The sequence below is a fragment of the Rhodospirillales bacterium genome, from assembly GCA_028824295.1.
In the GTDB taxonomy this organism is placed as follows: domain Bacteria; phylum Pseudomonadota; class Alphaproteobacteria; order TMED109; family TMED109; genus VXPW01.
This window is the reverse complement of sequence record JAPPED010000034.1, coordinates 1-57,384: the sequence shown is the minus strand read 5'-3', so window position 1 is coordinate 57,384 and position 57,384 is coordinate 1. Positions and strand designations below refer to the sequence as shown.

Genomic DNA, 57,384 nt, shown 5'->3' with positions numbered 1-57,384 from the left:
TACCGAGGCCACGCTCTCCTTCCTGGGCGTGGGAGTGCCGCCGACGGAACCATCGCTCGGGACCCTGATCCGAATCGGCAACGACTTCCTGTTCTCGGGCGAGTGGTGGATCACGATGTTCCCGGGGGCAGCGCTGGCAATTCTCGTTCTCGCAGTAAACCTGCTTGGTGACTGGCTGCGCGACGCCTTCAATCCGAAACTGCGGTAACGATGGCGCTCCTCGAAGTCGACCAACTGCGCGTCGAGTTCCCAACGCGCCGGCGAGCGCTCGTCGCGGTCGACGACGTTTCACTGACGATCGAAGCGGGCGAGGTCCTGGGCGTGGTGGGCGAATCGGGAGCCGGCAAGTCGGTAACGGGGGCGGCCATCATTGGGCTTATCGAGCCACCCGGGAGGGTGTCCGGGGGCGAGATTCGATTTGATGGTCGCCGGATCGACCATCTATCAGGCGAAGAGAAGCGCCGTATCAGAGGCAAAGAAATCGGTTCCGTCTTCCAGGACCCGCTGACCAGCCTCAATCCGCTCTTCACCGTCGGCCAACAGTTGGTCGAGACCATCCTCGCACACTCCGATCGATCCGCGGACGACGCCCGCCGGCACGCGCTTCGCCTACTGGAGGATGTCGGAATCCCGGCCGCCGCACATCGGATCGACTCCTATCCGCACGAGTTCTCGGGCGGAATGCGCCAGCGCGTCGTGATTGCCTTGGCGGTTTGCGCAGGCCCACGCCTCATCATTGCGGATGAGCCGACGACCGCACTCGATGTCTCGATTCAGGCCCAGATCATCGCGCTTCTCAAGCGCCTGTGCCGTGACCAGGGCACTGCGATCATGCTCATTACCCACGATATGGGGGTGATCGCTGAAACAGCGGATCGTGTCGCCGTGATGTATGCGGGGCGAATCGTCGAAGTCGGGCGTGTCCGCCAGATCCTGAGAGCGCCCAACCATCCCTATACGACAGGCCTGATGGATTCCATCCCGCGGCTCGGGCGCGACGATGCGGACCTAGCGCAGATTGACGGGGCCATGCCGCGATTGCACGAGATCCCGGACGGATGCGCATTCCACTCCAGGTGCCCCCATGCGTTCGATCTGTGCCGCCGGAGGCGTCCGGTTCTGCAGACCACGAGGGATGCTGCAGCAGCCTGCTTTCTCTTCGACCAGGAGCGGCCAGATGACTGACTCTACTGGGCCCCTTATCGAAGTACACGACCTAGTGAAGACGTACGACGTTTCGAGACCTTGGCTCGCGCGCGTTCTGGAACGGCTGCCGGCGCAAACCCTCAAAGCGGTCAACGGTGTGAAGTTCACGATCCGGCGAGGCGAGACCTTCAGCCTGGTCGGCGAGTCCGGATGCGGAAAGTCCTCCGTGGCGCGCATGGTGGTTGGCCTGGACCGGCCGACCCGGGGAAGCGTCCTCTTCGATGGGACGGACTTGGCGCACCTCCGGCGACGGTCCGACATTGCGCCGCTGCGCCGCCGAATGCAGATGATCTTTCAGGATCCATACGCGAGCCTGAACCCTCGCTGGCGGGTGGAAGACATCGTGGCGGAACCCATCGACGCCTTTGGGCTGGTGACCAACCGGTCCGAGCGGAGAGGGAAGGTGGCGGAGTCCCTCCGGCAAGTGGGCCTTTCACCGGAAGACGCGCGCAAGTTTCCGCACGAATTCTCGGGTGGGCAACGCCAGCGCGTCTCGATTGCCCGCGCGCTCGCCGCGAATCCCGACTTCCTGGTGTGCGATGAACCGACTTCGGCGCTCGACGTGTCTGTCCAGGCGCAAATCCTCAACCTCATGAGAGATCTGCAGCAGCGGTTCGGTCTGACCTACCTGTTCATCAGCCACGACCTCTCGATCGTCTATCACGTATCGTCCCGCATCGGTGTGATGTATCTCGGACGGCTATGCGAGATTTCTGCCGCGAAGGACCTGTTTCGCCGTCCCCAGCATCCGTATACGCGCTTGCTGCTCGACACGATCCCCGATGTCGAGATGACCGGCCGGGAGCGCGTGTCCGTGCCGGGCGAGGTTCCCGACCCGATTGATCCGCCACCGGGCTGCGCCTTCCATCCGCGATGTCCGTTCGCAAACGAACGCTGCCGGCAAGACATTCCGACCCCACTGCAACGTGGCCAAGGCATGGTTGCCTGCCACGCCGTCGAGGAGGAGCGGCTGCCGCCGTTCAAGCGATCGGTTCTGGCGCAGTAGGACCAAGTACGGAACGGTTACGGCCTGGGGGAGTCGGCCAACTTGGGCCATCGGTTCGACACCAGAGCCAGCGGAAGCGCCCCGAACACCTTGAGGAACACAGTCGGCCACCCGGCAGGAAGCGCGGTCCAGGAACGAAAACAGAAAGCACGTGTTCGATGGGAATGGTCGAGACCGCCGACGAACCGAGTGAGATGGTGGGCTCGCACTGGGGAGAGATGGGCCGAGAAGTGGCCGATGCGCGGGCTGGCTGGCCGCCGCCGCGTGGCAGCAGGCGTTGAGACGTCTCTGATCGAGGCACCCGTCGGACTTGACATCGGCACGCTACGACGCCGTCGGCACCCGCTCCGACCGTGGTCGCATCGGCCTGCCCGCTGGACGCCCGGTGCCGGATTCCTGTCACTTCTTCGCACATTTGCGCTTGGCGTCGCTGTCCAGCAATTGTGACGCTGGGCCGCGACAGCCATGATCTCGCGCCTGCGGTAGTGCCAAATCAACGACCAGCGGAGCAATCCGGGCGATGAAAACTAGTGCGCTGCCTGCGCCGGCTTGCCGGAAAAACGAAAGGTTGCCCGCCGGCACATGGGTCTCACTGTCTTGTCAGGGTACCGAACAAATTTCAACCGTCGCAGACAACACCCCATGGTCAACGTTGACCGCCGCCGGGCCCAAGATGCGCCGACGCCCCAACCGACAACAAATTGAGGATCGACGGGTCGCAGTGAGTTCCAACGCGTGGCACCGGCAGGAGTTGCTTTCGCGCTTCGAGCGAGCAAGCCGCGCAGGCAAGCGACCATTCCGCATCATCGCAGGTGTGCCACCCCGCCGTTCCGGAACGTGCACGGCGCGGCCGGACTACCGTCCTCCCGTCCGGCCGCGACGCACCCCGGGCCTCGCCCGCGTACATGCGTGAACACGAGAGCGGATATTTCCACCGGCTTTAGCAGTCGGTAGTCGCGCCGCTCGTTTCCTTTCCAGCTTCGTCCGACTTGATCCGGCGGAACCCGGAAACGGGGGTTGTCGTCCCTTGCCTCAGGAAAACAGGATCATCATGCGAAATTCAAGAAGGTACTTTCTGGCTGCCGGAGCAGCCGCAGCATCGGTAAGCGCGCTCTCGGCCTGTGTCGCGCCCCGGGTGGCCACATTCGGGCATCCGTCGTCCTACGCCACCCAGGTAGTGCAGCCGAGGAACTGGAACACCGTCTTCCATTGGGTGGACGTGGCGCTCCAACAGGTGCGGGATCAGCGGGTCCTGGTGCCGCGGGCCGCTTACAATTTCGGACTGGCGATGTCCGCCGGCTTCCTGGCGGCGAACGGCATTGTCCAGGCGTACGACGAACCCTTCGGTGTCGGCGCTGGCCCTCGCGGCGCAGACCCCGAGGTCGCGTACGGAATGGCTTTCGCCACCGCAGCCTCGGAAGCCTTTCAGCAGCCGTTCTTCTTCGAGCGAATGGCCTTTCTGAGCCGCTTTCCGGCGAGCGAAGCCAAGACCTTGGGGGCCGAATGGGGTCGAGCTGTCGGGCGCTACGTGATCAGGATGAGAGTCGACGACGGATCTGAGCCGAGCGAAGTCAACTATTACCTGGACCGTTACCAAAAACGGTCGGACGCGCTGCGATGGCTGCCGACGGGTCCGTTCTACGGAGCCCAACCCGGACCGGCGTTCGCCTCGTTTGATCGAGGTCTTTACCCGGGACAGGGTCAGATCAAACCGTGGACGATGGCCAGCGGATCACAATTCCGGCCGGCCAGTTTCTACGACCCGGCGAGCCCCGAGTTCGCCGAGGCGTTCGACATGACTCGCCGGCTAGGAGGCGTGGACAGCGCCGTTCGAACCGCCGACGAGTCGGAAATTGCGCTGTTCTGGGAGGACGGTCCCTGGGGTGTCACCCCACCGGGGCATTTCGTCTGTGTCGCGATGCAGATCCTGCAGGATCGTGATCTCAGCTTCATCGAGCTTGCACGTGCATTCGCCCTGATCGGAATGACACAGTGTGACGCGTCCATCTGCGCGTGGGACTGCAAGTACCACTACGACATTGTCCGTCCGGAGAGCGCGATACGCGTACGCGCACCCGAGTTCGAGAATCCGGACCCACGGATCGCGCAGGAACCAGGCTGGCGCAGCTATATCCCGACCCCAGAGTTTCCGTCCTACACATCGGGTCATTCCACGTTCGGTGCCGCTGCCGCTGAACTGATCGCGTTGGTCTACGGCCGAGATGATGTTGTGTTTTCCGGTCAGTCGCCGGACGCGGTCCTGTGGCCGCAGTTGAACGGCGTCACGCGGCGATGGACCAGTCTGTCTCACATGGCGGAAGAGAACGGGATGAGCAGGCTCTACGGCGGCGTGCACTGGGAGATGGACCACACTGCCGCCATGAACGCCGGCCGCGCGATTGCCCGGCAGGCCTTCCACACCACCTTTCCGGACAAGGTCTAGGGCAATGGCGTTGCAATCCCTGCACCGACCTTTTCTTGGTCTTGGCATCGCCTCGATCATCCTTGCCGCGGCATGCGAGTCTGCGGATGCCCAAGATGTTTCCCTCAACTACGAGAACCTGTCGTCCCTAGAGGAGCCGCTCGCGACCGAAGTCGGCGACGTCACCCTGGTGTTGACCGGACTTCTCGATGCCTCGCTTTCCGATGGCGCAGAGCACGACGGCACTTCCGATACTGGCCTGATCGGCAACGCCCAATTGGCAATCCTGACGCAGTTGTCGAACAGCTGGCGGGTTTCGCTGACCTACTTCGGCCAGTATGCGACGGAGGGCACCGCCGGGTTCCGTTCCGACGAACGAACCATCGGTAACGGCGCGGTTTCCGTCGGGAGTGCGTGGGGAACGATACTGGGTGGTGATGTCTCGGGGATCGTTCGCGAACAGACTCGACGGCATCGCGGCGTCGGCAACGGTGTCCTGGCCTTCGACGACGTCATGGGCCAGCTCGATGAGTTCGGAGGAGCCTACCTGGGCCGGTTCGGCCCCTGGGTGTTGAGCGCCGTGGCGGACGGAGACGGGAATCTGGATACCGGCGCCATGTTCCAGCGGCCGGCCGGCAATCGCGACTACCGAATTACCTTCCGCGCCACAGACGGCGTCTATCACACTGCCTTGGAACGATTCGATACCCGGGCCGCGGCAGTGGTCGTCGAGATGATCTATGGCAGCACCACTCTTGATGCCGGCGTCGGTCTCGAACGCCTGGCGTCATCCGGCCGGAAGGCTGACCGCAGGTTCGTGTCGGCAGGCGTACGTACCAAGGCAGGCGTGGTTGGGTTTTCCATAGGCGCACACTTCGGACGCATCGAGGGACAGGATGAGCAGTCAGCCGCGCTGGGAATTCAGTACGACCTTGCCCGTGGTCTTTCTGCAAACCTGGGTCTGAATCACAGGCAAGCCGATGTCACCGTGGATGGCGCGACGTTCCTGCAGGTGGAAGAAACCGAAGCCGTCGTTTCGATGCGGTACAGCTTCTAGCCGGCTTCAGGCGGATTGGCCGTCCGGCAGGCCAGACGCACGCGGTCGGATGGGGTTGGGCACCGGGAACGACCGACCCAACGACGTTCGGAAGCCGCTGCCCGGGGCAGGCTGATACCGCCGTGGGGAGCCCGCTCCGGCTCCCCGGGGTCTCCAGCACGGGCAGGTCCTGTGGCGGCAGCCGAGCCTTCCCAGGCTGAAACGACGAAGATGCCCTGCAGCGCGCGTCGGGGTACCCGGTCCGTGCAACGTGGGTCCTGCGGCGCAGGCGACCCGGGGGCGGCGGATTGAACAGACAGTCCGTCTCTCAGATATACGTCCGCACGACCCCACCGTCGACGCGCAGGGACGCGCCGTTTGTCGCCGACGAAGCCTTGCTGCAGACGTAGCAGATCAGGTTCGCCACTTCGTCGACGGTTGCGTAGCGCTGCAGCAGCGACGACGTGCGCCGCAGCCGAAAGGTGTCGCCCTGCAGATCCTCAATGGTGCGGTTCTCGTCCTTTGCCCGCTTTCCAAGGCGCTCCTCCTGGGTCTCGACCCAGGTCGGACCAGGGAGCACTGAGTTGACGGTCACTCCCGTCCCTACCGTGGTCTCGGCAAGACCGCGTCCGATGGCCAGCTGGGCCGCCTTCGTGAAGCCGTAATGAATCATCTCAGGCGGAATGAACACCCCGGACTCGCTCGAGATGAACACCACGCGGCCCCAATCCTTTCGACGCATGGCGGGAAGATAGTGGCGCGCCAACCGGACCCCGCTCATCACGTTGATCTGGAAGTAGTCAAGCCACGTGGCATCGTCGATCTCGTCAAACGGACGCATCTCGTAAATGCCCATGTTGTTGACGAGTATGTCGGCTTCCGGAACTGCCGCGAACACGCTGGAACAGCCCTCGACGTTGCCGAGGTCACCAGCCACGCCCTCGCCAGCCGTACCGAGTGCATCCTGAAAGCGCTGAAGTCCCTTGGCCACCGATTCCTCGGTGCGCCCGTGCAGGACGACGCGGGCTCCCATACGGGCAAGCCCCAACACCGTGGCAAACCCGATTCCCCGGGTGGAACCTGTAACGAGCGCTGTCCGCCCTTGTAGATCCAGATCCATTGTTACGTTTCCTCCGCGGTCAAACGTTGTCGGTGGCAGTCTTGCGCTCATCACGCTGGCGAGCCGTCCGGCAATGCGACCGGCTGAGCAACAGCAGCCCGCCAGACGCCCGCATCACTCGGCGAACGGATCGCGGACCAGTATCGTGTCCTCGCGCTCGGGACTGGTGGACAGCAATGCGACCGGCACCCCGATCAATTCCTCGATTCGGCGGATGTACTTGACAGCCGTCGCCGGTAGGTCCGCCCACGAACGGGCCCCACGCGTGCTGTCTGACCAGCCCTCGAGTTCCTCGTACTCCGGCTCGACGGATGCGCGCGCCGTCTCCCCGGGCGGGAAATAGTCGAAGGTTTCGTTCCCGGCCCGGTAGCGGACGCAGACGCGGAGCGTCTCAAACCCGTCAAGCACGTCGAGCTTGGTCAGGGCAATGCCGTCGATGCCGGCCACCCGCACCGCCTGCCGTACCATGACCGAGTCAAACCAGCCGCAGCGGCGCTGTCGGCCCGTGACAGTCCCGAATTCGTGCCCTCGTTGTCCCAGGGTTCGACCGATGTCGTTTGCCTGCTCCGTCGGAAACGGCCCCGCCCCGACCCGGGTAGTGTATGCCTTCGTGATTCCAAGCACGTAGCCCACGCTCGCGGGGCCGGTGCCAGCCCCGCCAGCGGCCTGTCCCGGAACGGTGTTGGACGAAGTGACATATGGGTACGTCCCATGATGCACGTCCAGCATGATTCCTTGCGCCCCTTCGAACAGGACTGTCTGACGGTTCCTGCGGGCCTGGTCCAGCAACGCTGCCGTGTTCGTGACAAACGGACGCAGCACATCTGCGACATCCGTCAACGATTCAAGCAATTCACTCCTGTCGAGAAGCGTCCGACCGAGACCGCGGCGCAACGTGTTGTGGTAGTCGAGCGCGGTCTCGACCCGGCGATGCAGGCCCGGCCGGTCGTACAGGTCGCACACGCGGACCGCGCGCCGCCCCACCCGGTCTTCGTATGCGGGACCGATACCGCGTCGGGTCGTGCCGATCGCACGGTCCGACGCATCGTCCTCCCGAAAGCGATCCAGTTCCCAGTGGTAGGGCAGGATCAGGCTCGCGCCCTCCGCCACGCGCAACACGTCCGGCGTGATGTGCAATCCCTGGTCCCGGACGGTCGCGATCTCGTCGCAAAGCGCCCAGGGATTGATCACCACCCCGTCACCGATGATGGAGAGCTTGCCCCGCACGACGCCTGAAGGCAGCAGGCTCAGCTTGTAGGTCCTGCCGTCCACCACCAAGGTGTGACCGGCATTGTGACCGCCCTGAAACCGGACGACCACGTCGGCCCGGTGGGACAGCCAGTCGACGATCTTGCCCTTGCCTTCGTCACCCCACTGTGCACCTACGACGGTGACGTTCGCCATCAGTGGTTGTCCGGCACCAGCGGGACTGGCGTGCCGTCTTGCAGCACGTGGCTGCACCGGGCTCTCCGTGCCGCCTCGGCATCACCCGGTCCCAGGAGATCCACGATGGCAATCCAGCCGTCACGGCGCAGCGCAGCGGCGGTTTCCGGATCCTGTCCGCGGGGCACGAGCACCTTGCGTAGCGATGCGGAATCCGACGCCACCCTGAGCAGCGCATCGGTGAAGAACGAGACGCCGAACGCCGTTTCATCCGCGCTGATTCGGTAGCGGCCGCCGAACGCGATTTCCCGGCGGGCGCCCGGCGCAAACACTGCGAACCCGACGCCTGCGTAATAGCCGAATCCCCGATTCTCGACCGGGTCCAGCGTGAGCGCGACCCCGGCCGCATGGGTGCGCAACCGTCCCAAGACCTCAAGCGTGCGATCGCGGACCGCAGCTGCCTCCGCCGGCAGCTCAATCGATCGAAGCCGGTTCTCCGACTCCTCGACCGGACCGGCTGCGGCGGCCAACTCCGCAAGGATCCGTGGCGCATCTCCCGACAGGCCCTCGAGCGCGGAGGCATTCTTTCGGCGGAGCGCGTCCCGGATTTCCGCCTGCAAGGCGGGGCTGAGCGCGAACGACTCCATGACCGCCGGAACCAGGTTCGGGCTCGTCAGGTCGATCGTGAAGTACTCGACACCCAGCGTCCCCAGCGCTTCGATCGTCAGGAGCAGGATCTCAACGTCCGCCTCGGCGCCGGGGCAGCCGATCAGTTCGGCGCCGATCTGTCGGACCTGGCGTTCCCCGCCATTGGCGCTCGCGTTGACCCGCAGCACATCCCCGGCGTAGCAGAGCCGGAGCGGGCGATCGGCCGAGGCCAGTCTGGTGGTAGCGATACGGGCGACCTGCGGCGTGATGTCAGCCCGGACTCCCAACATCCGCTGCGAATGCGGATCCATCAGGCGAAACGTGGACCCCGCGCCCGCGGCGCCTAGGCCGGCGGTCAGTGTGTCTTCAAACTCCAGCAGTGGCGGGCGCACCGATTCGTAACCGTGACTGCGGAAGACATCGACCAAGGCGCGCGATGCGGCTTCCTCTCGTTCCGCGTCTGGCGGCAGCAGGTCTGCCAGCCCCGCAGGCAACAGGACTTGGTCGTTGGAGGTCATCTCGCTTCAATCTAGCACGCGGCAGGGTTGGCAACGGCGCGCAATTTTCTCAGAAATGAAGGACCCGGACGCTCCGCACGTGCGGCAACTTGGCCAATTCCTCGGTGAGCTCCGGCGAAACCGGCTGGTCGACCTCCACCAGGGCCAGGGCGTCTGCTCCGGGCGCGCTGCGCCCGAGATGGAACGTCGCGATGTTGACGCCGTTGTTGCCCAGGGCGGTACCGAGCGCGCCAATAAGTCCGGGTTCATCGGCATTGGTAATGAAAAGCATGTTCGGTCCAAGCTGGGCCTCGATGTCGATTCCCATGATGCCGATGATGCGAGGTTCACGCCCCAGTAGCGTCCCGGCGACCTCGCGCCGCTGCCGCTGTGTCTGCACGGTGAGCCGAATCTCCGTCGCGTAGTCACCCGGCGATTCACTGGTCGCAGTCGTCACCCGGATATTACGGCTCTCGGCGATCAGCGGGGCGTTGATCATGTTCACGGAATCAAGCTGCGGGCTGAGCAGCCCTGCCAGAGCCACGGACGTCAGGGCGCGAACGTTCAAGGTACTGGCCTGGCCGCCGAACTCGATATGGACACTGCGAAACCCCGTGGCGGCCACTTGGCCCGCGAGCCGACCAAGCTGGTCCGCGAGTCGCATGTACGGAGCCAGCTTCTTCGCTTCCTCGGCGGTGACAGAGGGAATGTTCAGCGCATTGGCGACCGCACCCGTCCGCAGGAAGTCCGACATCTGCTCGGCCACCTGGACCGACACGTTCTCCTGGGCCTCCTCCGTCGATGCGCCAAGGTGCGGTGTCGCCACCACCTGCTCCAGACCGAACAGGGGATTCTCCCGGGCTGGCTCGTTCTGGAACACGTCGACGGCCGCTCCCGCCACACGGCCAGCCTCGATCGCCGCTCTGAGGGCCTTTTCGTCTACCAAGCCCCCGCGGGCGCAGTTGACGATCCGTACGCCCGGTCGGCAACGGTCAAGGGCTGCCGCGTCCATCATGTTCCGGGTTGAGTCGTTCAGCGGCACATGGAAGCTGATGAAATCCGCCTGGCCGAGCAGCTCATCGTACTGGACCACCTCGACGCCCAGCTCGGTGGCTCGCTCCTCGGCAAGGAACGGGTCGGCAACGATCACGCGCATCCCAAGCCCAAGAGCCCGATTGGCAACTATCGCACCGATGTTGCCGCAACCCACGAGCCCCAGAGTCTTGCGATAGAGCTCAACCCCTCCAAACCTCGACTTCTCCCAGCGGCCCGCATGCGTTGATGCACTCGCGGCCGGAATGTTGCGCGCGAGCGACAACATCAGGGCGATCGTATGTTCGGCGGTGGTGATCGAGTTGCCAAACGGCGTGTTCATCACCACGACGCCGCGGCGGGTGGCGGCTGCCACGTCGATGTTGTCGACCCCAATCCCGGCGCGGCCGATCACCCGAAGGCGTCGAGCCGCCTCCAGCACCGCCTCGGTGATTCGGGTCGACGAGCGCACCGCAAGGCCCGCGAATTCGGGGATGCGGCGGATCAGCGCCGCCTCGTCAAGGCCTGTCTCTACGATGGCCTCGAGACCATGGCCAGCAAACACCTCCTCGGCGCGCGGGCTCAGGCGATCGGCAATCAGGACCCGGTCAGTCACGCCCCGGCCTTCCGCTTGATTTCTGAGAACGCGTAGTCCAGCCACGGAAACAACCGACCGAGATCGGCCGTTTCGACCGTGGCACCGCCCCACACGCGCAGTCCCGGCGGTGCCTCGCGATAGGAAGCGATGTCATAGGCGACCCCCTCTTCTTCCAGCAACCCCACCAACTCCTCGACACGCGCGCGCTGATCGCCGGTATCTAGTCCCGCAAACCATTCATCGGTGATCCGGAAACACATCGATGTGGAGGAGCGAATCTCGGGCCGGGCGGCAAGAAAATCCGCCCACCGGGAACCGGCGACCCATCGGCTCGCTGCTTCCAGATTTGCCCGGCTTCTGGCTCTCGTTTCGACTTCCCCGCCAATGGCAGCGATCCAACGCAACGAGTCGAGGGCGTCCTCCACGCAGAGGAGAGACGGGGTGTTGATGGTACCGCCTCGGAACAGGGCCTCGTCGACGCGGCCCCGCTTCACCATGCGAAAGATCTTGGGGAGCGGCCACGGTGGTCGGTACGACTCCAGGCGTTCGACGGCGCGTGGCGACAGAATCAGCATGCCGTGCTGGGCTTCCCCGCCCATTGCCTTCTGCCAGGAAAAGGTGGCGACATCCAGACGGCTCCATGGAACCGGCATCGCCCACGCTGCCGATGTCGCGTCGCAGATCACTAGCCCCTCGCCACTGCCAATCCAAGCTGCGTCCGGAACGCACACGCCCGACGTCGTGCCGTTCCAAGCGAACACCACGTCGCGGTCGAAATCGACCTGATCGAGACCGGGCAGTTCCCCGTACGGGGCCTCGAAGATGCGCGCATCTGTCAGCTGCAACTGGGAAGTGACGTCGGTGGCCCACCCTTTGCCGAAGCTTTCCCAAGCCAGTACATCTACGCCGCGGGCCCCCAGGAGAGACCACAACGCCATTTCCATCGCGCCCGTGTCGGAAGCAGGAACCAGCGCAATCCGGTAATCCACGGGGAGCGACAGCAGCTCTCGCGTACGGTCCAGCACCTCGCGGATCCGATCCAAGGCGATGGGCGCCCGATGCGACCTGCCGAGACGGGCGTCACGGAGAACGTCGGGCGTCCAGCCAGGCCGCTTGGCGCACGGCCCTGACGAGAAACACGGATTAAGCGGGCGCTCTGAAGGAATCATGAGGCTGGATACGCGGCAGGAAGAGTCCGGGTGAAGAAACCCGCGGCGGGCCGCTTATACCAAACCAATGGCGTATACGGCGATCTGCAGATCGAGGTCACGCATGCGGCACATGCACAAAATGCATAGGGCCGAGTTACTCAAGGGCCACCCCTCAGTCGGACATGTAGTTCCGCGACAGCGGCAGCGCGTCCACCTTCTTGGCCATCTGAATCTGGAACACCACCATCCCACCGTGGCGAAATGCGGCCTCGCTGCCCGAGAGGTAGAGTTCCCACATCCGCAAGAACCGCTCGTCGGCAATTTCGAGCACTTTGTCGCGGGCCGCTAGCACCCTTTGCCGCCAATGGCTCAACGTGTAGGCATAGTGCAGCCGCAGCACCTCTACGTCCGTCACCTGCAGACCCGTCCGCTCAATGACGGGCAGAACTTCCGACAGCGCCGGAATGTACCCGCCGGGAAAGATGTATCGGCGTATGAATGGATCCGTCACGCCCGGCCCCGCAGACCGGCCGATGGTGTGGAGCAGCGCAATGCCGTCGTCCACCAAGCAGCGCCGGATGGTCTCGAAGAACGAGCGATAGTAGGAAAGTCCCACGTGCTCGAACATCCCGACCGAAACGATTCGATCGAATCGGTCCGACTCGTTTCGGTAATCGCCGAGTTCAAACGACACCTGCTTGGAAAGACCATCGTCGGCAGCCCGCCTTGAGGCGATCTCGAACTGGTTAGACGAGAGCGTGAGTCCCTTCACGGCGACCCCGTGAAACTTGGCGAGATGAAGTGCGAGGCCGCCCCAGCCACTACCGATATCCAGCACCTGCTGGTGTTCCTGCAACTGAAGCTTGCTGGCGATGCGCCGCTTCTTCGCCTCCTGCGCCTCGTCCAGCGTCATGTCCTCGCGCGGAAAGTAGGCGCAGCTGTACTGACGGTCCGAATCCAGAAAGAGCTCGTAGATTTCGCCGGGAATGTCGTAGTGATGCTTGACGTTTCGCCGGGCGCGGAACGCCGTGTTGTGCTGCCAGAACCGGCGGACCGGAAAGATGATCTTCCGCAGCAGCCGTGCCGGCCCCGTGGCCTCGGCATCGACTTGATTCGCATACAGGAAATCGACCAGTTCGTGCAGGGACCCGTTTTCGACCGTAAGCCGGCCGGCCATGTAAGCCTCCGCGAACGCCAGCGTCGGCTGGAACGGTAGCCGAAACAGGTCGGTCCAGCTCCAGAAGCGGATACGAAAACGTGGCCGGTCGTGCCCCGAGGCGGCAATCTCCCGGCCATCAGGCAAAACCACTTCGACACCGCCGAAACGGACCAGTCGATGGAGCACGCGTTCGGCAAACACGTCGTCTGCCCAATGGTGGCTAGCTACGTAGGCTCACGATTCGTCGCCAGAAGCCGCTTCCGGAACGGCCTCCGGATCCGGAGACTCCGAGGGCCTGTCGCCGTCCAGTAGCTGGTTAACCCGGTCGGCCTCGGCTTCCGCCGGGTCCGGTTCGTCGGGTATCTCTTCCTGCACCCGCGGACGGAACTGGGTCGGATCGTTGAACATTTCGTCCACGCTGGCTTCGTCGCCAGCTTCGGCGTCGGAACCCAGAGCCAGCACGTCCTCGCCCCGCGCATAGCGCTCCGCCTGAAGAACGGCCTCTTCCTCGCTTCTGGCGACGTTGACCGTGATCGGAATCGCGATTTCGGGATGCGGGGCAATTTCCACAATGTGGACACCCAGCATCTTGATGGTTCCCTCGGAGCGCACCATGTGCCGGTCGATCTTGCCGGCCTGTCGACCGACTTCTTGCGCAATGTCCCGGGCGCTGACGGAACCGTAGAGAACGCCCCGCTCGCTTGCCTGCCGGATCACGACAATCGACAGGTCTTGCAACGTCTTGGCCGTCGCCTCGGCACTTTCACGACGGGCGGCGTTGGCAGCCAGGATCTCTTCGCGTTGCTCCGCGAAGCGGCGGACGTTCTCGGGGGTTGCACGTAGCACCTTACCCTGTGGCAACAGATAGTTCCGCGCGTAGCCAGGCCGAACATCCACGGTGTCGCCGAGGTTGCCTAGGTTGCCAATTCTTTCGAGCAGTATGACCTGCATGATTCACTCTCAAACAAGATGCGGTCGACGAAATTGACCGAAGTGCTCGATCACTCCGAGCGCTGTGACGAGGGCCCAAGCCAAGGGGGCGAACGGCCAGATCAAGGATCCGTAGCAGGCGAATAGCAGGAGCCTGCGGCCCGGCCATGAGCGGCTGACCGTGTGAATGACGGCCAATCCCTGCAAGAGTAACGGGGTCCCGAAGAGCAATGCAAATGACCCTGCCACCGAGGCGACGTTGCCGCGCAGCAATGCGGCGGGGAGCAGCGTGACCAGGAAAAGCCCCACCAGCCACACTGGCACCTCGAACGCCCGGTATTGGGGGGTCGGAAAGCGGGCCATGCCGAACCGGCGAGCCGCCGCCTGCGCCAACACTGCGCAGACGACGAGCGAGAGCAGCCACCAGACGGCCACGAAGCCGGGGAAATAGCGGACCAGCTCCGCGACGAACGTCTCGCGGGCATCGCTCGGTACGTCCGGGGCGGCTGCCCCGAGCAGCTTGCCGAACGCAACCGCGACGTCTTCGGTCAACCGCGATACGTCAAAGCCTGCGCCCGCCAAAATGATGAGCAGCGCGACCGCTGCGAGGACCGTGAGTTCGCATACCAGTCGGCCAATGAATCCCGGCGTATCCAAGTTTTGCTTGGCGAAGTGGAGCCGGACGTAAATCAGGCTAACGGGCACCAGATGAATGCCCATGTAGATCAGTCCGCCGTAGAATCCGGCACCCGACCCGACGGCAACCCCGAGCACCCCGGTCGCACAGGCTGCGGCGAATGGCGCAGCGCCCAGGCTCACGCTCGCGAACAGGATCGGCAACGACGTGAAATGCACCGGAAAGACGGCGGCCAAGCCTCCCGAATCGGCCAGGGCGCTGGCGAACAGGGCCGCGCTGAGCGCGCCCGCTACCACACCGAGCGCGAGGTGCTCCGGCTTGCCCAAGCGGCTCAGAAGCCAAATGTCCTTATCGAATCACGAACGGGAGCAGCGCCAGGATGCGGGCCCGCTTGATGGCGCGTGCAAGCTGCCTCTGTTTGGGGGCCGACACGGCACTGATCCGGCTCGGCACGATCTTGCCGCGCTCGGAGAGGAAACGCTGGAGCGTCTTGACGTCCTTGTAGTCGATTTCCAGGCCATTGGGCCCCGAGAACGGGCAACTCTTGCGTCGCCGGGAGAACGTCCGGCGAGGACCGCCTGCTGGTCGTACCGCAGTCGACTGGTCCTCGCTCATTGCTCCTCTCCTTCCGCTTCGCCGCTGGGCGCGACGCTGGCCTCTGGCTCGGAGCCGGCAGCACCAGTCTCCGGCGCCGGTTCAGCCTCCTCCGGCTTGTCGGATTCCCCGCCTGCTTCGGACTCCGCTGCTTCGGACTCCGCTGCATCGGTCTCGCCGCCGGACGCGTCCGCGGCCTGCCGTTCCGCTTCCCTGCGCGTGCTTTCCTGGTCCCGCCGTTCCTCGCGCTCGGCCCGTGCCTTCATGATGATTGACGGACCCTCGGGCAGCCGGTCCAGGCGCATTGTCAGGTAGCGAACGACGTTCTCATCGATTCGGAGCTGACGCTCCAATTCTTGAATCGCGGGCCCCGGTCCGTCCACGTGAAACATCAGGTAGTGGCCCTTCCGGTTCTTGCGAACGCGATAGGCCAGCCGCCGCAGTCCCCAGTACTCACGCCGGACGACGCTGGCGCCTTCCTTGCTCAGAAGTTCTTCGTAATGTTCGCCTAGCCGCTCGGCATCGCCACCACCAATTTCCTGCCGAGCAATCAGAACGGATTCGTAATACGGCATTTGCCAACCACCGGGCACGCCCCCCGCCCGTAGAGGCGGAGTCGAAAACGTGTCCACCGCAACCCGAGGGTGCGCCGACCGACCATAGCCAGACCCATTGCTGCTGGCAAACGCCGAATCTTCCGCTGCACGGGCCGAGCCAAAGCGGTTCGCGGGATTGGCCAAGGCAAGGGGAGCGCGCCCGCGGCACCTGCCACATCCGTCAGCCCATCAGTTCCGCCACCCGACGGCCGAACGTCAGGACGCGCATCGCTTCGATGTCAACATGTTGCGAAGTCGAACTCGCGTTGCTCCGGGAACGCGCCGCTGCTGACACTCGGCGACCGTTCCGGCTTGCTCGAAACAGTCCTCTTCGCCGCAGCCACCCGGGGGTGGGCAACGGTCGATTCGTGCGTCGGTTCCCCGTCCCAGGCGCGCCACGTAATCGGGCCGCCGCAACGGCGGCAGACGGCGCGGCGGCGGCGGCGATGCGCCGAGCGCGAAAAACAGCCGGCGGCACAGGCCACGATCCAACGCGGTGGGCTGAACTGCACCGTGTGGCAACGGTCCCCTGAGCATCCGATGGCACGGGCCTTGGCCCGCCAGGTCGCATCATGGTGGTGGTGCGGGCCTACAAGCGCATGGGCGATCTCGTGCAGGATCGTGTCATCGAGCTCTGGCTCGGCCGCCACCCTCACATAGAGCCTGGACAGCAAGATGCGCTTTTTCGTGAAGTTGCAGGCGCCTGCCCGGGAACGCGATTCGTCGAGTCTCGCAGTCCATCCGGTCGCGCTGAGGCCGTGCAGGTCCAACAACTCCCGGCAGCGCCGCAGGGCCCGACCCTCGGCCGCCGAATGGTCCTTGCCCGGACCACGCGGCCGGACGCGGCCGTAGGGGACCCGGTACTGCTCGCCGCGATCGCAGCGGACCACGGCACATTTCTGTCCGAGCGATACGACGCGCCCGGCGATCTGACTGTTCCTGTACGAGAATTCTACGGTGTCGCCCGGTGAAATCCGGGCCTTCAAAGCATCAATCGTATCCATTGCGTGCGGGACGCACCTCTCGAAACCAAATCGTAACCTTCAACCGAAAACTGACCTATGCATCGTCGGAAATTGACGTCTTGTGACCACTTGCAACGCGACTACCTGACCGTCCTTCTACTGCCGATGACCGGGTTCCTCGATTTGTGACGAGTGTACATTGCTCCCAGCCTCGTGCAACGGATCGGCTCGATCGTGTCCCGAATGGTCTCCGCGGGCGACCCTCCTGCCGTCCTGTTGCAGCAGGTCGGACCGCGTGCTGTCCCGCTGTCGGTTACTCGCTTTGCCGCCGGGTCACCGGAAGAACTATCCCCCTGTATCCTCGCGAACCCGCCAGCTCAACCGGAACCGCAGCCGAAGCCATGTCGACCGCACGCGCATTCATTTTTCCCGGCCAAGGATCACAAACGCCCGGAATGGGGCGCGCAGTTCGGGACGCCTTCCCGACTGCGGCTGAAACGTGGGAAGAGGTCGATGACGCGTTGTCGTTCGCGCTGTCGCGACTCGCCTTCGAGGGACCTGAAGCCGACCTCACTCGAACCGAATTCGCACAGCCGGCGCTGCTGACCCATTCCCTGGCCATGTTGCGCGTGATGGAGCGCGAGGGCGGCGTGAGCATCGCCAGCGCCGCCAAGTACGTGGCCGGTCATTCCTTGGGGGAGTACACCGCGCTGACCGCTGCAGGCGCATTTCCCCTAGCGGACGCCGTGCGGCTGGTCCGGCGGCGCGGACGGGCCATGCAGGCGGCAGTCCCCGTCGGCGAAGGCGGAATGGCGGCGCTAGTCGGCGGCGACCTTGCGGCCGCCGATGCACTCATCGCCGCCACCGCGGAAGGCGAGGTGCTGGAGATCGGCAACGACAATGCACCCGGACAGGTCGTCGTGTCCGGAGCCGCAACCGCCGTCGACCGGGCCGCCGAACTGGCCCGGGAGCACGGTTTCAGGCGCGCCATCCGCCTGACGGTCAGCGCCCCCTTCCACTGCGCCCTGATGGAGCCAGCCGCACAGGAGATGAGAACGGCGCTGGACGACCAGACGATCCGACCGCCAGCTGTCCCGGTCATCGCCAACGTCAGCGGCGAACCGATGGATGATCCTGCCACCATCCGTGAGCTCCTGGTCGCCCAGGTCACCGGCCGGGTGCGATGGCGGGAATCCATGGAGCGGCTGCGCCAGGACGAGGTCGGGACGCTGATCGAAGTCGGACCAGGAGCGGTACTCGCCGGATTGGCCCGGCGAATCGATCGCAGTTTCGAGTTGATGAACGTGGCCGAGCCAGAGGACCTGGAAACCCTGTTGCGCGTCCTGTAACGGAGCGGAGGAACCGCAGATGTTCGAACTCCACAATCGGGTCGCGTTGGTGACCGGGGCCTCTGGCGGTATCGGTACCGCCATCGCCCAGGCGCTCCATCGTGCCGGTGCGGCTGTGGCGCTGAGCGGAACCCGCGAGACCGCCCTTCGCCAGCTGGCCGATCGCCTCGAGGAGCGGGCACACGTTGTCGTAGCAAATCTTGCGGGCGGGGGCGACGCCGGCGCACTGGTGAAGGAAACCGAAGCCGCGCTCGGTCCCATCGACGTGCTGGTGAACAATGCCGGGATCACCCGCGACGGGTTGGCGCTGCGAATGAAGGATGATGATTGGCAGGCTGTTCTCGACGTGAACCTGACGGCCGCGTTCAGGCTTACTCGGGCCGCACTCCGCGGCATGATGCGCCGCCGCTCCGGGCGAATCATCAATATTTCGTCGGTTTCCGGCCTGCTGGGTAATCCAGGCCAAGCCAACTACGCGGCGTCAAAGGCAGGTTTGATCGGGATGTCGAAGGCTTTGGCCCTTGAGGTCGCGACTCGCGGCATCACGGTGAACTGTCTCGCACCGGGATTTATCGAGACCGCGATGACCGATGCCTTGCCGGAAGCGGTCCGCGATGACGCCTTGGCGAGAGTACCCATGGGCCGGTTTGGTTCCCCGGAGGATATCGGCGCCGCGGCGGTCTACCTGGCATCGGATGAAGCCGGCTATCTGACCGGTCAAACGCTGACGATCGCTGGTGGCCTGGGTTGATCACGGGTGACCGGCCGGGCCGGGCCGGACGCTGCCTGACCGCGGCACCGGCGCCTGCACGATTCGCGGGGTCGGCCGCCGTCCGGGGGGCGCCCGGTTCGGGCCCTGTCAGCCCCGGTGCTTGCATCCCGGCGGAAGTATGGTAACGAGGCGATGCTGGGCTCGGGCTCAGTGGGCTGGCGCGGATGCGCCAGTCGCGCTATGTCCTCTTGTCCCCAACCTCAACCCACCTGACGGATTTTTGCTATGAGCGATATCGCGCAGCGCGTCAAAGACATCGTCGTTGAAAATCTCGGCGTCGAATTGGAGCAAGTCACCGAGAATGCAAGTTTTGTCGATGACCTGGGTGCTGACAGTCTCGACACGGTTGAGCTGGTCATGGCATTCGAAGAGAAATTCGGCTGCGAAATTCCCGACGATGCAGCAGAGAAGATCGTGACCGTTCAGGATGCAATCCAGTACATCGAACAACAGGTGAGCTGACCGCTCTCGCGGGACACCTGCATGAAACGAGTCGCCGTCACCGGGGTCGGCCTGGTCACGCCACTTGCTGTTGGAACCGAAGCCAATTGGCGGCGGTTGCTGGCGGGTGAATCGGGGCTCGGCCCGATGACCGGTTTCGACACCGAAGATCTCCCATGCCGGGTCGCCGGACAGGTACCAGGTGCCGATGCAGGTGATGGCCTCGACCTCGATGCCCTGATGCCGGCTCGGGATCGGAGGCGTGTCGATCCATTCATCCTCTACGCCATCGCGGCGGCCGACGAGGCGATTCAGGATTCCGGCTGGGCACCGGACGAGGAGGCGACCGAAGCGCGCAACCGGACTGGCGTCATGATCGGGTCCGGGATCGGCGGCCTGCAGTCGATCTATGAGGCGTCGGTCGTGCTCGAACAAAGGGGACCGCGCCGCATCACCCCGTTTTTTATTCCGTCGAGTCTCATCAATCTCGCATCGGGGCAGGTATCGATCCGCTATGGTTTTCGGGGCCCCAATCACTCGGTGGTGACGGCCTGCGCGACGGGCATGCATGCGATCGGCGACGCCACCGGGATCATCCGCGCAGGAATGGCAGATGTCATGGTGGCGGGCGGGGCGGAAGCATCGGTCTGCCGGCTGGGCATTGCCGGATTTGCCGCCATGCGGGCACTCTCCACCAATTTCAATGATGCGCCGCAGCGCGCCTCGCGCCCGTGGGATGAGGACCGTGACGGGTTCGTCATGGGGGAAGGTGCCGGCGTCGTGGTGCTCGAGGAGTTTGAACACGCGCGCGCGCGCGGGGCGCGGATCTACGGTGAAATCAAGGGCTACGGCCTGTCGGGGGACGCGCACCACATCTCGGCGCCCGCGCCCGACGGGGACGGCGGATTCCGCAGCATGCAGGCCGCGTTCGAGGACGCAGACATGACGCCAGCGGACATCGACTACCTGAACGCACACGGGACGTCGACTCCCTTAGGCGACGAGATCGAACTCGGAGCCATCCGACGCCTGTTTGGTGACCGGGCGGCCGACGTATCGATCAGTTCGACCAAGTCTTCCATCGGACACCTCTTGGGAGCAGCCGGCGCCGTTGAAACGATTTACGCCCTGCTGGCAGTGGTGCACGGTGCCGTCCCGCCCACCCTGAATCTTGACCGCCCGTGCCGCGGGGCCGAGGGGCTTGATCTGGTGCCGCATGCAGCGAGGGACCGCCCGGTGCGGGCCGCGCTGTCGAACTCGTTCGGGTTTGGCGGGACCAACGCATCACTCATCGTCGGCCACGCCGACTGATCCCATGCCGGGCCGATGGCTCGTTGCTGCCGGATTGCTGGCCCCGGTCTTCGCGGCCGCGCTGCTGTACTCGGCCTTTCAGATCGACGGGCCACATGTCGAACCGACCACGGTAGTTGTGGCTCCGGGCACCTCGCTGAACGGGATCGCGTCGCGTCTCGAACGTGCCGGCGTGATTCGTTCGGCGGTGCTGTTCGAAGCGGGCTTGCGCCTGACCGGGGTTGGGCGTCGCCTGCAGGCCGGCGAATATGCCTACCCGGCTCGCGCATCGATGTGGCAGGTTGCCGACATCATGGCCCGCGGCGAATCCGTGCTCCATCGGATCACGTTGGTCGAAGGCATCACCGTCCGCCAAGCGGTGGCCCTGCTGGAACGGAACGAGTTGCTGACCGGCACGATTGCGACGATGCCGCCGGAGGGCTCGCTGTTTCCCGACACCTATTTCTTTCGGCGCGGCTCGCCCCGGGGTGCAATCATCGACCGGGCCCAATCCAGGATGACAGAAATTCTGGCGACCGCGTGGGGGCGACGCAGTCCCGACCTCCCGTACCGCGCTCCCGAAGAAGCACTCGTGTTAGCCTCAATGATCGAGGCGGAGACCGCGCAGGAATCGGAGCGGCGCCGTATTGCCGCCGTATTCGTCAATCGGCTGCACCGCGGCATGCGCCTGCAGTCGGATCCCACGGTGCTGTACGGCATGGATCCCGACTCTTCGCGGAAACTTTCAAAGGCCGACCTGAAACGTCCGCATCGCTGGAACACGTACCGGATACGGGGCCTTCCACCGACACCGATCGGCATTCCGGGCCTCGCCTCCATCGACGCCGCCATCCGTCCTGCGACAACCGACGACCTCTATTTCGTCGCCAACGGTTCCGGAGGTCATGCGTTCGCGACAACGCTACGGCAGCACAATCGGAACGTTGCGCGTTGGAAAGCTCTTCGCAGCCGTACGCAAGAGGCTTCGCACGCCGCGGAGTAGCGGGCGGACTTGCCGAGGCCCGTGCCGTCCGAAGTCCCATTGTGCCCGGCTGTACTGCCCCACGCATGATTCGCGGTCGTCAGGTCGCTAGCATCACCCGTCCGCGCCTTCCAGACTGCCGGTCCCGACAGCCGGGGAGCCGGCACGTGATGGACCGAACCTGCCCCCGGGCGGCTGAGAACACGCGATACCGCAGCTGGCTATGGATATCCCGAGACTTTGCCTCACGCTGCAGGCGCTCGCATTCGCGGCGCTGCTGACGTTCACCGGTGGCACTTGCGTATACGCGGAAGATTCGCAATCAGATCAGCCGGCGCCCCTGCCGTCGGTCGCAGAAACCATTGACAAGGCCCGTCTCTTGCTCGCGATCGGCCACTTCGACCAGGTGCTTCCCATGCTGCGCGCTCACCGGGAAGCCGGTTCAACTGACACAGATCTTTTCTTCCTTCTTGGTTTGGCGTCGGCCGGGAAGGTCCAGTATCTGCAGGTACCTGCGCCAGAGCGGCAGGCGCTGCTTGACGAGGCGGTCTCGGCTTTCGGCGAGGTCCTGGATGCGCGCCCGGAATATGTGCGCGCCCGGATCGAACTCGCCACGACCTTTTTTCTGATGGAGGACGATCAGACGGCAAGAAGACATTTCGAACTAGCCCTCGCGGAGGAACTGCCCAGCTGGGTCGCCGAACACATACGCCTGTTTCTCGCAAAGATGGACGATCGCCGACGCTAGCCCGGATGTGTCGCGGCGCCAGGCGGGATCGAGTGTCAGCGCGCGTACCTCCGCCCCCGCCGACTGCGGTCCACGCCGAATCCCCGAATCGAGGGGCCGGACGTTATGACCTGCGGCACAGGTAACGGCGTTCCAGATGGCGCATGAACGCCCCGGTATCGAGCGGGCGGCCGGTTGCGTGCTCCAGCAACGCGTCCGCCGACGAATCGAAGCAGCCCCGGCTGTGCACATTCTCCCGCAACCACTTGGCAAGCGGAGCAAAGTCGCCCCGCGCGAGATCGCCGTTGAGATCGGGCAAGACAGCCCACATGGTCTCGGCCAGCTGTGCAGCCATGAGTGCTCCCAACGCGTAGGTCGGGAAGTAGGCCCAACCCTCCACAAGAGTCCAGTGCGGATCTTGAAGGCAGCCTTCACGCGGATTCGTGGGGCGGATTCCGAGCAGCGCCACCATGGCGTCGTTGAAGGCGTCCGGCAGGTCGGCCGGGTCGAGCGTCCCGTCGAGCATTGCGGTTTCACAGCGGTGGCGAATGACGATGTGCAGCGGGTATGTGACCTCGTCTGCCTCGACGCGCGTGACGCCAGGCTCGACATGCGTGAGCACCTTGTGCAGTCGGTCCGGATCCCACGCGCCCTCTTCGCCGAACTCGTCCCGAAGCAGCCGTGCGTAGTGGACGGCGAAGCCGCGCGACCGGCAGGCGAACATCTCGATCAATAGGCTCTGGCTCTCATGGGCGGTCATGCCCCGGGCTGCCCCGACCGGCTGCCGGCGATGGGCCGCGGGCAAGCCCGCGACGTACAACGCATGCCCGCACTCGTGGAGGACCGCCATCAGTGTTTCGCCCGGGGCTCCGGAATAACGGGTCGTAATGCGAATGTCTTCGGGCTCGCCAGCGGTGAACGGATGGGATGATGTATCCAGGCGAGCATGGGTCGCCGGCAGGCCAATCATCGTCATCATCCGACGGGCGACCCGCTTGAGCTTCCTCTTCTTCCCGGTCGGCCCGGCCGGCTTCGGTCCGCCGCGGACCTGGTCGACGATGCCCGGCAGGACCGTTTCCAATTCTCCGAACATCCTCGTTATGTCGGCGTTCCGCCGGCCCGGATCGTGCGCCTCCAACAACGCATCGTAGGGCGACAGCCCGAGGGCCCTGCCCTGTATCCGAGCCCGTTCGCGAACGTGCCCGAGAAACTCCCTCAGGGCTGGCAGAAAAGCCGCAAAATCCGCTTCCGGCCTCGACCTCTCCCAGACCAGCTGGGCTCGGGAGGCCGCCAAAACCTGAGCCTCCACGAAATCGGCCGGCAGGGCTGTGGCAAGGCGATGTCGGCGACGCATTTCACGCAGATTGGCGGCTTCCCAGGGCTCGCACGCTGTGGCGGCCGCAAGGTCGTCGGCACTCCTGGGGTTCACGAGCAGTTCATGTGCCTGCTTTCTCAGCGTCGCGATCTGGCTTCCAAGCCCCGGCTGCGCAGCTTTCGGAGCCTTGGTCCTTGCGTACCAGTCCAGGGTGTTCGCCGCGGAATTCAGGTCCTGGATGGCGGCGAAATTCTGTACCAGCCGCCGGTATGCATCGTTCGCCATTGCTTCCCCGCCCCTTCCGTCCCGTATTGCGTGGGTGCACACGAGCATGGCGACGGCGGGGCCCAGGCGGCCGAGCCAGCGTCACGCCCTAGACGCGCGTACTCGCGAAGCTCCCATCCCGTATGGATACCCGAGGGCATAAGTCCGCGGTTTGACACGGCACCACGGCTTGGCCGGCGAGGCCAATGGCGATGGTGTTTCACGCGCCGCCTATACTACGGCGATGCTCTTGGAACCGACGTGATCTGCGGCCTTTCGCGCGACTTCGACGGATGAATGCGCCCGATACGAACGCCGCCCAACCGTCCAATGCTCGGCTGGACGCCACGCGCGACGGCATGGTCCTGGTGCTGTCGGCCGCCTCGGGATCTGGCAAGACGACGGTGCTTCGCCGGCTGCTCGAGACCGAACCACGACTGGCGATGTCGGTTTCGGTGACCACGAGGAAACCGCGGGCGACGGAACGGCGCGGCGATCACTATCGGTTTGTTGGCGAAGCTGAATTCGACCGACTTGCCCGGTCCGGTGGGCTCCTGGAGCACGCCGAAGTCTTCGGCAGCCGGTACGGAACCCCGCGCGGTCCCGTCGAAGCGCGTCTGGCGCAGGGCCTGGACGTGGTCGCCGACCTCGACTGGCAGGGCGCCGAAAGCATGCGGTTGGCATTGGGCAATCGATGTGTCTCGGTGTTCATGTTGCCGCCTTCCATGACGGAGCTGGAGCGACGAATCCGCGCGCGCGCCCAGGACTCCGACACCACGATCAAACACCGCCTGGCCAAGGCCGAGGAAGAGATATCGCACTGGCATGAGTTCGACTACGTCATCGTGAACCACGACCTTGATACCTGCGTCGAGGAAATCCGGTCCGTCGTCCGGGTGGAGCAAATCCGCCGAAGAGGCAAGAGCATTGGCAGCTTCATTGAGATGATGCTGCGTACCTGACCCCCCGCTGCCCCACCGCCTTCGCTAACCGGGCGAACTCGGCAACGGAAAGCTCCGCGGCACGACGATCTGCCGCAATCCCGGCCTGCGCTAGCAGCGCTTCGGGGTTGCCAAGCGCCGCGAGCGACGACCGCAGCATTTTCCGGCGTTGCCCGAAAGCCTGTCGCACAACTGCTCGAAGATCCTCCATCGTGGGCCCGTCCGTTTCTGTGGAACCGCGCGGGATGATCTCCACGACGGCCGAATGCACTTGCGGCGGCGGCACGAACACGCCAGGTGGAATCGAAAACAGGATCCGCGCCGTCGCTGCCCATTGCACGAGAACCGACAGCCGGCCGTAGGCCGACGTGCCGGGAGCAGCGGTGATGCGTTGCGCGACCTCGCGCTGGAACATCAGGGTGAACCCCTTGACCCCGGTACCCGCAGGGAGCCAGTCAACCAGAAGCCGCGATGCGATGCCGTACGGGAGGTTGGCGACCACGCGCACGGGCGGCTCTCCGCAATCTTCGAGCCGCCGGCCGCGGGCGTCCGCCTCGATCACCGACAGCCGCCCCGGAGCGGCCTTGATCAGGCCCTGCAGTGCGGCAACGCAGCGGGCATCCCGTTCGATCGCAACCACTCGTCGAGCACCGGCGAGCAGCAACGCCCGCGTCAGGGCGCCGGGTCCGGGACCAACCTCCACCACGGTCCCCGACGATAGGTCTCCGGCCGCCCGCGCAATGCGAGCTGCCACGTTCAGATCGAACAGGAAATGCTGACCGAAGGACTTGCGCGGCGCGATGCCGGCAGCTGTCACGACATCACGAATTGGCGGCAGAGCCGAAATCGTGGCGTCGGCACCGCCCATGTGTCAGAGGCGGCGGTCGATCAGAGCGCTCGCGCGCAGTTGCCGCACCAACGTGCGATTGGTCGTCAGGGCGTTGCGCCTGAAGACCAGGTCTTCTGCCTGGCGGCGAAGGGCGGTTTCATCATCGGGCACGGTGACCGCCCGACGATCCAGCAACAGCACGAGATAGATGGCTCCGGCTGTCTCCACCGGGTCCGACACCGCGCCCTCGTCCAGCCGGGCGAGCACCTCCGCCAAAACCGGATCAACGGCATCGCCGCGCACCCAGTCGCCACCTGGCGAATCCGGTAGTCCCTGCGAGTGGCGGAGCGCAAGCAGCCGAAAGTCTGCCCCCGCTTCCAGTTCTTCGCGCAGCCGGGCCGCATCCTCCCGGACACGCGCCCGATCGCTGTCGCCGTCGGCCAGGAGCACGATCCGACGAATCCGGTACTCCGGCTGCCCCTCGGCGGCACGGATGCTGGCGATCTCCGCTTCTACCGCATCCGGCGCCACGACCACCTGGCCCCGGATGATGCGGCCCCATCGCAAGTCGGCGTCGATCTTCGACCAGACGGTGACCTCAGAGATGCCTTGCTGCCTCAGGGTCCGGGTGAACGCGTCCGGTTCCATCCCGAACGTCCCCGCGTATCGCACGTACGCGGCTTCAGCTTCACTGCCTCGAATTTCGACGGAGAGGCGCTCGGCAGCCTGCACCTTGAGGCGCTCGTCGATCAGGGTTTCCAGCACTTCCTGCACCATGAGCTCCCGCTCACTCTCGTCTTCAGGGGCGCCAAGCGTGGCGACCGTGAAACGGACCCGAGCCGCCAGGTCGAGCACCGAAATCGGTTCGTCGTTGACAACTGCCACGACGCGGGTGATCTCCTGCTCCTGCCCCACTGCCGGGCCTGTCGAATAGGTCAGCATCACACCGCACAGCACCACCAAGCGGAACGGAATGCGCCGCGTGCGGGGCACACGAAGTGGCGTCGGAGATTCAGAGAATCGAGGCATGGACGTTCAGAATCCGAGCAGGGTGATTTTCAAACCCACCGAGGACGAGGGAGGAATATCCGACGCGCGCGTGGGCTCCCGTTGAAAATTCAAGGACAGATCCAGGCACTCGTTCCGGAAACTCAGGCCGAGCCCGGCCTTCAGCGTCGAAGAATACGCCGCACGGCCCAAATCCCGAAGATGATAACCCGTCAGCTTCCATTCCGGCGTGATCTGCCAAGCGACATGGTTTCCAACCTGTTCCGAGCTCGCAGTGGACAGCGATGTCGGATCGTCGTGCAGCCGGACGTACGTGAACGCGGTCTCCACCGGGCCCAGACGTATCTCCGCGCCCACCTGGTCGTGCCGGACGCCGGAAACCGCCGGAGACCGCCGGAAATTCCAGTAACCAGCCCCCACCCCTTCGATCCTCACGGCGACCTCGCCCACGAGATCCGAGGACTGATCTGCCAGGCCGGTATGAGGGTCGAAGTCGCTCTCGCTCGTCAGGCGCAGCACGCGGCCAACGGTGCCACGTGCGACGATGCCGCCCGTCCCTTGATACGTCCCTCGCATCCCCATGTTGACGCGGACACCGCCTTCCACCCGATCAAGGCCAGGAAACCGGTTGGACTCAAACAAACTGGCATGACTGAGTTCGACATCGACCGAATCCGTATTGGGAACCGGATCGCGGTTGAGCCCCTCGGGAGCGACAAGCGCCTGGAGCACGGGCTCGACCACGACCTGCCCGTCCGCGAACTGCCGTACCAGGGGAAACCGCCAGCCGAGTTCCGCCGAGGGCGCGAAACGGGTTATGCGATGATCGCTGATGGGCGCGTCGCTCTCACCGGCCCGCACGTCAAAGCCATCCGCCCGAAGACGCACGACGGCGTCGAGCACATATCCGGCGTCGCGCGGGAAGCTGCGCTCCCATCTGCCTTCGATCGACAGCCTGTGGTTGCGCCGACCATCATCCTGCGCCAGCGCCAAGGCATCACCAACGGCAACGATTCGGCCCCCAAACACAGCAGGGCCGCTGTCCCAGCGCAGGCGCGCGCGCGGAAAGATGAACGGTACCCGATCATCCTCGGAAAGAATGGACAGATTCTGGAACCCATACATTTCGAGGTCCGCGTCGAGCCGGTCACCTCGCTTGCGTAGGTACGCGTACTGGGACAACACGTTGATTCCCCTGCCGAGACCGTAACGTGCAAGGTACGACGCGTCGCTGGCTCGCGTCGCGTCCCAGCCGACGGACCAGCCCTTGGCTAGACCGATGGCCCCTTTGGCGGAAAGGTGACCCCGTAGTTCCTGGGCACGGGTGCCGTCGGCCTGCGTCCGGCTGCCGCGGGTTGCCGAAGCCTCGACGCGATAGTCGGAACTGATCCCGGCGCGGCGCCACGCGCCACCCAGCAGCGGCCCCTCGCGCGTGGAGTAACCCGTGCGCAGCAGCAGGTCCTGGGACGGCCCGAGCGGCAGGAAATAGGGAGTTTCCACCACCAAACCCAGCGCGCGGTCCGATCGGACTGCAGGCAGCAGGAACCCCTTGGCGCGGCGGACAGAGAAGTCCTTGAACTGCGCCCACGGCAGATACATGACCGGGACGCCGAAGGCCTCCAGCAAGACGTCTCGATAGGTGATGGTCTGCTGACGGGTTTCATGGGTCGCCGCCGTGGCGCGTACGCGCCAGGGGGGAGGGTCGCGGGAATCGGGGCACGTCTCGCAACGCGTGTAGGTGACTTCCCTGAAATCGGTCCGAACGCCCCGAGTTCGCCGCGCCGACCGAGCGGAGAGCACGCCGCCGGCTGCAAACTGCGAACGCAGTGCTCTGAACGCGCCACTACGCAGGTCATCGGTCAGCTCGACCCGTTCCACTGCGTGGACCGTCCCGTCAGCATCAGTCAGGTTCACCTGACCCTCAGCGAAGATCCGGCCCTCCGCATACCGGTACTCGATTCGGTCGGCGGTCAACGTGCGAGCGCCCGAACGCAGCCGGACATTGCCGATCGCCTCGACGACCGACGTCTCTTCCCAAACGGTAAACCGATCGGCCTCGATATCCGATTCGACGGCGGCGACGGTGCTCGGCAGGTACAGCGCGAACAGCACCACGCAACCGGCCAAGCGGACGCAACCGCCCGGCATCGTCATCCATCCTCGTGGTGCAGGATGGCCGCCACACCGAAAACCGCCGGCAGCAGCGCCGGCAGCCAAGCGGCGAGCGCTACCGGAACATCCGTGGTTTCCCCATAGCTGCGGCAGAAATCGCGTACTGCGTAGAACAACACGCCGCCGAGCAGTGTGCCCGAATACCGGAGCCACGGAGCCGAACGGCCCAGGCTCGGAACCATGAACGCAGCTCCCAGCAGCATCATGCTGATGAGCGTGGCCGGCAGGGACAGCAGCGTATGGAACTGCATCGCGTGCACGCGGGCCGAAAAACCGAACTGTTCCAGCGTTGCGACATATTGCGGCAGTTTCCACAACGGGATCATTCCCGCCGGCGTGAAGCCCTCGTTGATCGCGTGGCGATCGAGCGTGCTGGCAATCGAATAAGTGGTTACGCGCTCGACTTCGCGTTCCCGGTCGACGATCACGCCGTCCCGCAGTTGCCAGTTTCCCCGGCCGTCCAGCAGCGCCGAGTCGGCGTTGATCCATTCGTCCAGGTGATCGCCCTGCCCGAATCGAAAGACCACGACGTCGGCCAGCCGCATGGTGGCCAGATCGATCGTCCGCGCGTGGACGATCGTCTCCCCCGCGGGACCGGTCTCACGGATCCAAAAACCGGAACCCAGCAACGTCAGCCGGCCCGTATCGCGACCGAAGTGGCTGGCCTCCAAGCTGTCCAGGCGCGTTTGCGTGGCCGCGCTGACGGGATTTCCCACGAATAGCCAGCCAGCGCCGATAACGGCGGCAATCGCGATGCCTGGCATGACGAGATGCATCCACGAAATTCCCGTGGCGCGCACCGCCACCAACTCGCCATGACGACCCAGGTGGCGGTAGGACAGCATCGCGCCGATCAACACGATCGCAGGCAGGAAGTGCTCGATCAGGAAGGGAAAGTGCAGCAGCGCCATCCCGCCCACCAGGCCGAGGTCACCAATGTCGCGTGCAACGGCCCGGCGCCAGAACTCAACGAAGTTTCCGGCCAGAACTAGTGCGGAAATCACCGCGAAACCGATTGCGATGCCTGCGACATGGCGCCGGGCCAGATAGGCCCAGATCCGGATCGATGTCGTCATGCGGCGCTCCTGGAGATCCGCAGCGAGCGACGGCGAATGTCGTGCACGTGCGCCCAGGCAAGGGTCAGTGCGATCGCCGTGATCAGCGCACCGTAGGAAATCGGGATGAGGACTGGAAACGAAGCGTATGCCCAGGGTGCGGCAATAAAGAGGACCTCCAGTGTCACGGCCGCTACGCTCGCCGACAGCAGCGGGCGCAGGGGGTGTTCCCGCATCCGGTGCTTAAGAAGAAACGGTGTCACGCCCGCGAGCGCCATCAACAGGAGAAACAGCGGCGCCTGCAACCGGCGTTGCGCCTCGGCCTCGAACTGCCGTCGGACGGACGTCGCGGTGTCCGGGGGCGCATCGAGAAGCTCCCACAGCGAACGTTCCGCAACCGAGCGCGTTCGCCGCTTACCGGCTGGACGGTCCCCTGCGGCCACCTCAAAAACGTACCGGTCAAAGCTCAGCGTATGGATCTGATCGCGAATCGGTCCCATTTCGTGCCGGCTGCCCTCGTACACCACGAACCGCGGCAACCCGCCGCTGAACTGACTCCGTCCTTCCCGCGCCACGATCGAGACCGAGCGGCCGGGGTCGCGGCCGTCGTGGATCAGAAGGCCTCTGAGCGTCCCATCGGGATCGCGTTCGCGCACGAACACGGTGAGCCCCTGGACTGGCGACACGAACGTCGCCTCCTGCGGCAGCAGATTGGCGTAACTGCTGCGGATTTCCTGGATTTGGTCGCGATAGCGCTGGTATCCCGCGGGCGCCAGCCAGGTTTCCAGGACCAGTGCCGCGATCCCCGCGAGCAGGCCGAAGACGAGCGCCGGCGTCATGAGCTGGAGGTTGCTCCGGCCGGTCGCCTGAAGCGCCACGAGTTCCGAGTCCAAGCTGAGCCGTCCGTATGCGCTCGCCGTCGCGAGAAAGACCAGGAACGGCAGTGCGAATGCCAGATCCCGCGGGGCGTAGGCGATAAGCAAGCCAACAAAGGCCTCCGGCGAGAGGCCTTTCGACAGCACGACGTCGATCAGGCGCAGAGAAGGAATCACGATGATCAGGCTGATCAACGCGAGCAGGACGAACGCGTAGGGAGCGGCAAGCTGGCGGGCGATGTAGAGGGACAACCTGTACATGGCGGGCCGGGATCCTTGCTCGAAGGCGGACCCTGATATGTACCATGGTCGCAGCAGCGGGTGTCCGTCTGGCCACTGGTTCACGCGCCGACGCGCGACCCAATCCAGGGAGGCCGTCATCAGACCGACCCTCTTGCTGACCTGTGCAGTGACGCTGCTCACGGTCTCGGCCGCGGCCACCGACACCGCCGTTGTCAAGGTGTACAACTGGTCCGACTACATCGATCCGGACATCGTTTCGGGCTTCGAAGCCGAAACCGGCATCCGGGTGATCTACGACGTTTTCGATTCCAACTACACCCTCGAAACAGAGTTGCTCGTGGGGAATAGCGGATATGACGTCGTCGTGCCCAGCGGCAGTTTCCTCGCCCGGCAGCGTCTGGCCGGCGTGTTTCAGGCGCTGGATGAGCGTCAGCTGCCGAATCTCCGGCACATGAGCCCCCAATTCATGACGCAGATCCGTCGGTGGGATCCCGGCAATCGCCACGGGGTACCCTACCTGTGGGGCACGACCGGGCTCGGCTACAACGCCCGACAGATCGCCGAGCGCGATGCCGCTGCTCCCACCAACTCATGGCAGATGCTGTTCGATCCGGTAGTCGTCTCCAGGTTCGCCGACTGCGGGGTGTATGTCCTGGATGAGCCGGACGAAGTCATTCCAGCCGTTCTCAGCTTTATCGGCGAGAACCCGGACAGCCAGGATCCCGACGTGATCGCAAGGGTGGAACCCGTCCTGATGGCCATCCGGCCATATATCCGCGGCTTTCACAACTCCGAGCAAATCCAAGCGCTGGCGAACGGCGACATCTGCCTGACCATGGGGTGGTCGGGCGACATGCTGCAGGCGCGCGCGCGCAGCCTGGAAGCCGGCAACGACGCCGAGATCCGCTACGTGATCCCGGAAGAAGGGGCCCTCATGTGGATCGACATGATGGCGATCCCGGCAGACTCCCCCAATCCGGAACACGCGCACCGTTTCATCAACTACGTCATGCGGCCGGATGTGATCGCCGAGATCTCCAATCATGTGTTCTACGCCAACGCCAACGCCGCGGCATGTCCGCACCTCGACGCCGAGCTGATCACGGAGCCGGGTGTTCATCCGTCCGACGAGGTACGGGCAAGCCTCTACGTCGCAAGCCCGTACCCACCGGAGGTGCAGGAGTTCGTCAGCCGTTTGTGGACTCGTGTCCGCGGGGCCCGGTGAACGGGAGACCCCCGCGGACACCGGTTTCCATGGTCCCGCGCACCGGAGCGCCGCCGCTCTCAGTAACCGCCGTCAAGGTGTGCCGGCACCGCCCCCCGACGCTGGCGGGACGCAAAGGCTAGCCAGATGCGCGATGTGATCCCAGGCCTCGGCGACGTGTCGGGATTCCGTTGCCGGTGCCCCAATTGCGAGCCGCAAGGCGACCCGGCCGCGGGCCTCGCACGGACTGAGGTACGCCAGTCCGCCTTCGTTCACCCGAACCAGCAGGTCCCGATTGACCCGGTCCACTGCCGCTTCGTCTTCCAGGCCCTCCGGGCAATATCGGAATGTGACGAGGGACAGGGACCGCGGCGCGGCCAGGGTGAAACCAGGCGCGTGTCGAATCCGCGTCTCGAGCTCCCGGGCCAGTTCGATGTGGCGACGCACATGCGCCTGCAGCCCCGCGATGCCGTAGTGCCGGATCACGAACCAGAGCTTCAGCGCCCGGAACCGCCTGCCCAACGGAACGCTCCGGTTGCGATAGTCGATGATCTGGTCGCCGGCCGCGGTCCGGAGGTACGCCGGCGATACCGTGAGAGCTCGTTCGACTTCTCCCATGTTACGGAAAAACTGGACAGAACAGTCGAAGTTGGTGAGCAGCCATTTGTGCGGATTGAACACGAAGCTGTCGACGTCGTCGATCCCGGCGAGCAGTTGCCGGAACTCCTCGCAAACAAGGGCGCTTCCAGCCCATGCGGCATCCACATGGAGATACAGGCCTTCCCGACGCGTGATCGCAGCAATGGCGGCGAGCGGATCGATTCCGCCGACGGCCGTCGTACCGAGGGTGGCCACCACGCACGCAGGGATCAGTCCGGCTTCCCGGTCCTGACGGATCATGTTGGCGAGCGCCTCGGGTCGCAGCGCGAACGACGAATCCGTCGGGATCTTCCGCAAATTTTCCCGGCCCAGCCCCGCGATCATCAACCCCTTGTCGATGGAGGAGTGCGTCTCGGCGGAGGCGTAGACGGTATGGGCGCGATGCCCCGCAAGACCGCGAGCCGCGGCCGCGCCGTCTGTGGCCCGCTCGCAGGCGGCAAGAAGAGCCACCAGCGTGGCGCTTGAAGCGGAGTCCTGAATCACGCCTTCGAAGCTTTCCGGCAGGTCCAGCATCTGTCGGAGCCATTCGAGTACCCGCGTTTCGAGTTCCGTCCCCGCGGGCGACGTCTCCCACGCCATGCAGTTGACTCCAAGAACCGCGGTCAGCATTTCCGCCAACACGGACGGCGGGCTGGCATTCGCCGGGAAATAGGCGAAGAACCGAGGATGCTGCCAGTGGGTCACGCCCGGGAGAATGTCCCTTTCGAAGTCGGCAAAAATCGCCTCCATGGGTTCGCCCTTCGCCGGAGGCTCCGCAGGCAGCAAGCGCAGGACGTCACCTGGCCGAACTTGCGCACGAACCGGTCGCTGCTCGATACCAGCCAGATAATCCGCCATCCAATCGACAAATGCGTGCGCATGAGCGCGGAAGGTGTCCGAATCCACGATCAGATCTCCTTGCCGTACTCCCGAACAGCGGCGGGACGCCGTTCCCCTGCCTCCGTCGGGGTCACGCGGTGATCCTGCCACGGCCGGGACGAGATACGTAGGGGCAGGCGGGCACTGACGACTCCATGAAGCGCTGGGTTCGGCGGGCTGCACCCCGGCTAGAGGGGGGTACGGAGTGCGGGACAGCGGTCCCGCTCCCGGTTCCTGCGAATTGACCCATTGGCCTTTTCGCTTCATCTTGACGGTTCGGTGCCGGCATGGCCGGCGCCCGCCCAGCCCGGTCCGGAGGAAACCCGTGGCAACCGACCAGTCCGCTCCCATTACCTTCCGTGTGAACGGCAAGGACGTTGAAGGTCCTGCGGAACCGCGCACGCTGCTCGTGGACTTTCTGCGTGACACTCTCCGGCTCACCGGCACGCATATCGGCTGCGACACCAGCCAGTGCGGGGCATGCGTGGTGCACCTCGACGGCATCGCCGTCAAGTCGTGCAGCGTGCTGGCGGTGCAGGCGGCCGGCCGAGAGGTTCGCACCATTGAGGGGCTGGCCGACGCCGACGGGTCGCTCCACCCCATGCAGGAGGCGTTCCGCCAACATCATGGCCTGCAGTGCGGCTTCTGTACTCCGGGCATGGTGATGACGGCCATCGAACTCGCGCAGTCGGCGGAACCGTTGACTCCGGAGCGGGTACGCGAGGGCCTTGAAGGCAACATTTGCCGGTGTACCGGCTACCACAACATCGTGCAGGCGGTGCTGGCCGGTGCCGCCGCCATGCGTCAGTAGAGGGCCGACCCGTGTATCGCTTCACCTACCATCAGCCGGCCACCCTGGACGCTGCGGTCCAGCTCGCCGCATCCACGGAAGACGGCAGCTATCTCGCTGGCGGCATGACACTGCTTCCTACGATGAAATTTCGCCTCGCCAATCCCAGCGACCTGATCGACCTCGGAGGCGTCGAGGAATTGCGCGGCATCTCCGAAGAGGATGGCCGACTCCGGATCGGAGCCTCCTCTACCCACGCCGAAGTTGCCGCCTCCGCGTTGGTTGCAGACCGCATGCCGGCGCTGGCGGAGCTTGCCAGCCGCATCGGCGACCCGGCCGTTCGGAACCGGGGAACCATTGGCGGATCCATCGCGAATGCAGACCCTGCGGCCGACTATCCGGCGGCCTTGTTGGCGCTTGACGCAGAAGTGATCACCAACCGGCGCACGATCGCCGCGGCGGATTTCTTCACGGGCTTTTTCTCGACCGCGCTGGCACCCGGCGAGCTCGTCACTGCCGTCCGCTTCGCCACACCAGCCCAGGCGGGCTACCAAAAGGCTCCCAATCCAGCTTCACGATTTGCGCTGGTCGGCGTGTTCGTCGCCCGACACGCTGACGGGGTACGCGTGGCAGTGACCGGCGCCGGGCCATATGCCGCCCGCTATCCAGCGTTCGAGGCTGCCCTCGACGCATCATTCACCCCCGAAGCGGCGGCCGGCGTACCGGTGGACGAAGCAGGCCTCACCAGCGACCTGCACGCGAGCGCCGCTTACCGCGCACACCTAATCGGCATCATGGCGAAGCGGGCCGTCGCAGCCTGCTAGCGCGGGACACCCTGAAAATGCCACACGCCGTGCCGGCTTCGGTCGACGCCACGTTGGAACTGCTGCAGGCGGGCCACTACGTCGCCGACCGGGCTTTGGCCACGGTCGTCTATTTGGCCTTGCGCATGGAACGTCCCCTGCTTCTCGAGGGTGAAACCGGCGTGGGCAAGACGGAAATCGCCAACGTGCTGGCGACCGGACTCGGGCGCAAGCTGGTGCGGCTCTCCTGCCACGACGGTCTCGATCTCGCGAGCGCCGTCTACGAGTGGAACTACCCGGCGCAGATGCTGGCCCTCCAGTCGGTGAAGAACGACGACGATCCGCCCGACTTGTACACCGACCAATTCCTGGTGCGCCGCCCCCTGCTGGAGGCCATGGAAGCCCACGAGGACGGCCCGCCGGTACTCCTGATCGATGAAGTCGATCGCGCCGACGCCCCCTTCGAAGCACTCTTGCTTGAATTGCTCTCCGATTTTCGAGTCACCATTCCTGAGTTCGGCACCGTCGTTGCGGCCAGTCCGCCGCCGGTCGTTCTCACGTCCAATCGGACTCGCGAGGTCCACGATGCCCTCAAACGGCGCTGCCTCTACCACTGGGTGGGATACCCGGATGCCGCCCGCGAGTTCGAAATTCTCCGAGTTCGTCAGCCGGAGGCACCGCCCACGCTGGCACGGGAAGTGGTCGCCTTCGTCCGAGAGTTGCGCTCGACCGATCTGTTCAAACCTCCGGGTACCGCCGAAACGCTGGACTGGGCGCATGCATTGATCGCGCTGGACTGCACGCGACTCGAGGACGACTCCGTCGATCAGACTCTCGGCGTGCTATTGAAGTACCAGGACGACATCGACCAGGTCCGGGGGCCGGAGGCCGCGCGCCTCCTGGCCGAGGCACACCGGAAAGCAGCCTGAGCATGGTAACCCCCGACCCCGCAAGCGGGCGTCGAGGCGGACACATTGCGGCCAATCTGCTCACGTTCATTCGACTGCTCCGTCGTGCCGGCATGACACTCGGGCCCGCCGACGGCATCGCGGCGGCGACCGCGCTCCGAACGGTTGGCCTCCGCCGGCGTGACGACGTCTACTGGGGCCTTCGTGCCACCCTGGTGCGCCGCGCCGCCGACGTCGATGTGTTTGATGACGCATTTCGTGCGCTGTGGCAGGGGATCGCCCTCGAACCGGTCGGCCAGTCGAACGTCTTCGGGAAGCGTCGTCGCCCTGCTCCGGCCCAACGGCGGGTCGCCGAGGCTCTCGGCGCGCTGCCCCCGTCAAGCGATGGTCGAGAATCCCCTCCGACCACGGCTGCCCTCAGTGCATCCCGACTGGAACGGCTGGGTTCCATCGACGTTGCAGACATGAGCGTGGAAGAGATGCAGGCGGCTCAGGACGCGGTCCAGAGGCTGGTCCGGCCGCTGGGCGACCTACCGACGCGACGCTTCCGGACCACGCGGGCAGGACGGGACGGCATCGACTTTCGCGGTACCCTTCGACTAGCGTCGCGAACCGGCGGCATTCCGCTGCGCCTGCAGCTTCGCCAGCGTCGCACCCGCCCGGTCACCGTGATCGTGCTGTGCGACATCTCCGGCTCCATGTCCGCCTATACCCGCATGCTCCTGCACTTCATGCACGCGTTGGGCCAGACCCGGCGTCGAGTGTTCAGTTTCGTCTTCGGTACACGCCTGACCGACGTCACCCGGGCTCTCCGCCAGGGTGATCCTGACCGCGCAGTGCAGCGCGCCGTGAGTCAGGTGCATGACTGGTCCGGCGGTACCCGTATCGGAGCGGCGTTGCGGTCATTCAATCGGCATTGGTCCCGCCGGGTTCTCACCGACGGCGGGGTGGTCTTGCTGGTGACCGACGGCCTCGAGCGCGATCCGGGCGTGGATGTCGGAGCCGAAGCCGCGCTTCTGCGGCGCTCGTGCCGTCGCCTCGTATGGCTCAATCCGCTCATGCGCTACGCTGCCTTCGAGCCACGCGCCGGAGGAATGGCCGCGATCGCAGCTCACGTTGACGAGTCCCGGACAGTCCATACTCTCGACAGCCTGCGTGCCCTGGCAGATTCTCTGGCCACCACGCCTGTCCGCCACGCCTGATCGTTACGGGAACAATCATGACGGATTCCGCTCCGCCGCCGCGGGAAGATGCCGCCACCCAGGCAGCCCCGACGGACGAAGTACTCGCCCAAGCGCGGCGTTGGCGGCAGGCGGGCCACCCTGTCGCGCTGGCCACCGTCGTCGCCACGTGGGGATCCAGTCCCCGTCAGCCGGGAAGTCAGCTCGCCGTCAATGCCGATCTCGAAATCGTCGGCTCGGTGTCGGGCGGATGCATCGAAGGAGCCGTGATTGGTGAAGCTCAGGCGGCCATGGCCGACGGCAAGGCCCGCCTCCTCGAGTTCGGCGTGACGAACGAACGCGCCTGGGAAGTCGGACTCGCGTGCGGCGGCCGGATCAAGGTACTTGTCGAACGGGTTGGCGACTCCCCGTGAAGGACGCCACGCTAGCACGGATTCTCGAGGCACGTGCCGCCCGCCAACCGCTCGCCGTTGTCACCAGAGTAAGTGATGGCGCGCAGGGGGTCGTGTCGCACGACGGCGCGGACCCCTCCCTACCCGAGGAGGCTGTGGCGGACGCCTCGCGGCGGCTCGCGGACGACGAGAGCGGGACCGTCGTGGCCGACGGTGAGACGTGGTTCGTCCATGTCCACACCCCGCCGCACCGGATGGTCGTCGTCGGGGCCGTCCACATTGCCCAGCCGCTGGTGAGGATGGCGGTTCTGGCTGGATTTGACACCATCGTGATCGATCCGCGGAGTGCGTTCGCCACTGCCGCGCGGTTCCCGGGCGTCGAGGTTGTCGACCTCTGGCCCGACGAGGCGATGGCATCGCTCCGGCCGGACTCCCGCACAGCCGTGATCACGCTCACCCACGACCCAAAGCTGGACGACGCGGCCCTCGGCGTTGCGCTTCGAAGTCCTGCCTTTTTCGTGGGTTCGCTCGGCAGCACGCGCACGCATGCGGCCCGCTGCAAGCGCCTCCGCCGGGAAGGCTTCTCGGATTCCGAGATCGCCCGTATCCATGGACCGGTTGGACTGGCGATCGGCGCGCGGGCTCCAGCCGAGATCGCCGCTGCCATTCTCGCCCAAGTCGTAAGCGTGCGGCGCGGCGGTGCGGCGGCGAGTTGACCGTGGATTTCGGCCTGCAGCCGGCCTCGAACTGCGAAGGAGCCATCCTGGCCCATTCGCTTCGGGTGGCCGGCACCAGGTTCCGCAAAGGTCGCGTACTGAGCGCTGCCGACATCGACGCCTTGTGCCAGGCTGGCATCGATCGAGTGACGGTGGCCCGGCTCGGCCCCGACGACATGGAAGAAGACACGGCAGCCACCGCGCTCGCAAAGGCGGCCGCCAGCGCAGGCACTCAAATTCGCAAGCCGTTCGGTGGGCGTGTCAACGTCATGGCAACGGCCGACGGCCTCGTCCAGGTCGATGCCGGCGCCATGCGACGCTGCAATCTGGTTTCGGAAGCCATCACGATCGCAACGCTGGCCGATGGGGCGCGAGTCCGAACCGGTGACCTCATCGCGACGATCAAGATCATTCCCTTTGCCGTGCCCAGGGGCGACGTCGAAACCGCCTGCATGTCTGCCGAGGGCCTGCTTTCCGTAGCGCCGTTCCGGCCCCTCTCGGTCGGGCATGTGCTGACGACCCTTTCCGACACAACGCCCAAACTTCTGAAGCTGTCCCGGACCGGTGTCGGCAACCGGATCGTGGAACTCGGTGGCACGGTGGCCGAAGAACGCACGGTCCCACACGAAACGGCACAGCTGGCCGACGCCCTGACTGAAGCACTCCTTGGCAAGCCGGATTTGGTACTCGTGAGTGGCGCCTCGGCGATCGTCGACCGGCGAGACGTGATCCCGGCGGCCATTGAACGGGCTGGCGGACGGATCGATCACTTTGGCATGCCGGTGGACCCGGGCAACCTGCTCCTGTTGGGCACCCTGCAGTCCACGCCCGTCATCGGTCTGCCCGGCTGCGCGAGAGCTCCCGCCCGCAACGGGCTGGACATGGTTCTCGAACGATTTGCTGCTGATCTCGATGTGGACTCGGCCGCTGTCATTGCCATGGGAGCCGGCGGCCTGCTGAAGAAAACGGCCGCGCGCCGGCGTCAGAGCCGGGCCCCGCGAATTGCAGCCGTGATCATGGCCGCAGGCCGGTCGCAGCGAATGCGAGGCGGCAACAAGCTTCTGGAGTCAGTCGACGGCCAACCTCTGGTTGCCAGGGCTGCCAGCGCCGCCATCGCCTCTGAAGCCGCTCCGATCATCGTTGTAACGGGCCATCAACCGGACAAAGTCGCGGCGGTCCTGGACGGGCTGGACGTCACACTCGTCCACAACAGCGATTTCCGGGAAGGGCTCTCGTCGAGCGTGCATGCGGGCCTTGCGGCAGTTCCCGCAGGCCACGATGGGGCCGTCCTGATGCTGGCCGACATGCCGGACGTGGACGCCGGATTGGTCGACCAGCTGATGGCCGCGTTCGATCCGATTGAGGGGCGGGGTATCGTGGTCGCCACGCACAACGGGACCCGCGGCAATCCGGTGCTGTTCGCGCGCCAGTACTTCGCGGAGATCCTGCGGGTGACCGGCGACACGGGCGCCCGTCACGTCGTGGACTCCAACGACGAGGCAGTGTGTGAGGTCGAGTGCGGCACGAGCGCCCCGCTGGTCGACCTCGACACCCCCGAGGCCCTGGCAAAGCGGCGCAGTTGTTGAGGGCTCAGCGGCCCAAATCGGAGTCGTCGATCAGCTGAACGACGCCAGCACCAAGAGCACCGCCAGTATCCCCAAGGCCACGAGCAGCGGAGTTTGCCAGCCAGGACGTGAGCCACGGGCTGGAGGCTCTTCTCGCGAGGAAACCGAATCCTTCACCGGCGCGTCATGGGAGGAAGCCTCTGCCGGTGCCGCTTCCGCCGCAACGATGTCGGCGAAGGAATTGAAGAACGAGGTGGAGTACTGGTCCATCGCGCCCCCAATCAGCCGGGAACCCAGTTGGGCCAGACGGCCGCCGACACCGACCTCCACCGTGTAACTCAGTACGGTTCCGCCGTCGTCACTCTCGGCCAACGCTACGCGCGCCGATCCCTTCGCGAAGCCGGCGGCCCCACCCTTGCCTTCGCCGACCAGGACATAGCTCTCGGGAGGTTGTACTTCCGACAGCTTGACTGACCCGGAAAACGCTGCCGATACCGGACCCACCCGGGCCCGAACCCGAGCTTCGAACGCGTCGGGACCCACCGAGGCCAGATGCTCGCATCCGGGAATGCACTGCTTCAGAACATCCGGATCATTCAGGGCATCCCAGACCCGGGCCCGCGGCGCCGGGATCTGGAATTGCCCGCTGAAGTCGATGGTCGGGGGCTCCTAGCTTGGTGCCCGCCTAACCGCCGAACTGTCTGAGGTACGCAATGACGTCCGCGCGGTCGTCAGGCTTCTTCAGGCCCGGGAAGATCATCTTCGAGCGGGCAACTACCTGTTTCGGATTGGTAATCCACGTGTCCATCAACTCGTCGGTCCAGGTCTTGCCTTCCTCGCCCAACGCCTTCAGGCCCTTGGAGTACTTGTAGTCAGGCCGATTGGTCCCCAGGGCCGTATCAAAGACTCCCCAGAGGTTGGGACCGACGCGATCCTTGCCCCCTTCGTCAACGGTATGACACGCCTTGCACTTCTGGAAGACTTTCTCGCCATTCGCGACGTCGCCTGCCGAAGCCATGCTGGAAATGGCCAAGGCGCCAAGAACGGCCGCGACCGTGAGAACTCGAATCATGGGCGAAAACCCTTCATGAAATGAACGTACCGAGAGCGTGGGGTGTTCGGGGCGTCGCCGCCGAACTGCGGGGAGGATAGTTTTCGAATAGAGCAACGACAACACCAAATCCACGGAGCGGCCGGGACCAGCCCGGGAGAAACCGTGCAGTTTCCGAACGCACCGCCCCGTCACGGTGCGACCCGAGCCGTGCCTCCGTTGCGCCCGCAGGAGCTGACCGCTGACCCTGCGCTCGGAACGGGACGCGCCGATGCGCGGGACACTGCTGGACGCCTACCGGTTCGACTGATCGAACCGATGCTCATGAACGACCTCCGTATGGAGTTCGAGCGGGTGCACAAGCGCTGTGGCCACCTCGCCACGCTCGGTTAAATCCAAGCGAGGGGTGTAGAGCCTCCAGTTGGGGAGCTTGGATTGTCCGACTTGGTCGAGCTGCAGGCTAGCGGATTGGCGCACCGACCCTCGACGAATCTGGCAAGAAAAACTGGATCATCCGGAACTGGACGATAGACACGCCTCTCAATCCAACCGCGGGCTTTGCGGCGGCCCGTCCGTCGATGGCAGATCTGACCCCTACACGATCGCCAGCCGTTCCAGGAACGCTCGGGTGACGGCTACGCATTCTGCGGGTTTTTCCAGTTGAAGCAGGTGCGTCGCCTCGGGTACGAAGTCGTAATCGACAGCCGAAACGTGTTCCAAATCAAATGTGGGCAGATACGTATTTCGGATTGTCGGATCACCGCCGATGACCTTCGTCGGGAATGACAGCAAATCGAGGTTCAGCAGCGGAAAGAAGCTGCGACCGTAATCCATGAGCTGGGCCTCATATTCCCTTGGACAACGCAGCTCGTAGCCTTCGCCGTCTGCGGATTTTCGTAACGTTGTCAGGGCCATCAATTCCCGCACTCCGGGCAGAACCCGAGCGAAAGTTGGTACCAGACGAAGAAAATCGGAAAACTCTTCTCGTGTCTTGAATCGATGTCCCCGCTTCCTGATCAGCGCGGCAGCGTGTTCAGCGGCATCATGAAGCTCCAGCTGACTGGCACCTGGTTTGCACAGCGGCGGTTCGAACAGTACGAGCGCCGAGTAGCGTTTGGTGAAGGAAAGAAGCGGCACGAGCGTGGAAAGTGAGTGAAAGATGCCCACCGTCGGTTTCATCTCGAAGTTGCGGTCGATGGATTCGAGAATGACGTCGTGATCGTGAATCAATCTTGGGATGTTGTGATCTCGTCGCGCGCCAACACTATTCCAACCGTGATTTCTGAGGTCGTATATGAACAGGTCGAAATCGTCCGCCAGCAGCGACCAAAAGGGATAGTAGAGGTCGGCGGCGAGCCCGCTTCCGTGGCTCAAGACAATCCGGACGTCTGCATCAGGATTGCCGTGCTGTCGCACGGTCGTCGTTGTCTGGTCGTCTATCTCCACCCGGCAAGTTGAAATCGGCTCTGGTAGTTCCCACGCTGCTTCAGTCCTCATGGGTTCGCCATCTGCCTTTCGATAGCATCACTTGGCCGATACGCCTGCCACGCCGGGCGACAGTCCGGCACTCCGTGCAGGCGGTAACTGCCGCCCAACCAAAGGACGATCAGCCCGGCTCAAGCTGCAGCAAGTACGATATCGAATAGACGTACACGAACGACAAGGAAGCTTCAGCCCGCGCGCGAATCAATATGCGCGACCAGATCCCGCAGGGTCCGGAATTGCAAGCAATCCTCCGCCACCATGTTTAGCTGAAACTCATCGTTGACCAACTTGTAGAATGCCACTGCATCGATGGAAGAAACCCCGACTTCACTGAACTGCAGGTCGAAGTCAGGTTCATGGTCCAAGTCGAGATTCTCCCTGATGAGGGTCCTAAGGCGGGCTTCCGTGGACGACATGGGTCGGTTTCCTCTATGAGTTAAGGCAAGGACGACGCACCCAATGTATCATCTTTTGCCATCCCGGACGGTCGCCCCATCATTGATAGATGACGGCATATGGCGGGAAGGCAAACCGCAACGAGCGCACTCTATTCGCGTTCGCAAGCCCGATTGACCGTGACGACACGGCATCGAGGCAGCTAGCAAAGCCAATCGATTCTTTGCGCGTTTGTGGTCGTGTTCGAGCTTTGTAGGGCGCACGTCCTCGGGCGGGAAATCCCATCGCATTGCGGACTCTCCGGACGGATGGCGGCAAAGACATCTCGTTCCGGAGTCCGAACCGCCGGACTGAGACGATGAGAACGGGACGTCGACCAGAATGGAGCCCCGGTCAAGCCTCGCCAAGTTCGTAGAAACCGGCTGGCGAGCACTCGCGGTCGCATTGACTGACTCTGAAGACTATGGGCGAACCGCGCCGGCATCCAAGCTTTGATCAGTGACAGCGACTACCCAGCCCGGTGCTCGGGACCGGAGAGGGCATTGGGCCCCCTGAACCCGCCGCCAGTAACTGCGCAATCACCGGGGCTTCCGTCGGCATGACGATCGGCCGGATGGTCGCTTGCGTGGAGTCTTGGTGGGGCGGCGACGGCGGGCCTGCGGCGAGGTGGCACGGATCCGCCGCCGGTAGGCGGTGGCGACGCGATCCTTTCCGGCAGGTTCCCGGAACGCCGCACCGGTGCGGGGACGTTGGCGTCCGACGGGCCGTTCCAGGCCTTCGACGCGTGCGCTGGCGGTACTTCCTGATCGGCCCGTCCCTTTACCCCGATGCGGTGCATGAGTAGATTTTTTGTTGCGCAGGTCGATGACGACGGGCGCGGGTACACCGGGGATGCCGCGGCCCATGCGCCTACTGGCTGGAAACAGCAATGAGCAATTCGCTAGCGCGGTTGCCGATGAGTTGGGCCTCAGGCTGACAGCTGCCGATGTTCGGCGATTTTCGGACGGCGAGGTGTTCGTCGAGGTGCGTGAAAACGTCCGGGGCCAGGACGTGTTCGTGCTGCAATCCACGTCTCCTCCCGCTAACGATCACATCATGGAGCTGCTGGTCTGCATCGACGCCCTGAGACGTGCCTCTGCGGCCAGCGTTACGGCAGTGATCCCTTACTTCGGCTATGCGCGCCAGGACCGAAAGGCGGCGCCCCGCGCACCGATCTCGGCCAAGCTTGTCGCCAACCTGATCACGACGGCCGGTGCCAGTCGCGTGCTGACCATAGATCTGCACGCAAACCAGATCCAAGGATTCTTCGATATCCCCGTCGATAACCTGTACGCCGCGCCGGTAATCGCTGCCGACATCCGGGAGCGGTTCCAGAACGATTCCTATGTACTGGTCTCGCCCGACGTCGGCGGCGTCGCTCGAGCGCGGTACCTGGCCGCCCGGGTGGACAGCAGCTTGGCCATCGTCGACAAGCGGCGCGACCGCGAGAACGTCTCCGAAGTCGTCAACATCATCGGAGAAGTCCGCGGGCGGGTTTGCATCATCGTGGATGACATCGTCGATACCGCGGGCACTCTTTGTAACGCGGCGCAGGCTTTGACGACGGCCGGAGCCAGCCGCGTTGCGTGCTATGCGACCCACGGTGTGCTGTCAGGCCCGGCAGTTGAGCGGATCGATGGTTCCACGCTGGACATGCTGCTGGTGACCGACAGCATCGCCGCGCGCGACGAGGTTGCAAAATCGCCGAAAATCCAGACACTCTCGGTCGTCCCGCTGGTCGCCGAGGCGATCCGGCGGATCAGCGATCATCGCTCGGTATCCAACCTCTTTGACTGAGGCGGGGGCATCGTTCGCCCCCGGGACGGACCTATGGAAAACACGTCGACCATCAAAGCCGAGGTGCGCACACCTCGCGGCAAGGGAGGGGCACGGGAGCTCCGCCGAAAGGGCCGGCTGCCGGCCATCATCTACGGCAAGGACTTCGAACCCGTCGCCATCGACATCGATCTCGATTTCAGCCGTCGCGAAATCCGGCGACCAGGCTTTCGAACCAGGCTGTACGACATCGATCTGAACCGGGACTCCGCGATCCGGGTGCTGCCGCAGGCTGTCGCCTACCATCCGGTCACCGATGATCCGGTCCACTTGGATTTCCTGCGTGTCGGACCGGACACCCGGGTCACCGTCGAAGTCCCGGTTGCGTTCCTCAATCAGGAGGTCTGCCCTGGCCTCAAGCGCGGCGGCGTGCTCAACATCGTCAGACGCACCATCAACGTGAACTGCCCGGCCAGCCTGATCCCGGAAGCAATCGAATTCGACGTCGCGGAACTGGAAATCGGTGACAGCCTCCATATCAGCCACACCGAGCTGGATCCCGCCGTGCAGCCCACCATCGGGGATCGGGATTTCACGGTTGCGAGCATCGTCGCACCTTCCGCGCTGGTCTCCGCCGCAACTGCTGAAGAGGAAGAAGAAGAAGTAGAGGAAGGGGAGGAGCTCGAGGAGACTCCCGAACTGGAAGAAGCACCAACGGAAGAGTAGCCACCCGGTCGCGAGGCCGATCTCGTGGACCAGGTTTTCGTCGGGCTCGGCAACCCGGGAGCAACGCACGCACGCCAGCGACACAACGCCGGCTTCATGGCGCTTTCCTCGATCGCCGCCGAACACCGTTTTGGGCGTACGAGGCAGCGATTTCGTGGCGCCATCCGTTCAGGCCGGATTGACGGCACCTCCGTCTTGGCGCTGTGTCCCCTTACCTGGATGAACCGCTCGGGCGAGTCCGTGAGTTTGGCCTGCCGGTTCTACAAGGTACCTCCGGCGCGGGTAACGGTGTTCTACGACGACCTTGATCTCGCGGCCGGAAAAGTCCGGGTTCGCCACGGCGGCGGCAGTGGCGGCCACCGGGGCATTGACAGCATCGATCGCTGTCTCGGACGCGACTATCGAAGGGTCCGGATCGGGATCGGCCGTCCGCCCCATGACGAACCGGCGGAGCGGTATGTCCTCAGGGATTTTGGTCGGGCCGAACTTGACTGGCTGCAACCGCTGCTGGCCGCGATGGCAACCTCGGCGCCGCTGCTGGTCAGCGGCGAAGACGATCGCTTTATGAATCGTGTGGTGCTGGATGCACCGCCGCCCGCGGCGGGGGGAGACTGAGGCACCCGCCATGGGATTCCGGTGCGGCATTGTGGGGCTGCCCAATGTCGGAAAGTCCACTCTGTTCAATGCCTTAAGCGGAGCGGCCGCCGCGGAGGCAGCCAACTACCCCTTCTGCACCATCGAGCCAAATGTTGGTCGCGTACCGGTTCCCGATTCACGCCTTGATCGGCTGGCCGCCATTTCCGGATCCGCTGTCCGCACCCCTGCCGTGATCGACTTCGTGGACATCGCCGGCCTGGTGAAAGGCGCCAGCCAAGGCGAGGGCCTCGGCAACCGATTTCTCGCGCGCATCCGGGAAGTTGATGCGATCGTCCACGTGCTGCGTTGCTTCGACGACGACCGCGTCACTCACGTGACCGGGCGACCGGACCCCGTGGCAGACGCAGAAGTCGTGGAAACGGAACTCCTGCTTGCCGATCTCGGAACTCTGGAAAGAACCCAGGATCGCTTGATCAAATCGGCTCGGAGCGGCGACCGAAGTAGCCGGCAGCGGCTTGAGATCGTGGAACGCAGCATCCAGCAGCTGGGAGACGGTCAGCCAGCACGAGAGCTGGCCGACGAGAGCAATGCGGCGTTGTTTCGGGAGCTGGGCCTGCTGACGAACAAGCCAGTGTTGTTCGTTGCCAACGTCGCCGAGTCAGATGTTCACCACGGCAACGCGCTGACGCAGGCTGCGGCAGCCCACGCCGCCACGCACGATGCGGACCTGCTGCTGGTGTCGGCGCAATTGGAAGCCGAACTCATTGAGCTCGAAGCTGCGGAAGACCGCGAGGCATTCCTTGGCAGCGTCGGGCTCTCCGAGTCGGGGCTCCTTCGGGTGGCGCGCGCGGGCTACGCGCTACTGGGATTGATCACGTTCTTCACTGCCAACCCGAAAGAGACGCGTGCCTGGACGATCAGTGCCGGGACGGCGGCCGGGAGCGCGGCCGGCGTGGTCCACAGTGACTTCGAGCGCGGGTTTATCGCCGCGGAGACAGCAGCCTTCGACACGTTTGTGGAAGCAGGTGGCGAGCAAGGGGCCCGCGCGTCAGGCCAACTCCGCAGCGAGGGCCGCGATTACGTTGTCCGCGACGGCGACGTCATCCTGTTTCGCTTCAACCTATAGCGAAACGCATCTGCATGAAACGTGCTTCCAGGCGGACGGCACCCGGCTGCTCCGCGGCGACGGAACTACGAAAGTGGTTCCAGCTCCTCGGCCTGCAGTTCCTCATCGGGAAGAGGTCGAAGCAGATCTTGCAATTCTTCCCTAGGTGTCTCGGGATCCAGCCAGGTATCAAAATCGGCCCGCGTGACGATCGCCGGCATGCGGTCGTGCACCCGGCCCACGAGGCCGTTCGACGCCGTCGTCACGATCACGCATCCGGTAGCCGGACCACCCTCACTGGCCGAGCGCAACGGCTGATAGATCCCGGCAAACGCCAGGTAACCGTCGTCAGCCGCCCTGAACTTCCACGCGATCTGGGCGCCTTCCTCCGGCATCCCCCATTCGTAGAAGGCGTCCGCCGCAATCAAGCAACGGCGGCGCTGGAAGGATTCCCTGAATGACGGGTTCCGGGCCACGTTCTCGGCCCGCGCGTTCACGACCAAACCAGACGATTCGGAACGTTCCGACGAAAGGCCCCAGAACAGTATCGCCGCGCGAATCTGGCCCTCGGCACTTCGTCCGCCGGCAAGCACCTCCGTTCCCGGGGCAATGTGGGCGTTTGGTTCAGGCACGGACCCGTTCGGGTCCCCGAAAAGGTCGCGCCGGGCGCCAGCGGGATCGGTCAGGCTGTATCGGCCACACATGGGATTAGACATAATTGAACTCCGCGGATGGGTCAACGAAATCGGTGCGGCCCACGACGCCTGAACGTGTGTGGGCAGCAGGGGGTGCCGGTTGGCGCGGCCTAGCGGCACCAAGCGCCTGTCCGCCCGTCGCCGCTAGCAATCCTCGTACGCTTGAATCAGACTAAACATAGCCGCAACTGAGAATTCGCCCGATGGTGGACGCTTGACGGCTCACGTCAATTCGATGTCACCACTGACCACCTTGTCGTCCACGGAAAGGCGCGTGGCGGCGCTACAGGCGCTCCACCCTCAATTGCGAAACCGGCATAGCCCGACTCGGCTTCTGAGTTGCATCGCTCAAGGTACGCCGGAAATCCACCGATGTACGGCATGAACACGCGGGGACGGCCTGGAATGTTCGCGCCGATGTACCAGGAACTGCAGCTCGACCGCAGGGATTCACTGGCAACGTCGTTGACGTGGCCGACCCAGTCATCCTCGTTTGCCGCCAAGGGCTCAATGGTCCGAGAACCGGCCTCTTCCATTCGAAGCAGGCAGTGTGTGATCCAGTCCACGTGCTGCTCGATGGCAGGCATCATGTTGGCCAAGACCGACGGGCTTCCTGGCCCCGTGACCGTGAAGAAGTTCGGGAATCCGGCGGATGTCAGGCCGAGGTAAGTTCTGGGACCCGCCTTCCACTTCTCTTTCAATGTCATGCCGTTTCGACCAGTAATACGTATGCGGTCGAGCGATCCTGTCATCGCCGCGAATCCGGTGGCGCACACGATGGCGTCGAAGTCGTAGCGCCGGTCAGCGACCACTAAGCCGGTTTCGGTGAAACACCGGATCGGCGTCTCGGACACGTCGACCAGATTCACGTGCGGCAAATTGAAGGTCTCGTAGTAGCCGGTATCGACGCACAGGCGCTTGCAGCCGAATACGTTGCTGGGCGACAGCAACCGGGCAACCACCGGATCCTTGACCACCGAACGGATCTTGCCGCGAACAAATTCCGCGGCGCTGTCGTTCGATTCCTGGTTCAGCAGAAGGTCGGAAAACGCGCCCAGAAATCCAAGTCCGCCCCGACGCCAGTAGTCCTCGTAGTGCCGGTCGCGGGCAACAGGCGGCACCTCCAGAGCCGAGCGTTTGTCATATTGAAACAGGAAGGCCGGCATACGGGTGCGGGCCAGGGCACGGAAGTCGGGATAGCTCGCCTTGACCCTGCGCTCATAGTCTCGGTTCATCGGCGTGTTTCGTGCCGGAACCGCGTAGTTTGGCGTGCGCTGAAAGACGACCACCGACTCGGCGTCCCGGGCAATGACCGGAATGGACTGGATGGCGGAAGAGCCCGTCCCGATCACACCGACGCGGAGACCAGAAAAGTCAAAGCCCCGGTGCGGCCATTGCCCGGTGTGCAGGATCGGCACCTGGCAGTCGTCCATCCCTTCGAAGGCCGGCAAGTTGGCGGCGGACAGACAGCCCACCGCCGAAACGAGGAACCGCCCGGTTACCCGGTCTCCTCGGTTCGTCTCAACCGTCCATCGATGCGTTTGCTCGTCAAAACTCGCCGTCGTCACACGGGTTCGAAACCGGATATCCCTCCGCAAATCGAAGCGATCCGCGACGTGCCGGGCGTACTCGAGAATCTCTGGCTGCGACGCGTACTTTTCCGACCAGCTCCAGTCCTGCTCCAGGTCCTCCGAAAACGAGTACGAGTACTGCATGCTCTCCACGTCGCATCGCGCACCCGGATAGCGGTTCCAGTACCACGTGCCACCTACATCGTCCGCGACCTCATAGGCTCGTGCCGACATTCCGACGCCGCGCAGGCGATGCAACATGTACATGCCGCCGAACCCGCCGCCGATGACGACCACGTCGAACTCGACGTCGGTCTCCGGAGGACGATCGTCGTCCGCCCGCGAGCTCATGCCGCGTCCGACCCCCGGCCGCTCCGCTTCCTGCCAATGTCTCCCTCGGTCTCGAAGAAAAGCCCGAGAACCCGTTCGTACACATCCGCAAGTGCCCGCAGATCCTCGATCAGAATGTGCTCATTCACCTGGTGCATCGTCTTCCCTACCCCGCCGAACTCGACCACCGGGCAAACCGACTGAATGAACCGAGCGTCGGACGTGCCGCCGCTCGTCGAAGCCTCCGGCTGTCGCCCCGTCACATCCGCCACGGCTCGCGAAATCACTTCCGTCAACCGGCCGGGCTCGGTAAGGAACGCCGGCCCGCTCCAGTCCAGTTCCAGCAGGTAGGTTCCGGCCGCCGCGCGATCGAGCCGCTCACGCAGCCACCTTTCCAACGACTCGGGCGAGTGCGCCGGACTGTACCGCACGTTAAAGCACGCCGTGGCACTATCTGGTATGACATTGGTGACTGGATTCCCGACATCCACCGACGTAACTTCCACGTTGGACGGCTGGAAATGGTCGGTCCCGTTGTCCGGCGCCTCCGCCAGGAGCGACGAAAGCAATGCAACCAGGCGAGGGATTGGGTTGTCAGCGAGTTCCGGATATGCGACGTGCCCTTGCGTGCCTTCAACCACCAGATTGGCGTTGACACTGCCGCGACGGCCAATTTTCATCATGTCGCCCAGTCGCTGTGGGTTGGTCGGTTCGCCCACGAGACACGCATCGATATGCTCATCGTGCCGCTGCATCCAATCCAGGACCCGAACTGTGCCGTTTCGTGCGTCTTTTTCTTCGTCACCCGTGATCAAAAGGCTGATTGAGCCGTACGCGTGCGAACCGCGCAGGAACCTCGAGCACGCTGCCACAAATGCGGCGATGCTGCCCTTCATGTCCGAGGCGCCGCGCCCGTGCAGGATTCCGTTCCGGGTGATGCCTGCGAACGGATCGTTGTCCCACGATCCTATGGCGCCGGGCGGCACAACGTCCGTATGGCCGGCGAAGCAGAAATTGGGTCGGCCTGCGCCGATGCGGGCGTACAGGTTCTCGACCAGCGCATCTGGACCCTGGCTATCGGGATCTCCGAAGGAAAGCCGCTTGCACGAGAACCCGAGACCCGCGAGAGCTTCCTCCAGAACGCCGAGGGCGCCGGCGTCGGTAGGCGTGACACTGGGGCAGCGGATCAGCGCCTGGGCGAGTTCCAGCGGATCGGCCAGACGGCCGTATGGACTTGAGGCGTCTGTATTCATGTGTCTGCGGTCATAAGGGCAAACGCGTACACGAGTGCAACCTCGTCAAGGCGTGCGAACCGGCCTGCTGACCCTCCGTGACCGGCCTCGAGATTGGTCCACAAGAGGACCGGCGCGGCCGAAGTCGTATGTTCTCGAAGCTTTGCTATCCACTTGGCTGGTTCCCAATAGCCGACGCGCGGGTCCGTTAGACCAGCGGTCGCAAGCACGGCCGGATACCGACGTTCCGACACATTGGAGTAGGGACAGTACGAACCGATTCGAACCCGGGCCGCCTCATCGCGGATCGGGTCGCCCCATTCCGACCACTCCGGCGGAGTCAATGGAAGCGTAGCGTCCAGCATGGTGTTTAGCACGTCGACGAACGGCACCTCCGCGATCACGCATCCGAACAAGTCGGATTCCCTGTTTAGCGACGCCCCCACCAACAGGCCTCCTGCGCTGCCGCCATGCGCAACGATCCGCCCACGAGCCGTGTACCCCTCCTGTACCAATGCCCGTCCCGCCGCAACGAAATCAGTGAAGCTGTTCTCCTTGTGCTCCAGCTTGCCATCCAGGTACCAGCCGTAGCCCAGTTCCGTGCCGCCGCGAACATGCGCGATCGCGTAGACGAACCCCCGGTCGAGCAGGCTGAAGCGGGTGTGGGCGAACGAGGCCGGCGTGGCGTGACCGTAGGCACCGTAGCCGTAGAGAAGGAGCGGCGTGCGGCCATCCAGCACCAAGTCTCGCCGATGCACCAGCGAGATTGGCACCTCCGCGCCGTCGTCACTCTGCGCCGTCAGTCGCCTGGTAACGTATTGATCCGCGTTATGTCCGCCGGGAATTTCCTGCTCCTTTCGGAGCACGGCCGTTCGCTCACGCAGATCGAAATCAAATGTTCTGCTTGGCGTCGTGAGGGAACTGTAGACGTAGCGAACCGCCCGACCCTCGTACTCCATTCCGGGTACAAGCTGTAGATTGAAGGCTTCTTCCCCTCCTGCATCGATCGTGTATTCCACGTCGTCGTGCAGATTGCGGACCACGATCCGGGGCAATCCGGCGACGCGTTCCAACCGGACTAGCCAGTCCGCGAACACCTGCATATCGAGTATGTAGACACCGGCACGATGTGGCACCAGTTCGTGCGCCTCCGTGCGGTCCCCGTTCATGGGGACCTGAACTATCTTGAAATCCTCCGCCCCGTCGTCGTTCGTAAGCATGAGCAGTTGGTCGTCGTGGTCCGACGCCGTATAGCGCACGCCCTCTCGCCGAGGCCAGACCGGCACGGGTTCCGAAGCCGGCTGAGACGCGTCGATCAAGTACGTCTCGGAAGAATCGGCATGCTCATGGCAATCGATGCGGATGAAGCGCCCGCTTTCGGTCCGACTGACGGAGACAAACACCTGCGGTGACGGGCTGGTGAATACCGTTTCATCCGAATCGGGGGAGTCGCCCAGCCGGTGTCGGCGCACCTGCCACGGCCGATGCTGATCATCCAAGACCGTGTAGAACAGCTGCCGGGAATCGAGCGACCACGCCAGATCTCCCTGGGTCTCCGGCAATCGGTCGGCGAGTTCCGCTCGGCTAGAAAGCGCAAGGAACCGCACTTCGTACTTTTCCGAGCCCTTGCGGTCGGCTGCATAGGCCAGCGTTCCGTGGTCGGGTGAGTGGCGCGCGCCGCCGATCCTGAAGAAGCTGACTTGGGCCGCCTCTCGGTTCCCGTCCAGCAAGACTTCCTCGGTCGTACCGTCCGCGGGAACCCGGCAGAGAATCGGGTATTCGCCGCCCTCTTCAAATCGCTGGTAATAGGCGTACGCCCCGTCCGGGACCGGAACGTCGGCATCCCTGCCCGGGATCCGCGCGCGAAGTTCGCGCGCCAGGTCATCCTTTAGCGTGGCGACTGGCCGAAGCGCCGTCTCCGTCCGCCGGTTCTCCCGCTCAAGGTGGGAACGAATCCCGGGCTCCAATGCCGCCGGGTCGCGCAGGACAGCTGGCCAGTCCGCGCATCGAAGCCAAGCGTGCGGGTCAGCCGATTGGGTCACAGCGGGCCACCGTCCATGCAACTGTTCTTGATCACGACCGGCTCAATGTGCGCCGCCACCCGACCGTCAGCGTGGCACACTCGCCGACGTCAGAGGATTTCGAGCACCGACTCCGGTGGACGGCCGACCCTGGCGCGGCCGCCGTGCAGCACGATCGGCCGCTCGATGAGGATCGGATCCGCCGCCATGGCAGCGATCAGGGCGGTGTCGTCGAGATTGGGATCAGAGAGATTGCGCTCGCGATAGACAGATTCCCGCTGGCGTATGAGGTCACGCGGTGCGATCCCGAGTCGGCGAAGAATTTCGGTGAGCGTCAGGGCATCAGGCGGTGTCTTCAGGTATTCCACGATCTCGGGCTCGATCCCGTGCTCACGAAGCAGCGCGAGCGTCGCGCGGGACTTGCTACACTTGGGATTGTGGTAAATCACCGTGTCCATCCTCAGTGCTCCGCAACTTGTTTGAGGGTGATGGCTGCGGTCTTGTATCACTCTGCACGCCTGCGGGGAATGGCACTTGCTGGTCCCGGCGGACGCTTCGACTCCTGGCAGATTGCCAAGTGAGCCGGTCTTTGGCCCGGCGGTACCCGTGAACCGCGTTCCGCTCACCAATTATGCCCTCCCGGACGCGACGTGCGCCGAACGCCAGGACCTGTCCGACGCCTCCGACGTCAGCGCCGACCTGACGGCATGGTGCGATCACTCGGGCGGGCAAGCGAAGCACCGGCAAGCGGCCCGGCTCGCGCTCTCACGGCTGGAAGAACGATACCGGGACGGGGGACTGCCGTTCCTTACGGCCCTGGACACCGGGCCCCCTTCCCGCGCCTATCTCGACGTCGCGCGGCGGTTCGCCCGCGACGCCGAACTCGTGGTCCTGGTTGGCTGCGGGGGATCCATGCACGCTGGCAAGGCATTTGCCCTAGCGACGGGTGGGGACAGTTCCATCCGACCTTCGATCGCGTTTGCCGGCAGCATCAACCCGGACGAATGCGCGAATCTTCGGGAGAAACTGAACCGCTTCGGCCAGGAACGAGTCTGCTGCGTCTTCATCAGCAAGTCTGGCTGCACCACCGAAACGCTCGCCCATTTCGCAATACTCCTCGACTGGTACGGCGAGGCGCTGGCTTCCGAGGCGATCAGTCAGCGAACGGTGTGCCTGACTCAAGCTCGATCATCGCCCCTCCGGACCCTCGCCGAAGTACGCGGGGTCCCCGTACTGGATGTGCCTGCCGACGTGGGCGGCCGGTTCGCCGCGTTCACGATCACCGGGCTCCTGCCAGCGGCCATCGGCCAAGACGGATCGGAGAGCGGCAAGGCGGATGTCCTGGCTGGCGGAAGAGCCGTCTTGGCCCGCGCATTTCCGAGAGAGGGTCTTAGTTCGGCCGCCCGATCCGCGGCGGCGATGGCCGCCTTCCATGAGCGTCACGGGACGGCCTCGCTGGTCACGCTCGCCTACGAATCGGCGATGGAGCCGCTGCAATCGTGGTACCGGCAACTGGTGGCCGAAAGCTTGGGGAAAGACAACCAGGGCTTTACCCCCGTGACCGCGTACGGCACCGACGATGAGCACAGCCAGTTGCAGCTTTGGCTGGATGGACCGCCTGGGCAAATGTTTACGTTGCTGCGCGCCCCGGCCGCGCTCGACATCCGCATTCCAGCGGAACCAGTCGGGTATCCCGGCTGGTTTCCCCACCGGCTTGAATCCCTATGGAACGCGCATGCGGATGCGACTGCCGCGAGCCTGTCTGCTTCCGGCCGCCCCGTGCGTACCTTTACGTTCGCGCACCGGAGCCAGGTGGCTTACGGTGCCCTGATGGCGCACCTCATGATCGAAACCGTCCTCCTCGCCGACATCCTCGGAATCGATCCCTTCGGTCAGCCTGCGGTGGAGGGCACCAAGGAGCGCGTCATCGATATCCTGACGCAGGTCCAGCACTAATGCCGATCCGCCGGCTCCCTGAAGGAACGGTCAATCGAATTGCCGCAGGCGAAGTCGTCGAGCGCCCTGCGTCCGTCGTAAAGGAACTGATCGAAAACGCGCTCGATGCCGGTGCCGCGGCGATCTCCGTTGGCATTGCGAGCGGCGGAAAAACAGAGATAACCGTTACCGACGACGGTCATGGAATGGATGCTGTCGACCTGGCGCTGGCGGTGGAGCGGCACGCAACCTCAAAACTCCCCGACGACGATCTGTTCGCCATCGAGACCCTGGGTTTCCGTGGTGAAGCGCTTCCCTCGATCGGCTCCGTCAGCCGGCTGACCGTGATGTCACGAGCCGATGGCGCCGAGGATGCTTGCGAGATCACGGTAGACGCCGGATCGACTGGCCCCGTGACGCCGGCCGCCATCTCGCGGGGTACCCGAGTCACGGTTGCCGACCTCTTCCGCGCCACTCCTGCGCGGCTCAAGTTCCTGAAGTCCGACCGTGCGGAAGCGATGGCGGTATCCCAAACCATCCGCGAACTCGCGATGGCTCACCCGCGCACTGCCTTCAAGCTCCAGATTGACGGCCACACCCGACTCGATCTCCGCGTGCCCGCGGGGTCCGACGGTGCCCGCGATAACCGGCTGCGCGCGGTCATGGGTGACGCGTTCGCAGACAATGCCGTTGACGTCAACTACGAGCGGGGAACCACCCGCGTCTCCGGTCTGGCATCACTGCCGACCGTCAACCGGGCCAACACGCGCGCGCAATACCTGTTCGTGAACGGTCGGGTGGTGCGGGACCGCGTCCTCTACGGCGCCATCCGTGGCGCCTACCAAGGTGTGATCGCGCATGACCGCCAGCCCATGGTCGCGCTCTACATCGACGTGGCGATGCGGGATGTGGACATCAACGTCCATCCCGCCAAGACAGAAGTCAGATTCCGCGACCCGCAAACCGTCCGGAGTGCCATCGTGGCAGGTGTCCGTATGGCGCTACGCGAGGAGGGACCGCGACCCTCCACTACCATGACGGACCAGACGCTCAGGCGGGCACGGGCCGCGCCGTGGCTGCATTTCGACCGCCCCACCGAAGCACCGCAGGCGTCCCGCCTCCCGGCCGCGCCGCCGGTTCCTGACGCCGCGTCCCTGCCGCACCCGGCGGGGAAGACGGAAGGCGTCCGGGTCGAACCAGCTTCAAGCGCCTGGCCCGCCAGATCCGGGACCGACGCGCCCTTGGCCTCCGTCCCCGAGCCACCGTTGGGTCGCGCCCGCACACAACTCCATGGCTTGTTCATCGTGTCCGAGACGACCGACGGGCTCATCCTGGTCGACCAGCACGCCGCCCATGAGCGGATCGTCCTTGAAAGCATCAAGGCCTCCCTCGACAAGGGTGAACCGCAAAGCCAGATGCTGCTGACACCTGAGGTGGTGCGGCTCGAGCCAGCGGCGGCGGAAATCCTGAGCCACCGTGCCGAGGAGCTGCAATCGCTGGGCCTTGTGCTGACGGCCAGCGGTGACGAGGCCATTGCGGTGCACGCGACCCCGACGATCCTCGGAAACGTGGCCGTCGCCGACCTCCTGCAGGACCTGGCCGACGAACTGCTCGAGCACGGCTCGGCCGGCACGCTTCGCGACCGGATCGAGCAGGTGTGCTCAACGATGGCGTGTCACGGTTCGGTCCGGGCCGGTCGAGTCCTCACCGTCGCGGAAATGGATGCACTCCTGCGCGACATGGAGAAAACCCCGAATGCTGGGCAGTGCAACCACGGCCGGCCGACGTTTGTGGAACTAAAGCGGGTGGATCTCGAGCGCCTGTTCGGGCGGCATTGACACGTCGCGCCTCGACCTCACGCCTGCGCCGCCCCGTCCGCACGCCGCCGGTGAAAAAGCTCCACCGTATTGTGCAGGAGGTAGGCGACGGTCATCGGCCCCACTCCCCCGGGCACGGGGGTGATCGCGCCAGCCACGTGCTGCGCCTCGTCAAAGGCAACATCGCCGACCAGCCGGCTGGCGCCAGCACGCTCAATCCGATTGATCCCGACGTCGATCACGGTGGCGCCGGGCTTGATCCAGTCTCCTCGCACCATTTCCGGGCGG

The 57,384-nt window shown here is 64.6% G+C and carries 55 protein-coding genes (1 of these 55 only partly in view); 27 read left to right on the top strand and 28 right to left on the bottom strand.

Features of this window, described 5'->3' with window-relative positions; all coding sequences use genetic code 11:
- From OXH60_13610 to OXH60_13590, 5 genes are all read left to right on the top strand, one after another.
- Nucleotides 1–208, top strand: partial view of an ABC transporter permease gene (locus OXH60_13610; protein MDE0713156.1) — the 3' end only. 698 nt of this gene lie to the left of the window's left edge; the window shows 208 of its 906 coding nt (coding positions 699–906); its start codon lies beyond the left edge, outside the window; its stop codon occupies nt 206–208.
- A 2-nt stretch (nt 209–210) separates the two neighbouring features.
- Complete coding sequence (locus OXH60_13605; protein ID MDE0713155.1) at nt 211–1,185, top strand: ABC transporter ATP-binding protein; 975 nt, start codon at nt 211–213, stop codon at nt 1,183–1,185.
- The gene (locus OXH60_13600; protein MDE0713154.1) at nt 1,178–2,212 is read left to right on the top strand and encodes an ATP-binding cassette domain-containing protein; all 1,035 of its coding nucleotides are present in this window, start codon (nt 1,178–1,180) and stop codon (nt 2,210–2,212) included. The genes OXH60_13605 and OXH60_13600 overlap by 8 nt, the downstream gene beginning before the upstream one ends.
- 1,051 nt (nt 2,213–3,263) lie before the next feature.
- Nucleotides 3,264–4,655 carry a vanadium-dependent haloperoxidase gene (locus OXH60_13595; protein MDE0713153.1) on the top strand — a complete coding sequence of 464 codons (1,392 nt, stop codon included), beginning with the start codon at nt 3,264–3,266 and terminating at the stop codon, nt 4,653–4,655.
- A 4-nt stretch (nt 4,656–4,659) separates the two neighbouring features.
- Entirely contained in the window at nt 4,660–5,691 is a 1,032-nt protein-coding gene (locus tag OXH60_13590) for a hypothetical protein (protein MDE0713152.1), read from the top strand.
- A gap of 307 nt (nt 5,692–5,998) precedes the next feature.
- Here the strand turns inward: OXH60_13590 and OXH60_13585 are convergent, their stop codons facing one another.
- The 11 genes from OXH60_13585 to OXH60_13535 form a co-directional block, all read right to left on the bottom strand.
- The gene (locus OXH60_13585) at nt 5,999–6,790 is read right to left on the bottom strand and encodes an SDR family NAD(P)-dependent oxidoreductase (GenBank protein ID MDE0713151.1); all 792 of its coding nucleotides are present in this window, start codon (nt 6,788–6,790) and stop codon (nt 5,999–6,001) included.
- Nucleotides 6,791–6,904: 114 nt separating this feature from the next.
- Nucleotides 6,905–8,194 (bottom strand): adenylosuccinate synthase, encoded by a 1,290-nt coding sequence (locus tag OXH60_13580; GenBank protein MDE0713150.1) that lies wholly within the window; start codon nt 8,192–8,194, stop codon nt 6,905–6,907.
- Nucleotides 8,194–9,339 carry an ATP phosphoribosyltransferase regulatory subunit gene (locus OXH60_13575; protein MDE0713149.1) on the bottom strand — a complete coding sequence of 382 codons (1,146 nt, stop codon included), beginning with the start codon at nt 9,337–9,339 and terminating at the stop codon, nt 8,194–8,196. Before OXH60_13575 ends, OXH60_13580 begins: the two co-directional genes overlap by 1 nt.
- A 49-nt stretch (nt 9,340–9,388) precedes the next feature.
- On the bottom strand, nt 9,389–10,966 hold the full coding sequence (serA, locus tag OXH60_13570; GenBank protein MDE0713148.1) for a phosphoglycerate dehydrogenase: 1,578 nt from the start codon (nt 10,964–10,966) through the stop codon (nt 9,389–9,391).
- On the bottom strand, nt 10,963–12,117 hold the full coding sequence (locus tag OXH60_13565; protein MDE0713147.1) for a phosphoserine transaminase: 1,155 nt from the start codon (nt 12,115–12,117) through the stop codon (nt 10,963–10,965). The genes serA and OXH60_13565 overlap by 4 nt, the downstream gene beginning before the upstream one ends.
- A 154-nt stretch (nt 12,118–12,271) precedes the next feature.
- Nucleotides 12,272–13,459, bottom strand: a complete 1,188-nt coding sequence (locus OXH60_13560) for a cyclopropane-fatty-acyl-phospholipid synthase (protein MDE0713146.1) — start codon at nt 13,457–13,459, stop codon at nt 12,272–12,274.
- Between the two features lie 33 nt (nt 13,460–13,492).
- A complete protein-coding gene (gene rplI, locus OXH60_13555) occupies nt 13,493–14,209 on the bottom strand; it encodes a 50S ribosomal protein L9 (protein ID MDE0713145.1) in 717 nt (238 codons plus the stop codon).
- Nucleotides 14,210–14,218: 9 nt separating this feature from the next.
- On the bottom strand, nt 14,219–15,151 hold the full coding sequence (locus tag OXH60_13550; GenBank protein ID MDE0713144.1) for a DUF2232 domain-containing protein: 933 nt from the start codon (nt 15,149–15,151) through the stop codon (nt 14,219–14,221).
- A gap of 22 nt (nt 15,152–15,173) precedes the next feature.
- On the bottom strand, nt 15,174–15,440 hold the full coding sequence (gene rpsR / locus OXH60_13545) for a 30S ribosomal protein S18 (protein MDE0713143.1): 267 nt from the start codon (nt 15,438–15,440) through the stop codon (nt 15,174–15,176).
- Nucleotides 15,437–15,994, bottom strand: a complete 558-nt coding sequence (gene rpsF, locus OXH60_13540) for a 30S ribosomal protein S6 (protein ID MDE0713142.1) — start codon at nt 15,992–15,994, stop codon at nt 15,437–15,439. Before rpsF ends, rpsR begins: the two co-directional genes overlap by 4 nt.
- A gap of 260 nt (nt 15,995–16,254) precedes the next feature.
- Nucleotides 16,255–17,019, bottom strand: coding sequence for a SprT-like domain-containing protein (locus tag OXH60_13535; protein MDE0713141.1), 765 nt, complete (start codon nt 17,017–17,019; stop codon nt 16,255–16,257).
- A gap of 362 nt (nt 17,020–17,381) precedes the next feature.
- Between OXH60_13535 and fabD the strand changes: the two genes are divergently transcribed.
- From fabD to OXH60_13505, 6 genes are all read left to right on the top strand, one after another.
- On the top strand, nt 17,382–18,329 hold the full coding sequence (gene fabD, locus OXH60_13530; protein MDE0713140.1) for an ACP S-malonyltransferase: 948 nt from the start codon (nt 17,382–17,384) through the stop codon (nt 18,327–18,329).
- Between the two features lie 19 nt (nt 18,330–18,348).
- Entirely contained in the window at nt 18,349–19,080 is a 732-nt protein-coding gene (fabG, locus tag OXH60_13525) for a 3-oxoacyl-[acyl-carrier-protein] reductase (protein MDE0713139.1), read from the top strand.
- A 246-nt stretch (nt 19,081–19,326) separates the two neighbouring features.
- Nucleotides 19,327–19,563, top strand: a complete 237-nt coding sequence (locus OXH60_13520; GenBank protein MDE0713138.1) for an acyl carrier protein — start codon at nt 19,327–19,329, stop codon at nt 19,561–19,563.
- Nucleotides 19,564–19,584: 21 nt separating this feature from the next.
- Entirely contained in the window at nt 19,585–20,853 is a 1,269-nt protein-coding gene (gene fabF / locus OXH60_13515; GenBank protein ID MDE0713137.1) for a beta-ketoacyl-ACP synthase II, read from the top strand.
- A 4-nt stretch (nt 20,854–20,857) separates the two neighbouring features.
- The gene (gene mltG, locus OXH60_13510) at nt 20,858–21,835 is read left to right on the top strand and encodes an endolytic transglycosylase MltG (GenBank protein MDE0713136.1); all 978 of its coding nucleotides are present in this window, start codon (nt 20,858–20,860) and stop codon (nt 21,833–21,835) included.
- A 202-nt stretch (nt 21,836–22,037) separates the two neighbouring features.
- On the top strand, nt 22,038–22,562 hold the full coding sequence (locus OXH60_13505; GenBank protein ID MDE0713135.1) for a hypothetical protein: 525 nt from the start codon (nt 22,038–22,040) through the stop codon (nt 22,560–22,562).
- Between the two features lie 103 nt (nt 22,563–22,665).
- On the opposite strand, the gene OXH60_13500 is transcribed toward OXH60_13505, so the two are convergent.
- On the bottom strand, nt 22,666–24,141 hold the full coding sequence (locus tag OXH60_13500; GenBank protein MDE0713134.1) for a carboxypeptidase M32: 1,476 nt from the start codon (nt 24,139–24,141) through the stop codon (nt 22,666–22,668).
- 272 nt (nt 24,142–24,413) lie between these two features.
- On the opposite strand from OXH60_13500, the gene gmk reads away from it, so the two are divergent.
- Complete coding sequence (gmk, locus tag OXH60_13495; protein MDE0713133.1) at nt 24,414–25,082, top strand: guanylate kinase; 669 nt, start codon at nt 24,414–24,416, stop codon at nt 25,080–25,082.
- Here gmk and rsmA read toward each other — a convergent pair.
- Genes rsmA through OXH60_13470 form a run of 5 tightly spaced genes read right to left on the bottom strand, consistent with a single transcriptional unit; the run spans nt 25,057 to nt 31,261 of the window.
- Nucleotides 25,057–25,929, bottom strand: a complete 873-nt coding sequence (gene rsmA / locus OXH60_13490; GenBank protein MDE0713132.1) for a 16S rRNA (adenine(1518)-N(6)/adenine(1519)-N(6))-dimethyltransferase RsmA — start codon at nt 25,927–25,929, stop codon at nt 25,057–25,059. The genes gmk and rsmA overlap by 26 nt on opposite strands.
- Before the next feature lie 3 nt (nt 25,930–25,932).
- Nucleotides 25,933–26,919: a peptidylprolyl isomerase gene (locus OXH60_13485; protein ID MDE0713131.1), complete on the bottom strand. Its 987-nt coding sequence runs from the start codon at nt 26,917–26,919 to the stop codon at nt 25,933–25,935.
- A gap of 6 nt (nt 26,920–26,925) precedes the next feature.
- The gene (lptD, locus tag OXH60_13480; GenBank protein ID MDE0713130.1) at nt 26,926–29,052 is read right to left on the bottom strand and encodes an LPS assembly protein LptD; all 2,127 of its coding nucleotides are present in this window, start codon (nt 29,050–29,052) and stop codon (nt 26,926–26,928) included.
- Nucleotides 29,049–30,146: an LptF/LptG family permease gene (locus OXH60_13475; GenBank protein MDE0713129.1), complete on the bottom strand. Its 1,098-nt coding sequence runs from the start codon at nt 30,144–30,146 to the stop codon at nt 29,049–29,051. The genes lptD and OXH60_13475 overlap by 4 nt, the downstream gene beginning before the upstream one ends.
- Entirely contained in the window at nt 30,143–31,261 is a 1,119-nt protein-coding gene (locus OXH60_13470; protein MDE0713128.1) for an LptF/LptG family permease, read from the bottom strand. Before OXH60_13470 ends, OXH60_13475 begins: the two co-directional genes overlap by 4 nt.
- Nucleotides 31,262–31,409: 148 nt before the next feature.
- On the opposite strand from OXH60_13470, the gene OXH60_13465 reads away from it, so the two are divergent.
- Complete coding sequence (locus OXH60_13465) at nt 31,410–32,468, top strand: polyamine ABC transporter substrate-binding protein (GenBank protein MDE0713127.1); 1,059 nt, start codon at nt 31,410–31,412, stop codon at nt 32,466–32,468.
- 72 nt (nt 32,469–32,540) lie between these two features.
- Here the strand turns inward: OXH60_13465 and OXH60_13460 are convergent, their stop codons facing one another.
- Nucleotides 32,541–33,992: a pyridoxal-dependent decarboxylase gene (locus tag OXH60_13460; GenBank protein MDE0713126.1), complete on the bottom strand. Its 1,452-nt coding sequence runs from the start codon at nt 33,990–33,992 to the stop codon at nt 32,541–32,543.
- Nucleotides 33,993–34,314: 322 nt separating this feature from the next.
- Between OXH60_13460 and OXH60_13455 the strand changes: the two genes are divergently transcribed.
- Genes OXH60_13455 through OXH60_13425 form a run of 7 tightly spaced genes read left to right on the top strand, consistent with a single transcriptional unit; the run spans nt 34,315 to nt 40,341 of the window.
- A complete protein-coding gene (locus OXH60_13455) occupies nt 34,315–34,776 on the top strand; it encodes a (2Fe-2S)-binding protein (protein ID MDE0713125.1) in 462 nt (153 codons plus the stop codon).
- 11 nt (nt 34,777–34,787) lie between these two features.
- The gene (locus OXH60_13450) at nt 34,788–35,579 is read left to right on the top strand and encodes a xanthine dehydrogenase family protein subunit M (protein ID MDE0713124.1); all 792 of its coding nucleotides are present in this window, start codon (nt 34,788–34,790) and stop codon (nt 35,577–35,579) included.
- Between the two features lie 17 nt (nt 35,580–35,596).
- Nucleotides 35,597–36,487 carry a MoxR family ATPase gene (locus OXH60_13445; protein MDE0713123.1) on the top strand — a complete coding sequence of 297 codons (891 nt, stop codon included), beginning with the start codon at nt 35,597–35,599 and terminating at the stop codon, nt 36,485–36,487.
- A gap of 2 nt (nt 36,488–36,489) precedes the next feature.
- Nucleotides 36,490–37,668 carry a VWA domain-containing protein gene (locus tag OXH60_13440; GenBank protein MDE0713122.1) on the top strand — a complete coding sequence of 393 codons (1,179 nt, stop codon included), beginning with the start codon at nt 36,490–36,492 and terminating at the stop codon, nt 37,666–37,668.
- A gap of 17 nt (nt 37,669–37,685) precedes the next feature.
- On the top strand, nt 37,686–38,060 hold the full coding sequence (locus OXH60_13435; GenBank protein ID MDE0713121.1) for an XdhC family protein: 375 nt from the start codon (nt 37,686–37,688) through the stop codon (nt 38,058–38,060).
- Entirely contained in the window at nt 38,057–38,755 is a 699-nt protein-coding gene (locus OXH60_13430) for an XdhC family protein (GenBank protein ID MDE0713120.1), read from the top strand. Before OXH60_13435 ends, OXH60_13430 begins: the two co-directional genes overlap by 4 nt.
- A gap of 2 nt (nt 38,756–38,757) precedes the next feature.
- Nucleotides 38,758–40,341 (top strand): molybdopterin-binding/glycosyltransferase family 2 protein, encoded by a 1,584-nt coding sequence (locus OXH60_13425; GenBank protein MDE0713119.1) that lies wholly within the window; start codon nt 38,758–38,760, stop codon nt 40,339–40,341.
- A gap of 30 nt (nt 40,342–40,371) precedes the next feature.
- Here OXH60_13425 and OXH60_13420 read toward each other — a convergent pair whose 3' ends face one another.
- Both OXH60_13420 and OXH60_13415 read right to left on the bottom strand, forming a co-directional pair.
- The gene (locus tag OXH60_13420) at nt 40,372–40,977 is read right to left on the bottom strand and encodes a carbon monoxide dehydrogenase subunit G (GenBank protein ID MDE0713118.1); all 606 of its coding nucleotides are present in this window, start codon (nt 40,975–40,977) and stop codon (nt 40,372–40,374) included.
- 28 nt (nt 40,978–41,005) lie between these two features.
- Entirely contained in the window at nt 41,006–41,392 is a 387-nt protein-coding gene (locus OXH60_13415; protein MDE0713117.1) for a cytochrome c family protein, read from the bottom strand.
- A gap of 144 nt (nt 41,393–41,536) precedes the next feature.
- On the opposite strand from OXH60_13415, the gene OXH60_13410 reads away from it, so the two are divergent.
- Nucleotides 41,537–41,764: a hypothetical protein gene (locus tag OXH60_13410; protein MDE0713116.1), complete on the top strand. Its 228-nt coding sequence runs from the start codon at nt 41,537–41,539 to the stop codon at nt 41,762–41,764.
- A gap of 201 nt (nt 41,765–41,965) precedes the next feature.
- Here OXH60_13410 and OXH60_13405 read toward each other — a convergent pair whose 3' ends face one another.
- Together OXH60_13405 and OXH60_13400 are read right to left on the bottom strand one after the other, a co-directional pair.
- A complete protein-coding gene (locus OXH60_13405; GenBank protein ID MDE0713115.1) occupies nt 41,966–42,868 on the bottom strand; it encodes an alpha/beta hydrolase in 903 nt (300 codons plus the stop codon).
- A 173-nt stretch (nt 42,869–43,041) separates the two neighbouring features.
- Nucleotides 43,042–43,272, bottom strand: coding sequence for an acyl carrier protein (locus tag OXH60_13400; GenBank protein MDE0713114.1), 231 nt, complete (start codon nt 43,270–43,272; stop codon nt 43,042–43,044).
- Between the two features lie 883 nt (nt 43,273–44,155).
- On the opposite strand from OXH60_13400, the gene OXH60_13395 reads away from it, so the two are divergent.
- Genes OXH60_13395 through ychF form a run of 4 tightly spaced genes read left to right on the top strand, consistent with a single transcriptional unit; the run spans nt 44,156 to nt 47,516 of the window.
- Nucleotides 44,156–45,088 carry a ribose-phosphate pyrophosphokinase gene (locus tag OXH60_13395; protein MDE0713113.1) on the top strand — a complete coding sequence of 311 codons (933 nt, stop codon included), beginning with the start codon at nt 44,156–44,158 and terminating at the stop codon, nt 45,086–45,088.
- A gap of 33 nt (nt 45,089–45,121) precedes the next feature.
- On the top strand, nt 45,122–45,793 hold the full coding sequence (locus tag OXH60_13390; protein ID MDE0713112.1) for a 50S ribosomal protein L25/general stress protein Ctc: 672 nt from the start codon (nt 45,122–45,124) through the stop codon (nt 45,791–45,793).
- A gap of 24 nt (nt 45,794–45,817) precedes the next feature.
- Nucleotides 45,818–46,408, top strand: coding sequence for an aminoacyl-tRNA hydrolase (pth, locus tag OXH60_13385; GenBank protein MDE0713111.1), 591 nt, complete (start codon nt 45,818–45,820; stop codon nt 46,406–46,408).
- Between the two features lie 10 nt (nt 46,409–46,418).
- Nucleotides 46,419–47,516: a redox-regulated ATPase YchF gene (gene ychF / locus OXH60_13380; protein ID MDE0713110.1), complete on the top strand. Its 1,098-nt coding sequence runs from the start codon at nt 46,419–46,421 to the stop codon at nt 47,514–47,516.
- 65 nt (nt 47,517–47,581) lie between these two features.
- On the opposite strand, the gene OXH60_13375 is transcribed toward ychF, so the two are convergent.
- The 5 genes from OXH60_13375 to arsC form a co-directional block, all read right to left on the bottom strand.
- Entirely contained in the window at nt 47,582–48,211 is a 630-nt protein-coding gene (locus tag OXH60_13375; protein ID MDE0713109.1) for an SOS response-associated peptidase, read from the bottom strand.
- Nucleotides 48,212–48,417: 206 nt separating this feature from the next.
- Nucleotides 48,418–50,112, bottom strand: coding sequence for an NAD(P)/FAD-dependent oxidoreductase (locus OXH60_13370; GenBank protein ID MDE0713108.1), 1,695 nt, complete (start codon nt 50,110–50,112; stop codon nt 48,418–48,420).
- Nucleotides 50,109–51,344 (bottom strand): succinyl-diaminopimelate desuccinylase, encoded by a 1,236-nt coding sequence (dapE, locus tag OXH60_13365; GenBank protein ID MDE0713107.1) that lies wholly within the window; start codon nt 51,342–51,344, stop codon nt 50,109–50,111. The genes OXH60_13370 and dapE overlap by 4 nt, the downstream gene beginning before the upstream one ends.
- Nucleotides 51,341–53,365, bottom strand: a complete 2,025-nt coding sequence (locus tag OXH60_13360; GenBank protein MDE0713106.1) for a S9 family peptidase — start codon at nt 53,363–53,365, stop codon at nt 51,341–51,343. Before OXH60_13360 ends, dapE begins: the two co-directional genes overlap by 4 nt.
- A gap of 89 nt (nt 53,366–53,454) precedes the next feature.
- Nucleotides 53,455–53,802 (bottom strand): arsenate reductase (glutaredoxin), encoded by a 348-nt coding sequence (arsC, locus tag OXH60_13355; protein MDE0713105.1) that lies wholly within the window; start codon nt 53,800–53,802, stop codon nt 53,455–53,457.
- Between the two features lie 148 nt (nt 53,803–53,950).
- On the opposite strand from arsC, the gene OXH60_13350 reads away from it, so the two are divergent.
- Both OXH60_13350 and mutL read left to right on the top strand, forming a co-directional pair.
- On the top strand, nt 53,951–55,300 hold the full coding sequence (locus OXH60_13350; GenBank protein ID MDE0713104.1) for a hypothetical protein: 1,350 nt from the start codon (nt 53,951–53,953) through the stop codon (nt 55,298–55,300).
- Complete coding sequence (gene mutL, locus OXH60_13345) at nt 55,300–57,117, top strand: DNA mismatch repair endonuclease MutL (protein MDE0713103.1); 1,818 nt, start codon at nt 55,300–55,302, stop codon at nt 57,115–57,117. Before OXH60_13350 ends, mutL begins: the two co-directional genes overlap by 1 nt.
- Nucleotides 57,118–57,134: 17 nt before the next feature.
- On the opposite strand, the gene OXH60_13340 is transcribed toward mutL, so the two are convergent.
- A partial coding sequence (locus OXH60_13340; GenBank protein MDE0713102.1) for a bifunctional methylenetetrahydrofolate dehydrogenase/methenyltetrahydrofolate cyclohydrolase occupies nt 57,135–57,384 on the bottom strand: 250 nt, incomplete at its 5' end.

What these genes read in the sequence shown, in the direction of transcription:
- OXH60_13395 (MDE0713113.1), top strand. Translation starts at nt 44,156, where the DNA reads ATGCGCCTACTGGCTGGAAACAGCAATGAGCAATTCGCTAGCGCGGTT.
- rplI (MDE0713145.1), bottom strand. Translation starts at nt 14,209, where the DNA reads ATGCAGGTCATACTGCTCGAAAGAATTGGCAACCTAGGCAACCTCGGC.
- OXH60_13595 (MDE0713153.1), top strand. Translation starts at nt 3,264, where the DNA reads ATGCGAAATTCAAGAAGGTACTTTCTGGCTGCCGGAGCAGCCGCAGCA.
- fabD (MDE0713140.1), top strand. Translation starts at nt 17,382, where the DNA reads ATGTCGACCGCACGCGCATTCATTTTTCCCGGCCAAGGATCACAAACG.
- mutL (MDE0713103.1), top strand. Translation starts at nt 55,300, where the DNA reads ATGCCGATCCGCCGGCTCCCTGAAGGAACGGTCAATCGAATTGCCGCA.
- OXH60_13400 (MDE0713114.1), bottom strand. Translation starts at nt 43,272, where the DNA reads ATGTCGTCCACGGAAGCCCGCCTTAGGACCCTCATCAGGGAGAATCTC.
- fabG (MDE0713139.1), top strand. Translation starts at nt 18,349, where the DNA reads ATGTTCGAACTCCACAATCGGGTCGCGTTGGTGACCGGGGCCTCTGGC.
- lptD (MDE0713130.1), bottom strand. Translation starts at nt 29,052, where the DNA reads ATGACGATGCCGGGCGGTTGCGTCCGCTTGGCCGGTTGCGTGGTGCTG.
- OXH60_13445 (MDE0713123.1), top strand. Translation starts at nt 35,597, where the DNA reads ATGCCACACGCCGTGCCGGCTTCGGTCGACGCCACGTTGGAACTGCTG.
- OXH60_13470 (MDE0713128.1), bottom strand. Translation starts at nt 31,261, where the DNA reads ATGTACAGGTTGTCCCTCTACATCGCCCGCCAGCTTGCCGCTCCCTAC.
- rsmA (MDE0713132.1), bottom strand. Translation starts at nt 25,929, where the DNA reads ATGGGCGGTGCCGACGCCACGATTTCGGCTCTGCCGCCAATTCGTGAT.
- rpsR (MDE0713143.1), bottom strand. Translation starts at nt 15,440, where the DNA reads ATGAGCGAGGACCAGTCGACTGCGGTACGACCAGCAGGCGGTCCTCGC.
- OXH60_13485 (MDE0713131.1), bottom strand. Translation starts at nt 26,919, where the DNA reads ATGCCTCGATTCTCTGAATCTCCGACGCCACTTCGTGTGCCCCGCACG.
- dapE (MDE0713107.1), bottom strand. Translation starts at nt 51,344, where the DNA reads ATGAATACAGACGCCTCAAGTCCATACGGCCGTCTGGCCGATCCGCTG.
- OXH60_13535 (MDE0713141.1), bottom strand. Translation starts at nt 17,019, where the DNA reads ATGGATACGATTGATGCTTTGAAGGCCCGGATTTCACCGGGCGACACC.
- gmk (MDE0713133.1), top strand. Translation starts at nt 24,414, where the DNA reads ATGAATGCGCCCGATACGAACGCCGCCCAACCGTCCAATGCTCGGCTG.
- OXH60_13505 (MDE0713135.1), top strand. Translation starts at nt 22,038, where the DNA reads ATGGATATCCCGAGACTTTGCCTCACGCTGCAGGCGCTCGCATTCGCG.
- OXH60_13390 (MDE0713112.1), top strand. Translation starts at nt 45,122, where the DNA reads ATGGAAAACACGTCGACCATCAAAGCCGAGGTGCGCACACCTCGCGGC.
- OXH60_13565 (MDE0713147.1), bottom strand. Translation starts at nt 12,117, where the DNA reads ATGATTCCTTCAGAGCGCCCGCTTAATCCGTGTTTCTCGTCAGGGCCG.
- fabF (MDE0713137.1), top strand. Translation starts at nt 19,585, where the DNA reads ATGAAACGAGTCGCCGTCACCGGGGTCGGCCTGGTCACGCCACTTGCT.
- OXH60_13435 (MDE0713121.1), top strand. Translation starts at nt 37,686, where the DNA reads ATGACGGATTCCGCTCCGCCGCCGCGGGAAGATGCCGCCACCCAGGCA.
- mltG (MDE0713136.1), top strand. Translation starts at nt 20,858, where the DNA reads ATGCCGGGCCGATGGCTCGTTGCTGCCGGATTGCTGGCCCCGGTCTTC.
- arsC (MDE0713105.1), bottom strand. Translation starts at nt 53,802, where the DNA reads ATGGACACGGTGATTTACCACAATCCCAAGTGTAGCAAGTCCCGCGCG.
- OXH60_13370 (MDE0713108.1), bottom strand. Translation starts at nt 50,112, where the DNA reads ATGAGCTCGCGGGCGGACGACGATCGTCCTCCGGAGACCGACGTCGAG.
- OXH60_13590 (MDE0713152.1), top strand. Translation starts at nt 4,660, where the DNA reads ATGGCGTTGCAATCCCTGCACCGACCTTTTCTTGGTCTTGGCATCGCC.
- OXH60_13440 (MDE0713122.1), top strand. Translation starts at nt 36,490, where the DNA reads ATGGTAACCCCCGACCCCGCAAGCGGGCGTCGAGGCGGACACATTGCG.
- OXH60_13585 (MDE0713151.1), bottom strand. Translation starts at nt 6,790, where the DNA reads ATGGATCTGGATCTACAAGGGCGGACAGCGCTCGTTACAGGTTCCACC.
- rpsF (MDE0713142.1), bottom strand. Translation starts at nt 15,994, where the DNA reads ATGCCGTATTACGAATCCGTTCTGATTGCTCGGCAGGAAATTGGTGGT.
- OXH60_13415 (MDE0713117.1), bottom strand. Translation starts at nt 41,392, where the DNA reads ATGATTCGAGTTCTCACGGTCGCGGCCGTTCTTGGCGCCTTGGCCATT.
- ychF (MDE0713110.1), top strand. Translation starts at nt 46,419, where the DNA reads ATGGGATTCCGGTGCGGCATTGTGGGGCTGCCCAATGTCGGAAAGTCC.
- OXH60_13600 (MDE0713154.1), top strand. Translation starts at nt 1,178, where the DNA reads ATGACTGACTCTACTGGGCCCCTTATCGAAGTACACGACCTAGTGAAG.
- OXH60_13580 (MDE0713150.1), bottom strand. Translation starts at nt 8,194, where the DNA reads ATGGCGAACGTCACCGTCGTAGGTGCACAGTGGGGTGACGAAGGCAAG.
- OXH60_13520 (MDE0713138.1), top strand. Translation starts at nt 19,327, where the DNA reads ATGAGCGATATCGCGCAGCGCGTCAAAGACATCGTCGTTGAAAATCTC.
- OXH60_13500 (MDE0713134.1), bottom strand. Translation starts at nt 24,141, where the DNA reads ATGGCGAACGATGCATACCGGCGGCTGGTACAGAATTTCGCCGCCATC.
- OXH60_13375 (MDE0713109.1), bottom strand. Translation starts at nt 48,211, where the DNA reads ATGTCTAATCCCATGTGTGGCCGATACAGCCTGACCGATCCCGCTGGC.
- OXH60_13405 (MDE0713115.1), bottom strand. Translation starts at nt 42,868, where the DNA reads ATGAGGACTGAAGCAGCGTGGGAACTACCAGAGCCGATTTCAACTTGC.
- OXH60_13575 (MDE0713149.1), bottom strand. Translation starts at nt 9,339, where the DNA reads ATGACCTCCAACGACCAAGTCCTGTTGCCTGCGGGGCTGGCAGACCTG.
- OXH60_13475 (MDE0713129.1), bottom strand. Translation starts at nt 30,146, where the DNA reads ATGACGACATCGATCCGGATCTGGGCCTATCTGGCCCGGCGCCATGTC.
- OXH60_13605 (MDE0713155.1), top strand. Translation starts at nt 211, where the DNA reads ATGGCGCTCCTCGAAGTCGACCAACTGCGCGTCGAGTTCCCAACGCGC.